This is a genomic window from Pedobacter sp. CFBP9032 (genome assembly GCF_034045265.1).
Taxonomy (GTDB): domain Bacteria; phylum Bacteroidota; class Bacteroidia; order Sphingobacteriales; family Sphingobacteriaceae; genus Pedobacter.
Map to the genome: position 1 here is coordinate 1 of NZ_JAXCWE010000004.1, position 57,671 is coordinate 57,671.

A 57,671-nucleotide genomic window follows, 5' to 3' on the forward strand; every position below is an offset into this window, starting at 1 on the left:
TAATCGGATCTGGGTAAGTGGCAACGTAAAAATTGTACTTACACAAGGTGAAAAAGAAAGTGTAATTGGTGCTGAAAATTACGATGCAACAAAAACATCAGTAAGCAGTAACGGAAAAACTTTATACATCAACTCTATGGAAACCAGCCAGGTTACCCTTAACATCACGGTGAAAGATTTAGAAAGAATAGAAGCTTACGGCCAATCGGTGGTGATTACCAATAACAACTTCGATGTTAAAAACCTTCAATTATTCTTAAACCAAAGTGCCACTGCAAGGATCAAAACAACGGCAACAAGTTTATACACCGTAGTTAAGGAAGATGCCGTATTGAAATTAAATGGCACTGCAGCAGAAAGTACGATGGTAGCCAGCAACGCAAAAAATGTAAAACTAGGTGATTTTGTAAGTTTAAAATCAGTATCGTATGCCTCAGAAACCATTATGGATGCAGAAAAAACAGCAATGACTTTAGCAAAATAAGAAATTAAGTTACGCTTTTAAATAGCTACAGCTGCCCGATAGGCAGCTTTTTCTTTTTTAGCATGACCCGAAAACATCAATTTTAGCTCAGAATGGGTATTAGAATCATGCTTAACACTCCACATGCTGCAATATTGCAATAACCGATTCTGTAACGACTGCAATGGTATGCGGCTGATGAAGTGGAATTTGCATGAACGCGCCCGGCCCCATAGTAATGGTTTCCTTATCAATGGTACAAATACAAGTGCCTTTCAGGATCAAAAAGCTCTCATGCATATTTTCGTGCACTTCTTCTTCCACACCTTCCGGCGTAATTACCAATGCCTGCATCACTTTATCGTCGTTCCGCAGCAGTTTTTCAAACCTACCGTCAAAATCGTTCTTCGGCAATAAAGGGGAGATCATTTTGAACCAGGCATCTGCATTTGAGAAACTGGTAATTAATGGCGGATCAGACAACTGCATCGCCTGCTCAATCTCCAGATTTAAAAACAGCGATTCCATTTTATCATTAAATTCAGGATCAGGTTTTACCGCCTGCTGCAGGGCTTCCCTTTCAAAGAAAGCCTCCAACGAGGCCAATTCGGCCGCTACTTCGGGATGAGCAAACCGCATTTGGTTAACAAGCAACACCTCTTCCTGATCCAATGTCCCAATTAGATAAAGTTCGAGCAAGCCACTATTTAAAAACGCTGTTAAATCCATCTTATCAATGCTGTTCCTTTAGTTCTTTTCTTAACCTGATGATGGTGTCCTGCATACTAATGCCAAGTATGCCCGAAGCTTCCCGGATACTAAACCCTTCTGAAAGTATAAGTTGCCTGATGCATCGCTGATCGTTACTTTTTTTAACAGAATAATCCAATAGATATTCTCTGGAGATCTTTCTGGAGATTTTCATTAGCCAGATAAGGAGCCTACCTTCTACGGGGATATCATTTTCCACTTCCATTCTTGCCATTTCAAATACCTTAAAGGTTAACTCCCTGGCCTTTTCCCGCTCTCTGCAAAACATAGAAAACTGCCCGTAAACTTCCAGGCAATAGGTTTCATAAAGCATTTGCTGAATGTTGCTATCTTTTAAAAGCAAGCATTTTCTGATCTTCTCTTCAGCATGTATGCGATAGCGCGGCATTTGTTTTTTTTGTTAAAGATAACAAAATAGACGCATTGGAAAAACTGACAGCAGTTATGGCTGCATTTTGCTTAAGATATATGCTAAAAAATAGTCATGATCGGGATTCAGATTAAAGCATTTATAAAGAAAGGTTTGAGGTTGGCAGGTAATTACAATCCCTTAGCATCCTTATCGCACATCTTTAAGGTTAACCTTTAATTTTTCTCCATCGGTTTTAATGGTAACCAAAGTTTCTATAACAGCCTTTGCCCCCTGGGTGGCATTTGCCGTATTGTAAACTGCTGAAGAAGAAAGTACAGCTCCGCTGGGATGCATCAGGTAAGATGTACCTGCATAATAACTATAGGAATAGGCGTGTGTATATCCGAATGATGTCATTAAAACATAATCACCAGGCATGAGGTTGGTAAATTCGAAATGGCCCTGATCATCATAAACTTTAGTAGTTTTGATACATTGAGAAACATTAGGATCAATAGGTACTTCAGGTATTTTCTTACCTTTTCTAAGCTTTTTATTTACCTCATTCCATTCTACAAGATAAGGCGAATTTGGGATGATGGAAATAACGGTTCCTTTAGGTGCATACTGTGCTTTATTCACATTTACCAGGGTGATGCCCCGGCGCGCATGATCTCTTGCGAATGAAGTACCTATAATTACGCTGTTTCCCTTCTCAAGTTTGGCTAAAGCCTCCTCTTTATTAAATTTATTTTTAATGGGTTGATAATCCAGTTCTTCGTTCACGCAGATTTCCCACATGCCATTCGCCATAGACATTTCACGCTGCCAGATAATGCGTTTGCTTTTATCAATCACATAATAATAAATGGCACCCGTATTTTCTTCCAGTACAGTAACCAGCCAGCTTTCATGAATCCCTGTTTTAGGCGAACGCTGCTGAAAGCTTTTCACTTCTTTAATGATGTAATTGGTAACCAGCTTCTTTGTTTTGCCATCATAATAGAATTCAGGAATCGTTGCTTTATAGCCTACAGCAAGTGGCAGGGTAGTAAAAAGATGTTCTGCCAGGTTATAATCGACAAATTTTTCTTTCGGTGCCACACTAACCAATTCATCTTTCCTATTATCAAAATAGTGGAATTTACCAGTAATGGGATTGCCAAAGGTAAGTTGAAAGGTATTTTTAGGGCCTTCAAATTTATAGGCCAATGGGGCTAATGTTTTGGCATCTGCCGATGAAATTGTTTTTCGGTACCATTTGTTATTTTGATCAGTATAATTAGATACCAGATTCAACTCATTACCAGAAATGGAAAGCTCATGAGTAAAGGTCCCTTTTTTGGTCCAGGATGTGTCTTTTACATAATAGATCGTATATAAATACTTACCAGGATTTAGATGACTGGTTTTGATATCAGTGCTTCCTGGCACCACCATTTTTTGTGCCCATACACCAGGCGACAGAAAAATAAACAAGAATAAATAAAGGCTGGTTTTCATTTTAACGGGGAATTAAAAACCTAAATTATAAAATTTTGAATACCCGACCACGTTTAGGGTGAAATTGAAAAGTAATTACCTAAAATCAGGCAGATAAAATTCCTTAAAAATCAGGAGTTTTCTGAAAAACAGAATGATAATGGTAATGAATGGCATACCGTCGAAGACCTTCTTTTTAAAATTTCTTTCTAATACCGATGCGGTATCACATTAACAGAAAAATAGATTGACCAGATATGGCATAAGCACACACTGCTCAGCCATGCCTTTCTTCCTCCCAAACATAATCTTTGAAAACTAATGCCCAAAAAGTCTGTAATTTTCCTCTTCCATACCAACCCAGCTCAGCCAGTAGTCAATACCTGTTTTTCCCGCACCCGTAGGATCAATCTGAAAAAAATCTGGAATGATTTCAAAATTCTTTCTGGTTTTTAATTCCCGTATATAATGAGTAAAACATTCGAGTAGTTTAGGAAAGGAAGAAAAAATAATTTCACTTAATCCTTCCAGATCTCCGCCGTATTCATGGTCGTACACCCTAATTGGATATTCATGGTTATCTACTTCATATCTTCCATCAAAAACCAAAGGGCCTGCATCATTACCTTCATCGCCAAATGGGTATAACTTAGCTTCCACAAGTTCGTTCGCCAGATCATAATCCAGATTATCAATAATATTCTGAAGCGGTTCATTTGGGGAGGAAACAGGCAGCCCAAAGAGCTGACAAGAACAATCCAGAAAAAAATACTGTTTATGCCACTCAATAAAGCTTTTAGGAAATTTCACCCCAAATTTTTGCTCAACTTGATGATAGTCGCTGTCGTTTAATGTTCCGGTAATGGGCTTCCAGATATACCATCCTTCCACATCAACAGAAGAGTCCATCATTTTTTTGGGAGTTTTCCCCTCAACATATACTCTACTGAAGCTACTATATTTAAAATAGGTTATAAAAAATTCATTTATTATTTTGTTCATATATCGGCAATTTTAATTCACTTTTGTTAAACTATTGGTTCGGTGATTTATTACATCAATATCTTCTACATAAGTGGCTATTTTTAAAACACCCATGTACCGTTTTTCGTCTTCATCCCAAACATAATCTTCAAAGGCATCATAAGTAACAATTGCCCTGGTAACTGTTCCGCTCCGGTTTTTGAATACTGTTTGTTCGGTAATTTCAAAATAAAAATTTTGAATAGGCTCTTTATAAAGTTTACCCATTTCATCCATCGCTCCAAAACCATTTACAAATGCATCAGGATTACCTGTTCTAATATCAGTTATAATTGAAAAAATTTGCAAAAATGGTCCCATTGAGTTTAATCTGCCTCCTAATTTAGGGATTTTACCACTAGCCCTTATCCGATGCAGAATGGCAGTCCACTTTTGATGTACTTTTGCAGGGATGGCAAAAGCCATGTTACGTTGTTTATGGTGATGGTGAACCAATTGATTATCTATGTATGATTTATGAGCAGGATTATATTTAATCCATTGATCATCAACAATAACTGATCTAAAATCATTATTTGCAATAAGTGTTCTATTTTTTTGACTAAACATTTCTGGTCTTTTTTTGATTAGTTCTTCCCAAAAATATTTTGCATTTCTAGGGTCTCCATATACCGTTCGGCCATTTCTTGGCATAGCAGGCGTCATATCAATTCCAGTACCTTTTATATAATAACCCTCTGGTATTGGATCTGTATTCGGAACTCCCTGTTGCAACAGTTCTGCATCAATAAGGCCAAGCTCATCTTCACCATCGTACCATTCCTGATCGTATTGTACATCAAAATCTGATGGTAAATTAACAGGAGAATATTCATTATCAACAACAGGTATGGTAGGTCCTGATGGAGTAGGAACAGCTCCAGGCCCTTCACATGGCATAAGCCAACTATAACCATCAGGCGCCGGATAATTAGGCTTTGTATAACCTGGATCTGAACTACAACTTGGACCATTTGGCGGAAAATAATCAGCTCCAGATGTGCCACCATTAGATCCACCACCAACAGAACCTCCATTACTACCAGAGCCACCATTACCACTACTTCCACCACCACCGCCTCCGCCTCCACCATTTTCGGGATCTTCAGGATTTCTGATTATTATACACTTCCTGCTGTCAACTATATTCTGTTCACAAAATTCATGACATTTTGTAATACAAATTACCCACACATCAGGACTTGTTGGATCTAATGGGTCTACGGGAGGCTCTGCAGTTTCAGGAAGTGAATTCGTCATGTTATTACTTGATTTTCCAGGAATCAGACTCATGCTTTTTGCCGGAATCATCCCCTTATAATCGTATGCTTTAATAAAATTGCCTTCCCAATCTTTAACAACAATTTTGCCCGTATACTGTTCTCTTTTGCCATAAAGCCAAGCTTTATCCGGAAGTAGGATTACCCATTCGGCATGAATCTGCTGCAGGCTATCTTTATACATGAAAAGATAATTCAGAGATCCGAAGGGTATGAGTTCTTTCTTTCCTACATCTACAACAGAATAGGTTTTACCAAAATCGAGCGGTATCTTAACTGCGTTCCCCGTAGAAATTAATTTTTGATAAGCGCTTTCCCAAATCGCTTCTTTATTATCTAAAATTTCAGCTATTGATTCGTCGTTTGTTGAAGGCTTTGTAACCCCTTTAGACAAGAGAGTTTTAGATTTGAGCGATGGTTTTACAGTGGTTTCAAAATACTTTTTGGCCTCTGCAATAGAAAGCGAGCTTGTTAAAACATTCGAGTTAGGCTGGAGTAAATCCTTTTTACAACTTTGTACCATAAGAAGGCACATCAAAATTAGGCATGCCGCAACTTCGCCTTTAAGCATTAATTTGTTCATCGTTAATTTAGTTTTTAAAGTGTGAGCGGGATGCTTAATCAATATAGAGTAATCATACCGTTACTTAAAATATCATATAGAAAATTTACACCAACTAATTATCACGACTTGTTAAGCAAAGCAACAAGACACATAACCCTACTTTTTTTACACGAACACACTTTTTATCGCATTCAACATGAGAATTCTATTTTTAAAATTGAGGAAAACCGTAAAATAAATCTCCTCATCAGGATTATCTTTGATGTAATTAAGTTTTGCATGTTTCAAAATCCTAAAGATGATGTTCAAAAAAGTTTTGATAGCCGATGACTGTGACAGCACCAATATTTCTGTACAGAAAACGTTAACAGATTTAAGTATTATCTTTGATAGTCGCGATCATGTAACTTATTGTGATGCAGCATTAAGTCGCCTTCAAAAAGCTTTAGCTAATGGCGAGCCATATGATCTGCTCATTACCGATTTGTCTTTTAATAATGATATACCTCAGGTGCTTGAAGATGGTACAGACCTGATTCGGGCGGCGCAAAAAGTTCAGCCAGGATTAAAAATAATGGTATTTACTGGCGAAGGCCGAAATGCCGTAGCCAGCCGCTTATATCGCGACTTGAATCTTGATGGATATGTTCCTAAAGGTCGCGGTGACATTAAAGATCTAAAGGCGGCAATTGAAAAAATAGCTAATGATCAAAGATACCTTTCTGCCAACCTTCGAATGGATTTGAAAGCTAATTTTTCCATTATTTTTGACGAATACGACAAGATGGTTATCTCGATGCTGATGGAAGGCAATTCACAAAAAGAAGTTGCTATTTACATCAAGAAAAACAACATAAAACCTTCCAGTTTAAGTAGTTTAGAAAAAAGGCTGAGTGAAATTAAATCTACGCTCAACATCTCTAATAACGAGCAATTGATTGCTTATTGCAAGGATAATAAATTAATATAATCCGTTAATTATTAGCTCTTTAAAAACTATTATGCTTCACCAAGTTTTATTCTAACTTACGGAAACCCGTAAAGATAATTCATTTCCACAGGCTACTTTTGAGTTAAATAGTTTTAAGAAAATTAATTAATATGGAATATAAAGTTTTACCCTTTACTGCCACCTTGGATCAAAAGAAGGAAACTACCGCAGCTGTTGCACAACAGTTAGAAAAAATTGTAAATTCCTATCGTACCCAAGGCTGGGTATATGTCAGGTTAGAGAGTGTTTCTACCTATGTACAGCCCGATCCAGGATGCTTTGGATTTGGTGCCAAGCCAGGTTATATAGCAGCTTATCAGATGGTTGTTTTCAGTAAAATTTAAAAATGAAATTTTTGCTGCTTGCCATAATTCGAATGTATTGGGCGCTGAAGGATAAAAACCAGGCGCCCAAATGCATTTTCAGCGTAAGTTGTTCTCGCCATGTATATAATGTTGCTTGCAATGAAGGGCTATTTAAAGCGATAAAAGCATTCACCTACCGTTATAAAAATTGCAGAAGTGGTTATCACATTAGCACTGATCCAAGTAATGAGCAAAATATTTTAATACTGCCAGATGGCACACGATTAAAACAACATGAAATTGCCGAGCGGTTGATTAAATAGACCTTTTTTAAATATTTTAGAAGCCTTAAAAGCTTAAGCCCACCCCAATCCTCCGAATCAACTCTATACAGGCGCGGCTATTGTGATAGGGGCATTTCCATGGGCCAACCTTATCTTCACTGTTCATGATTTCGCCTGTTTCGGTGATACCCCAAAACCATTCACCATTTTGATGATCAATGATGTTGCTTTTTACAAATGCCCAGTTGTTCAGGCTGATTTGTAAAAAACTTTCATTGCCAGAAATTTGCCAGGCATTGAAAAATCCTACCATGGCTTCTGCCTGAACCCACCAGTGTTTTTCTTTAACAAAATGGTGATTGGAAGGATCAAATTCGTACCATAAGCTGCCGTCTATATCAATTCCATTTTTAGATATGGTTGCCATTTGTAAGGCAAGAATTTTGATTTCATCAATTAATTTCTGATCATGCAACGCCTCTGCGGCTTCTAATAAAAGCCAGGCCGCTTCGATATCATGTCCGTAAGAGATGATATCTGATTTCTGATTCCAATTTTCATCTAAGAAAAGAATCAAATTTCCTGTTTTCTTATTCAGGATATGGGAAGTGAAATTATCAATTAAACCAATAATGTTATTTTTAAGTTGCTCATCTGGCCAGATGCGGTAAAGTGTGGTAAAAGCTTCCAATACATGAAGATGGGTATTCATGGTCTTCTTTTCATTTGCATCTTTATTGCTCAGGCGCAAATCTTCCAATGCTTTCCAATCTCTGCTGAACGCCTCAAAATAACCCCCATTTTGTTGATCATAGCTGTGTGCAAGCAAATCAGTATAAAGACTAATAGCCAAATTTTTGCTTTGCTCAAACTTACTGGCAATGAAATATTCGCTCAGGGCATAGATGGTAAAAGCTACTGCATAAACCTGCTTTTTAGTATCCAGCGGTTTCCCTTTTGCATCCAGCATCCAGTAAACGCCACCAAATTCCTGGTCGACAAAGTGATCTTTAATATATGCAAAAGCCCGATCAGCAAGCAGCAAACAACCAGGATTTTTTTTTAAATTATAACTGGCGGAAAATGTCCAAAGGATGCGGGCATTTAACACACTTCCTTTGGGCGCAATCTCATCAATATGATTGTTATGATCGATTTTACCTACAAATCCGCCATTCACTTCATCAATGGTAAAGTTTTTCCAGAAGCTTAGAATATTGTCCAGCTCCTGATTTAATTCCTGTTGATATTTCGCTAAATCTACCTTCAATGTTGCGGAGTATTTACTTATTTATTATTTTCAATGTTGCTCAAAATCGTCTGTACTGTTGTTGTGGAGCGGAATCCATCTGCGGGCGAATTCATCACATAATCTACTAAAACCTCCAGCGAACTGGTGGCCACATGCATCCTGGTATCTGATGAGGCATAGTAAATAAAAACCGTTCCATCTTCATCCAAAATCCAGCCATTGCTGAACACCACGTTAGAAACATCACCAATGCGTTCTTCGCCTTCTGGCGCCAGGAAATAACCTGCAGGTTTATAGATAACCTTGGTTAAATCGTTCAAATCTGTCATAAACATATAAAGAACATAACGTAAGCCAGCAGCAGTATTTCGCACGCCATGTGCTAAAAACAACCAGCCATGTTCCGTTTTAATTGGCTCCGGACCCATCCCATTTTTCGCTTCGTAAACGGTATGGTAGTTTTTATTATCAACAATAAATTCTTTCTCGATTACTGCGTTTTCTATGGATTCGCTTAAACCAAAACCAATGCCGCCTCCGGTTCCGCTTTCTATAAAACCATCCTGCGGACGCGTATAAAAAGCATATTTTCCATCTACAAATTCCGGATGAAGTACCACATTTCTTTGCTGTGGCGAAGGCGTTTTCAAATCTGCTAAACGCTCCCAGGTCTTTAAATCTTTGGTTCGTACAATTCCAGATTGCGCTACTGCCATCGACTGATCGTGTGCAGGTGCATTCGGATCTTTTCTTTCTGTACAAAACAGGCCATACATCCAGCCATCTTCATGCGCAACAATACGCATATCGTATACATTGGTATCTGGCTCATCTGTTTCAGGAAGCAAAATTGGCTCCTCCCAAAACCTGAAATGATCAATGCCGTTATCACTTTCGGCTACGGCGAAAAACGATTTACGGTCTCTGCCTTCTACCCTGGCAATAAGCAAATACTTGTTATTAAATTTTATAGCACCAGCATTAAAAGTTGCATTAATTCCGATCCGTTCCAACAAAAATGGGTTGCTTTCAGGATTAAAATCATACCGCCACTTTAGGGGCGCATGTGCTGCCGTTAAGATGGGGTTTTCATACCGGTCGAAGATCCCGTTCCCTAAGGCTACTTTTTTATTATCAACAGCAATCAGGTCGGCTTGCGCTTCCTCTAGCTGCAGTTTTCTTTTTTCAAAATCTATCATAAAAATATTATATTGTATTATCAATCTTCTAATTTATTCCACCAGGTTCTTTTCAAAATGATGACGATAATGGCTAATACAGCAATCGTGGCGAAAAGAGGTGTGTGCATTCCCAAAATGAAATACATGGGTAAAATGGTGAGGCATAACTGAGCAATAATGCCTAGCACTACATTAAACATATCGAGTTTAAACCTTTTATTAGCCTGAAAATCTGGATCATCGACCACAACCAACTCATGAACAGGCTTCCAAAAACCCCAGGGACGTACAGTGCGGTAGAATTTTTTTAATGTAGCTTCTTCAGTTGGCGGTGCGGCATAAGTGCCAATAATACAACCAGCAAGAGAAAGCAGGAAAAGCAGCGGCCACCAATAAAGTGGGAGGCCACTGGTTACATAAGGCATTAGCAATGCTGCGCCAATTCCCACGGCCATTCCCCAGAAAAAGCCATTGGCATTAAAGCGCCACCAATACCATTTTAAACAGTTGGCCGCTACATAGCCACCGTATAAACCACCTACAATCCACTGCAAAATATCATTTACATTGTTGGCGAAAAAGCCCAACACCACACCAATGGTAACCACCGCAACACCCACGATGTAATTCATATTGATGATCTTTTTTGTGCTGGCTGCAGGATTAACATATTTCAGGTAAATATCATTCACAATATAAGCCTGCGCTGCGTTAAGCGTGCCACTGAAAGTGCCCATAAAAGCCCCTAGCAACCCAGTAAGCACAATTCCTAAAATCCCGACAGGTAAAAAGTTGTTAATGGTAGCAGGTAAAATTCTTTCAAAATCCGTTACGCCATCCGGCCCTTTTAAGTAAATCTGATTGTAGTAGAGGAGCGCCAAAACCGTTAATCCGATCACCATCGAATAGCGAATGGGTAATAAAATGATGCTTACAAAACCTGTCATTTTGCTGGCATCCTTCGGGCTCCGTGTACTCAATACTTTCTGCATATCGTAATTTGGTGCCGGACCAGCCAGCGAGGCAAATACGCCTTTCAGCAACATCATCCCAAAGAAAATCCCGAATAAACTAAAACCATCATCTGCAATTTTTTTATTGGCATCGGCAGCAATTTTACTCCAATCTAAGTCTAACTTCCAGCTAAAGAACGGATCATCCCAACCCTTTGGCACATTTAAAGTATGGCCCTGCAGGTGATTCATGGCAATAACCGCGATGGCAATACAGCCAATCGTCATGAAAGCATACTTAATCATATCGCCCAAAACAATGCTGTGCATTCCACCTAAAATGGAGTAGAACATAGCAAAAAGGGTAAACAGAATACCGTAAAAATGCGGTACATACTGAGCGGAGATTTCAAAGGGAACATATGCTTTTACCTGATCCCAGGGAATGAAGATTTCCATGAATTTACCCAAGCCAATGAAGCCATAAGCCAGGAAACCAAAGCAGCTGATGAGTGCGAAAGCAATGACCACCACATGCGATCCCTTTACGCCTTTGCCAACAGATCCAAAACGGGTCTGCAACCATTCGGCACCAGTATTGGCATTACTCCGACGAAGCCATTTACTCAGAAACATCATCATAAATACCTGGTTGAACACTGGCCAAAGCCATGGAATCCAGATGCTTTTTAAACCGTAAACAAAGCAAAGGGCCACCATCCACATGGTTCCGCTAATGTCGAACATGTCTGAAGCATCACTCAAACCCAACTTATACCAGGGTAGCGACTTCCCGCCCATCATGTAACTTTCTTTGTTTTGCTTTGCTTTTTTTCGATACCAGAATCCGATAAAAATCATGGTACCGAGGTACAGCATAATGATCAGGACATCGATTAATTGTAACTTCATATTTGGCTATTGTGCTATTTGTAAATGGATTTCAGTCCTTTTTGAAGAAGGATTTGATCCTGCTTAATAAACTTAAGAAAATCTGCTGCAGAAACTTGTCCGGGATAGGGCGCATAGTAATGATTGTCCTTTTCCTGTGGGCGGTAACCAGCATTTCTCCACAGTAGCAGGTATGATGGCATGTTTTCTTTGATCGCCTTCGCCAGGATATTTGTCCACCAGTTGGCCACCGGAATTTCTACAAAACCAATTTCTGCAATGGCGCTGATTTTATTGGTTCGCTTTGCTATTTGATGTTGAATGGCCAGATTTCCTGCAACTTCCAGCGCAAAGGTTTCTCCTTTTTCTGCTCCATACTGGTAATGATCAAAGCTAAGTACGTCTACTAATTTATCGCCGGGATAGCGGGTTAGATATTGTTCTTCTGTAGTAAAATCGCAGGGATTAAACACATAAATCAGGTTGTGCAGCTTCTTCTTATCTTTTAAGTAGCCAACTGTAAATCGCCATAATGCCTTGTACTGATCAGGCGTGCATGATTTTGTTCCCCACCAAAACCAGGCACCACCATTTTCGTGGAAAGGCCTAAAGAGAATTGGAATAGCTTTCCCATCGCTCCCTTTTAAGGTATTAACAAAAGTTGCAAAATGATCAAGCCAGCTTTTATATAGTGTGTGTTTGGATCCGTTGGGAAGAATTGATTTTACAGCCAATGAGCTGGTATCCCATGATGTTTTTCCGTTATAGGGATTGTTCATGTGCCAGCTTAAGGTGCTGATTGCTCCTAAATCATATGCTTTTTTGATATAACCCTTCATTTTTTCGAAGGGTACACCATCAATATTTGCCGTTTTGCTAGTCTCCAGGCCCGCTACATCCCAACCAAAAACGGCCGGATATTGGCCCGTTAGCTCTTTAATATCACTCCGTCCTTCCTGGTATTTCCACCCTACGCCATAGGCCAGATCATCCTGATGCCCGATAAGCGTTGCTTTGCCATAAAGACTGGTTAGGTTTTTATACAGATTCTTGGTTTCCAAGGATGCTTTCTGATCAATTAATTGCCCAAAAGACACAAAGGAAATGACATATAAAAAGAGGAAGAAAGGCAATGTTTTCTTGATCATACGATTATCTTTTGGTTAGAAATAAGGTTTGCTATAATTATTCTCTAAAGTAGGAAGGTAATCATTTTAATAATAATACTATTTTAACCAAATACCATAGAATAACTATCATTTTCATGCTTATAAGTGCCTTGAAGTTAAATGAAAAACCCATTTTTTTATTAAATTGCATCAATGTTCTTTTATCTTAAAGAGATCTATTTTGAACACTAAAGTTTATGAATAATATTATCAAGGAAATTACGCCACTTACCCAGAACGATTGTTTTACCATATTTTCGAGGGTAAAAAAGGAATTCGATTTTCCGCTGCACTTTCATGAGGAATTTGAGCTGAACCTGATTTTAAATGCACCAGGGGCCAAGCGAATTGTTGGCGATAATATCGAGGAAATTACAGACATGGAACTGGTGCTGATTGGCCCGAATCTTTCTCATGTATGGACCACTCATCATTGCAAAAGTGAGGAAATTACCGAAGTAACCATTCAGTGGCATAAAGATCTTTTTGATGATAAAATGCTTCGGAGAAATCAGTTGAGTTTTATCCGTAAGATGTTTGAGCGCTCCGTTCGCGGCATTCTCTTCCCCCGGGAAACCATTGAAAAAGTTTATAAACGCATTCTGGATATTGACCAGTTGCAGGGTTTTGATTCCGTGCTGGAACTGATGAGCATTCTGCACGATTTATCTTCTTCGAAAAGCATGCGCATTTTATCTGATGGCACGTTTAACAACGACCAGGTGATGAACTACAATAGCCGACGGATTGATAAGGCTTTTGAATTTATGAATGCCAATTTCTATAAGGCTATTACACTAAAAGATTTATCAAAACTCGTGAGCATGACAGAGGTTTCCTTTAGCCGGTTTATTAAAAAGCGAACCGGAAATACGTTTATCGATAGTTTGAACGAGATTAGACTTGGTCACGCCACCAGAATGCTGATTGAAACTACGCATTCTGTATCGGAGATTTCTTATAAATGTGGGTTCAATAATATCTCCAACTTTAACCGCCTGTTTAAAAAGAAGAAGCATTGCACACCTAAAGAATTTAGAGAGAACTTTTCCGGAACAAGGGTATTTATCTAGTGGAAAACCTGATCCAGGTGTTATGGCCCGAGTCAGATTCCATAAGTTATTTAGGTTCCAGAATCAATGTCAGCACATCATGTGGTGGCACCTCGGTTTGAAGTATGTTTTTTGTGCTTCCCATTTGTTTATTGGTCCAGGCATTTTTAATCTGATAGTTGATTTTGCCGGCATTAAGCGTTTTATTAAACACCTCATCCACAATCTTCTCTTGCTTCCAGTTAAAGTCGATTTTCTTCGCTGTTGCGGAGCGGTTTAAAAACGACACGGCCCATTTTCCATTACTCATGGGTTTAAACCAGGTTTCAAATCCATCCGCTTTAGCAAACCGAAAGGCCTGGATGCCTAAAGAATCTTGATTGATCGAAATAATCGTTTTATTCGTTAACACGGCTTGCGTTTCTTTGTTCATCGTCCGTAAATCATTTCCTGCAATTAATGGCGCTGCAAGCATGGCCCACATTGAAAAATGGGCACGGTCTTCACTAGGGGTTAATTTTCCATTTCCAATTTCCAGCATATCCGGATCATTCCAATGGCCTGGGCCTGCATATTGCCGCAAGCCTTCCTGTTTATCTACAATTTGCATTACACCGAAAGATTTCCAGGTACCATGATCTTCTACGCAATCGAAGCAATTAAAAATATCGCCGCTTGTTCTCCAAAGCTGGCCTACTGCAGGGCCCCAGATCCAGGGCTTATCACTGCCCCATTCGCAAATACTTAATACCATTGGTCTGCCTGCTTTCTGCAATGCTGCCATAATCGTTTTATATGCACCTTCAGCTTTTAAGCCTTCGGTATTACACCAATCATATTTCAAATAATCTACACCCCATTTGGCATAGGTAAGTGCATCCTGAAATTCATAACCGCGACTTCCCGGCCTACCGCCACAGGTTTGCGAACCTGCATCTGAATATAGGCCTAATTTTAATCCCTTGCCATGAATATAATCTGCCAATGCCTTCATTCCTGAAGGAAATCGCTTAGCATCTGGATGAATGAATCCCAAACTATCACGGTCGCCATGCCAGCAATCATCAATATTGATATAGGTATAACCTGCCGCTTTCATGCCCGAACTTACTATCGCATCGGCAATTTCCCTGATCAGTTTTTCATCTACATTGCAAGCAAATTTGTTCCAGCTGTTCCATCCCATTGGCGGGGTAAGCGCCAGGCCTTCAAATTTGGTATATTTTTGAGTATAGTTATTCCCTTGCCCGAAAGCAACGGACATGCTGAAGATAGCCATTAATAACAGTACCAGTTTCAATTTCATTTTGCGTGTTTTTAGTGATTTAATTTTCTAAGCTGTGTGCGGATATACTGCCCTGCGGGAGTAAGTGCTTCGGTTTTCCAACTTCCGCCTATGGAAGCGCCAGGCCGAAGAATTGCGGTAGTTTCTTTCTTATCGGTAACGTTCCAGTTCGCCCAGCTGAGTTGATTTCTTTCCATCCAGGCCAGCCATTTATTGGTCTTCTCCATGTTAAATTTGCCATTTCCATCAGCTTCTCCAACGCCCCATTCGGTTACCATAATCGGTAAGCCCAAAGCAAGCGCTTCATCTGCTTTTTTCATCAGTAATTGCTGATGGTTTGGATCGGATGCGTAGAAATGAAAGGAATAAGCGATGTTTTCGTAACCTTTAATCGGGTCTTTCGCCGCTACATCAATATCCTGATCCCAGGTTGGGCTGCCAACAATAATGAGGTTGCTGGCATCGTATTTCCTAATTTCTGCAATCACCTCAGTTGCATAATCCTTAACGGTTTGCCAGGCAATTTTTTCCGGCTCGTTGAATACTTCATAGATCACATTGGGTTTGCCAGCATATCTTTTTGCCATCTTCGCAAAGAAAATTTTCGATTGCGCCAGGTGCTGATCGGCATGGTGATCGTGCCAATCAATTAATACATACAAGCCGTTTGCTATGGCCGCATCAATGGTTTTCACCACTAATTTTTCCTGTTGCGCTGGTTGCTGTAAATACCCGCTATCCGGCTGAACCGCCATGGAAACCCGCAGCAGGTTGATGTTGAAATCTGACTTTAACCAGCTGACTACTTCTGGATTGTAATATTTTCTTCCCTGCCAGATGCTCCATGATAAACTGATGCCACGAAGTTGCGGTGGAACATTTTTGCTGTTTACAATTTTTCCTTTCAGCACTTTTAACTGGCCATTCCGTTCTACCCAATTGATGTTTTGTGCAAATGTGGTGGCAACTATTGATAGTGCGATTAATAAGATTAAAAATTTCTTCTCCATCGGGTTGGAACTTGGTGGTTTTAGGATTCGTCGAATTACTTCGTTGTAAACTGTCTGATTATTTTCCAGGTAGAAACATCAGCATCAAAAACGGTATTTAAACCTTGTTCTTCTTGTGGCGGATCTCCCGAAAAGTCATCGCCATCTTTCCAGAACAACTGACCTTTTACAGGGCGGGAAAGACCACCGAAAGCCCAAAAATTACAACCAGCAATTGCGCCGTTCATTTTTTTGCTCGTTTTCCATTGCGCAAAAATGCTTCCAAAGTATTCATCGCGAAGCTGCGTGCTTAGTGCAGGATCAAATGAATGCTCATCTCTGGGTAAACCAAATTCTTCAATTACCAGTGGTTTATTTAATGCTTTAGCAATTGCCTCATGTTGCTGAATGTATGCTGTTGTTTTTTGAATCACTACAGGAAGACTTTCTTTTGTTGGCGCATCTTTAAACCATCCCCAATTTTTTGGCCAGATGTGAATGGTGAGATAATCTACATTTTTATCACGGTGAATTTCTTTAAACAGGTCAAAATTTTCTTCCGTACCCATAAAACCTTCCGTACCGATGGTAACCAAATGGTTTTGATCAATAGATTTAATGTAAGCCGTTGTCGATGAAATCCACTTTCTGTAGCTTTCAACCGCAGTAGCCCGCATTGGTCGCGGTTCATTAGCCAGTTCCCAGGCCATAATTGCAGTTTCGTTGGTATACTTTATTCCGGTATAACTATTTTTATGACTGATAATAAAATCCAGCTGCTTCTTGTAATCTGTTTTGCAAGGCTCGCAATCATAAAATTTGCTGGTGTAGTCGCGTTGTTCATCCCAGGTAAGCTTCCGTTTCAGCGTTTCCTGATCGATTTGCCCATTCCAGTTCAGATATTGTAAAAAGCCTCCGCTCCATTCCCAGTTGTTGCTTAAATAAAGCACAGCATACATTTTTCGTTTAGCCATTTCCATCAACAGAAAATCCAGACTGTTTAAAATCTTTATATCAAATACCTGGTGTTTCGGTTGCAAAGCCGGTTTTACGCGGTCTACACCGTTAATTCTTCCTTCTCCTTCAGCACCTACCAATACTCTTAGATTGTTAATCCCCTTCGATTTCAAAAAATCTAACTCAGCAATTAACCGCTTTTTACCTTTTACAGGATCTTTTTCTAATGCCAAAAGGCCACCATACCAGTAATTTGCACCAATAAAATAATAGGGTTTCCCGGAAATGGTAAATTGTTGTGCGGTCTGTTTAACAAAGGCTTTTTGCGCATTCGCCATCATTGCCAGACTTAAGCTTAAAATCAGGAGATTTATTTTCTTAATCATTTTTATTTTAAAAAAAGGCTGTATTGGTCACCAGTGAATACATAGCATATTAGTAGATTCATCCGATGACCAATCAGCTTCGTTTATGGATTAAATAAACCCAATATCATCTACATAAATTACACTTGGCACGGCATTGCCTAAACTTTGTAATACAAATTCAGTGATTACCGTTGGGTTACCTAAATCCTTTAAAGGAATGGTATAATCAGTATAAGTTCCCGGGGTCAAGGTAATCGGCACTGCGTTTCCATAGTTTCCATTAATTACCAGTTGCACTTTTCCGCCTGCTACAATTCCGGCACCGCCATAAATTGATAATTTAATCGCTGTTAAGCCCGATCGCGTCACGTCAATTGTGGAACCGTTATAACCAATTTGTAGCGCACCATAACCATCGGTAAAGGTAGTGGCTATGGCATTTGTACCGCGTTTAACCTGAGCGGTACTTGTCAGGTTGATGGTACTGTTATAGCCTAAATAGGAGCCCCATCCTGTTGGAAATGCATCATCATAAAGAAGTGACTTGAATCCAAAAGAACCTACAGACTGCGTGGTGCCGCCTGGAGTGGTTACCAAAATACGTGACTGTACCACACCTGCAGGCACTCTCACCTGGATTTGCGTTTTAGTTGGTGTGCCTACAATCTGCGCAGGCACTAAATCAAAGGCCACTTTCGATACGCCTTCAAAGATGGTTCCGGTTATGGTAACAATTTCACCCGCACCTGCAGCTACCGGACTGAATGAGGTAATTACTGGTGGTGGTTGCAAAATCGGGAAATCAAAACTAGCAGTACCAAACTTGGTGGTTACCACTAATTTATTACTTTGACTAGCTCCATATGGGGTTTGCGCCGGAATAGAGATAATAATGCTGTTATCTGTCAGCAATGCCGGATTATAGTTGACCTGCAAGCCATTAAAAGAAACCGAAAGTGTAGTTAAAAGGTTCTCTCCAACAATTGCATATTGGTTATTTAACCTTCCGGCCACTACCGTAGAATCGAAACTTACCTGTCTGGTTTCATCGTAGGTAAGATTTGAATCCAACGTAACGCGGTGCACTACATTTTTCAGGGTATCGGTTTTACTAATCAGTCTTACTCTGGTAATCACCGGCTGACCGCCAGCACCTTCATCTGTTTTTTTACAGGAAGCGTAACCTAATATGATCGTGAACAATACCATAAACATGGCAAAGTTTGATTGTTTATTGATCTTTTTCATGTCCATTTTATTTAAAAACATAAGGAACTGGAGGTTGAATTAATTTAGGATTTGAGGCCACTTCTGTAGCTGGGAACGGAAACAAAAATTTGCTGTTCGTCATCACGTAATAACCATTTCCATAACTGTTTGATGGCACGCTGTTGTCGCCTGCACCGCGGTCCTGCTGGTTGATAATGGTTATGGCATTGGGATGGCTGCTCACATTGTATCCATCTAAACGAGCCAGGTCGAACCAGTAATCAAACTCGAACATCAATTCGCGTCTGCGTTCTTCTAAAATATCATCACGGTAATATTGCGCAGGTGCGTTGGCTGGCTTGCCTGGTGCGGTATTAGGTGTAAAATAACCCCTTCTGATTTGGGTAAGGTTTCCAAGACCGGCACGCGTTCTGATTTTATTAATCGCTGCTAAAGCCTGAGGATCTGAACTACTTCTGGCCGTACCCATAATCGATTCGGCAAGGATCAGGTAAACTTCTGCATAGCGCATCATATAAGTGTTATTTGCCGATGATTGTGCCGAGCCGATACCTCCATTGTCTGCCGGGGTACCCACTACATACTTTTTAACAAAAGCACTGGTTCCCTGACCTTGATTAGCCTGATGCGTATATCCGCCAGCTGCTTGGTTAATTTCAGGGTAATTTGCGCCTGTTACCATAATGGTTGGCTTAAACCGTTTATCATCCTGTTGGAAAGCAAATAAAGCATCAAACGTTACGCCCAGCACACCATAACCGTCGCCAGTTCCGGTGATGGAGGTATTCGCAGCCCAGGAAGCTTGTAAAGGATTGCCTTTGCCATAACCCCCGGCACCAGCCCACTGAAGTGCAATTACAGATTCTTCATTGTTGTTGTTGGCTGTTAAAAACAAATCTTTAAACTCCTTGCCAGGAACATCAACGCCATATAATTTAAATTCTCCGCTTGATATTACTTTCTCTGCCGCAGCACGTGCGTTCGTATAATCCTGCATATAAAGGTAAACCTTGGCCAATAATGCAGTTGCAGATCCACTCGAAACACGACCCTGAGCAAGTGAATTTCCACTTCTAACCTGAGGAATCAGGTTAGCTTCAGCAAACTTCAAATCGTTCAGAATAAATTTGTACACGTCGGCTACCGGATTGGTATTTACCTGAAAATTCTCTACATAATCTAAGGTGTTTTCAATAATCGGCACATTGCCAAAAAGCCTTACCAAATGGAAATAAGAAAGGGCTCTGAATAAACGGGCCTCTCCTAAAGCCTGGTTAACTACTTTTCTATCTACAGCTGCCGGTACTTTAGCAGGTAGGTTGTTAATAATTGCATTAGATTGTGCCACCACAATCCATAAGGAATTGTAAGCATTAGCCAATTCACTATTTCCATCAGTTACCGAAAAATTACCAAAATTGGCCACGTCGGATGAATAGGAGCGACCGTTTCCTCCAGCCATTTCTGTAATGGCCCAACCGCCTTTAGTTACCCAGCCAAACCAGGCAGCACTATAAAGGATGTTGGTACTTGATGAGACCTGCTCTGCCGTTTTATAAAAGTTATCTAAGGTGATGGAACTTTGCGGCGGCCGATCGAAAAATTCTTTTTTACAACTGGTTACCGTAGTCATGGTAAGCACAGCAATGGCAAGGGAATATTTTATATATGTCTTCATATTTTTATAGTTAAAATTCTGCATTAAGGCCAAAAGTAAACGTGCGTGGAATTGGATATCTACCGCTATCTACGTTGGTTAAAAACACATTGTAGTTCTGATTACCTACTTCCGGATCGAGCCCTTTATATTTCGTAAACACATATAGGTTTTGCACGCTGGCGAAAACTTTTAATCTGTTTAATTTAGCCTTGCGGATAATTTCCTGCGGAATGTTATAAGCCAGGTTGATGTTTTGAACCCTTAAAAATGAACCAGATTCAACAAAACGATCAGAGCTTTTTAGGTTTGGATTATCTCCACCTCTAGGTGCAGGAATATTAGAACCGGTGTTGGTTGGTGTCCAGAAATTAATGGCAGATGCCAACTGATTTTGATACTGACCAGAAAGCCCCTGCAATTGATAATTTAATGCATTATAGATTTTAGCGCCATAAGAACCGTTTAAAAAGATAGATAAATCGAAAGATTTAAACGAGAAGTTGTTGGTAATACCATAGGTGAATTTTGGATTTGGGTTACCCAATGAAGTTTGATCCAACTCATCAATTTTCCCGTCTCCGTTAAGATCTTCGAATTGAATATCACCTAGCCAGGTACCAGCACTATTATTGGCGATTGGTCTGGCAAACTGAACCGGTGCAGTTCTCAGCTGTGCATCGGTGCGAAAAATATCTTTCACTTTGTAACCGTAAAACTCGCCGATTGATCCGCCCACCTGTGTTCTGGTTACCGTCATCTGTAAGAAGCTTACGTTAATTTTTCCATCTATGAAAGGAACACCATCTGCCAGAGACAATACTTTGTTGGTGTATTTCGATAAGATTACGGTAGTATTCCATTTGAAATTACCCGTTAAATTTTTTGAGCTCAGGGTAAAGTCGAAACCTTTGTTGCTTACCTTACCACCGTTAATGTACGGCGGACTAATCACTCCTGTACCGGAGTAAGCTGCTGTTTGACCAACCAGGTAAGCAGGTAATGGTTTTTGGAAAAGAAAATCTTTAGATGTTTTATTAAAATAATCGAACGATGCATCAATTCTCCCTTTGGCTAAGCTGAAATCAATACCGGCATTCGTTTGTATAGCACTTTCCCAGGTTAAGTTAGGGTTAGCCACCTTATCAACTCCAAAACCAGTGCCTAATCCCGTAACAACAGGGGTTAAGGCAGATCCATACTGGTAATTCGGAAGATTCTGATTTCCAACTTCTCCATAACCCAATCTGAATTTGATGTTATCCGCAATATCCTTCAGGCCAGCCATAAAAGATTCGTCAGACAGGCGCCATGAAACTGCAAACGCCGGGAAATAACCAGTTTGTTTGCCTTGTACAAATTTGGATGATTTATCTGAACGGATGGTTGCCGTTAAGCTATATTTATTATTGTAAGTGTAAATACCCCGGGCAAAATAAGATTCTAAAGCCTGACTATCTTTATACTCACCAATAATGGCTGTTTTAAGGTCTCCTAAACCAAGCGTTTGCAAATCATTGCTTAGAAACTTTTGGATGGAAGCATCTGTGCCTCCCCAAGATTGCTCGTTTACCTCATAACCCAAAAGCGCAGTTAGGTTATGCTTTCCGAAAGTATGTGCGTAAGTTAAATATTCTTTCCAGCCCCAATAGGTGGTGTTTGAATTGTATTCCTGCAATCTGGCGGTCTGGTTTCCAAAAATTCCATATTGGTAAGTTGGGGTAAATACCCGAGCCGCAGAATAATTGAAATCTCCGTTTACTTCTGATCTTAACGTCAGGTCTTTAGAAAACTTAATTTCACCATAAAATGCACCATTAACGTTGCTTCTATTTAAAACGTTGGTAATATCTAAAGACTGTGCTACAGGATTGATTTGTCCGCCTTGTTGATTTGAATTTGGAATCGGCCCTGCAAAAGATCCATCAGGATTTCTAACCGCTTGATCAGGCGCACTTAGAAGTGCATTGTAAACTACTCCGGTATTATTAGATAAACCCTGGTTTTCGTTTGAGCGACTACCAAATAAAGACAAGCCAACTTTTAGCCATGGTTTTACCTGGCTGTTGATGTTAGAGCGGAAAGTATATCTTTTATAGTTACTGCCTAAGATCGTACCATCTTGTTTAAGATAGCCTCCGGATAAGTAGTAATCTAATCCATCTTTTCCGCCTGATATGCCTAACTGATGATTTTGCATGGCAGCGTTTCTAAAGATTTCATCCTGCCAGTCTGTGCCTTTTCCTAATAAAGCAGGCGTTGCAAATTCTGCCCTACGTTGAACACCTGTAACATCTGCCAGGGCATTTTGTAAAACCGCGTATTGCTGCAAGTTCATCACATCAAGAAACTTTCCCTGCTGCGAAATCGCACCATAACCATCGTAGGTAACCCTTGCCGAACCATTCTTTCCACGTTTAGTGGTGATGATAATTACCCCGTTTGATGCACGGCTTCCGTAAATAGCAGTTGCAGAGGCATCTTTCAATACATCGATAGATTCAATATCACTTGGATTGATAGCAGAAAGCGGACTCACAGCAGATTCGCCGTTATTTGGCGATAACCCCACTGTTCTACCACTAGTGGCCTGATTGGTTGCATCTCCAGAAATCGGCACACCATCAATTACATATAAGGGTTCATTAGATAAACTGAGTGAGGTTACACCACGCACCCGAACCGAAGTTGAACTTCCTGGCGCACCAGAGTTTTGGGTAATGGTTACACCCGATGCCTTGCCCTGAAGCATCTGATCAATACTGACCTGAGGAACATTGGCAATATCTGCAGCTTTAACGGAAGAAATTGCACCATTAACATCACCTCTTTTCTGGCTGCCGTAGCCAATTACCACTACATCCGATAAATCAGTCGTGGCAGATTTAAGCACAACATTAATCGTGTTTCTATCTCCAACGATCACCTCTTGTTTGGTAAGGCCGATAAAAGAAAAAACCAGTGTGGTGGCTGAGCCAGTTGGAACGGAAATCACATATTTACCGTCTGATGAAGTTGAAACTGCTGTTTTTGAGTCTTTAACGGAAACCACTGCGCCGGGCAATGTAGTACCTTTCTCGTCTGAAACAGTTCCTGAAATTTGCCTGTTCGATGTGTTCTGTGCAAGCGCAGGAAACAGCGAAGCCAGAAATACGACACACAGCATGGTTGCTCGTAACGTTTTATACATAATGTTTATATTTGGGTTAGTTGTATATTACTCAAAAATACCACCCTAAACAGAAACATTTGTAATATTATTTTAACTTAACCTAATCTAAAAAAGACTTATGCTTAATTCGAGAATAACTAATCCTATCATTATCAGCATAAAACAACAAAAACCTATGTTGTACTTTTTTGCTGAATTTCACTAAAGTATTGCACTCAAAGCGCTCATTTACCCTCACTTATACCAGGATTAAAAAGGGCTTTTATTATTTAAATTCAAGTTTTAAATTAGTTGATTTCAAACCCTCTCCATTAGCTTTTAAAATTACCTCGCCTTTACCTGGTGTTTTCTGTATGATTACCTGTGCAAAACCGCTGAAAAGTTTTCTTTTCCATCTTGCTGCGGGTGTATATACCTGAATGGCACCTGGATCTGAATTAATCACATCCCAACTGTTCTTTTTTAGTAATGGGGTGGCCAAAATCGTGATGTTATTTTTTCCAGCCTTTAGCATCGATCGATCGAGAACAAAACTATTCCCCTTTTCACTCGCCTGAATCTTCGTGGCTAGGTTTTTACCGTTGATATAAATCGATTGTTCTCTTCCAAGACTTTTGTAGAAAAAAGTAATTTTTGTTTGATCGTTCCAATCCGGAAGATCGAAGTCTCCCTGATAAGCCAATGCTTTTACACGCTTACCAAAATCCTGTGTCCGTTCCTGCGTAAAGGCGGTTTCCCATTTTAGCTGATTTTTATCAATTTCAGAGCGGCTGTCTATACCAGCTATTGCCTTTTCTTCCAGGTGAGTAATTTTGATTACCTCAATCTGTTCAATAAACTGATCTGCCTCTAATGAGGTCGGATTGCCATTTCCTACACCTATAATCTTAGCCGGCCCATTTACCTGAAAATCTATTTCATTCACTGCATTTGGCACCACATTACCTGATGCATCTTTAACCGACACCCTGAGGATGGCAATATTAGGATGCGCTACAGGTATTTTTTCTTGCGCTACGAAAACCTGTGCGGGAGCATTGGTTGTTTTGACCAGATCACTTTTAATTTTCTTTCCATTTTTAAATCCGATAGCTTCCAGAACTCCGGGCTTATAATCAACTGTCCAGGTTAAGTGGCCATTTTTTTCCATGCGCTTTTTACCCAGACTTTGTTTATTCAGCAACAATTCCACTTCATCGCAATTGCTATACACCCAAACCTCTTTAGACTTATTTTCTTCGCCTTGCCAGTTCCAGTGTGGCAAAATATGTACGGTTGGCTGATCTGTCCACCATGATTTCAAATACCAGGCACTATCCTTCGGAAAGCCACATAAATCCAGCATTCCGAAATAAGAAAGTACCGATGGCCACCCGAAAGGCGTAGGTTCGCCCCGATAATCAAAGCCTGTCCAGATAAACATTCCGGCAAGATATGGGCGGGCGGCATAATGCTTCCATCCATCTTCCAGACTTAAAAAATTATCATTTTGTTTAATATCATAAGCTGCTAATTCGTTTTTGGATCTGTTATCTACATATAAACCACGACTTGCAACGGTGGAGCCTTCTTCAGTACCCCAACTTAATTGCGAAGGGAATTTTTGATGTTGTTCATCTGTGTTTTTAGTAGCCACATAATTATAGCCTAAAAGATCGATCACCGTAGAAATGCCATTGCCAATGCCTCCGCTAATTGCTGCTGTTACAGCCCGGCTGCTATCAATAGTTTTTACGTAAGCCTGCATCGTAGTGGCAATTCTGGCACCAGTAATGTTACCTTCAATGTTCCATTCTTCATTACCGATAGACCAGCTGATGATGCTGGGATGGTTACGGTCACGAATGATAAGCCTTTTCATATCGTTTAAATGTTGCTCGTTTATGCCCATTAAGCGGTTTTCATCGATCACGAGCATACCTAAACGATCGCAGGCTTCTAGCAGTTCTACCGTTGGTGGATTGTGCGAACAACGGTAGGCATTGCTTCCCAATTCCTTTAACTTACTGATCCTGAAATATTGCAATTCATCGGGCAGCGCCACGCCAATTCCGGCATGATCCTGATGGTTGTTGGTGCCTTTAATTTGAACGCGTTTTCCATTCAGAAAGAAACCTTTATTCGCATCAAAATGAATGGTTCTGACGCCAAACGGTGTTTTGTAAGCATCTACAATTTGTCCGTTGCTAATTATTTTGGTGTATAACTGGTATAGATACGGTTTTTCTAAATCCCAAAGTTTTGGATTGTTGAGGGGAATATTGGTGGCAAATTCCTTCTCTTCCAAGGCTTGCAAACTGAGGTGATCCATTGTCCCGGAAGCAACAACCTTACCGCCGTCATCTACAATTTCTTGTGTAATGTTAAATTCCCTATTGCTAAGCGCATCGTTTTTTATAGTGACAGCTGCAGCGATTACAGCCCTCCCGCCTTCCACTTTGCTTTTTACAAAAGTTCCGTTAGGCACCACATGGAGTGGATTATTTTTATTGAGCCAAACGTGACGGTAAATCCCGGCACCTTCATAAAACCAGCCTTCTTCCATGGTTACGTCCACCCTGACTGCAATTACGTTTTCACCGCCATAATTCAGGTAATCGGTAATGTCGTATTCAAAACCTAAGTAGCCACTGGGTTCGTTGCCAAGGTAATTGCCGTTCACCCAAACAATCGAATTCCGGAAAACACCATCAAAAGCAAGGCTGATTTTTCTACCTAAATCTCCCTTCGGGATAAAAACAGATTTGCGATACCAACCCACGCTGGCATCTGGAAAATTCCGCCCAATGGCTTTAAAACCATGACTGAAACTGGCGCTTTCGTTAAAAGGTTGTTCCACGGCCCAGTCGTGAGGGAGGTTAAGCTTCCGCCAGGTGCGATCATCAAAGCCTGGCGCTGCTGCACCATCGCCGTAACCCGTTTTAGCCAGGTAAGAAAAATAACTTGTGCCGTTTTGAAAATCCTTTCCGGTGTCGAACGGATGACCCAGCGCAAAACGCCAGCCTGTATCAATCAATAAATGTTCACGCCCCTTTTCTACCCCGGCTTGTGCAAGGGCAAATTTTGAGAAGCAAATGATGATAAGTGAAAGCCGGAAAAGTATTTTCATGATTGGAATGGTGTAATGGAATGGGTGTAATGTTTAAAAAATCCTTTGTGGAGCCTGCGCCGAAGTAAAGCTACCACACAATAGCAATAACATTCAGGTACCCATTAGGCATTGCCTGCTTAAAATTTAACAGTGATTTGCTTACCAGAATATTGAAGTGATTTATCTGGTGTCTGATTAAAATCTAATGGCTTTGCTTTCTTAGGCGTAATCAGGATGATGCGGAAAGTTCTATTTTTCAGCATGCCTTGGAAACTGCCTTTTCGATCTGCAATCGTCAGTGTTTTATCGCTTTCACTATATTTTAAGTCAATGGTTGTAAATGCACCTTTTTCATAGCCATAACTTGTGCCATCATCTTCATAAAGGGTAAATGCCGCATCCTGACCAGTATAAACGTAAAGGGTAATGGGATCAGCAGGTTTCTCTGCGGTATATTGAATTTCCGGACCGTAAGGAATAATGGACCCTGCTTTTACATAAACAGGCATTTGGCTATAGGGTGCCTTTGCAATAATGGTTTGTTCACCTTTAACATAAGTACCTGTGTACAAATCGTACCAGCCGTTTTGCCCGGGTAAATAAACTTTTCTACTGGTTGCACCATATTGATAAACGGGATTGATCATTAATGAAGGGCCAAAAAGATATTGATCTCCAATGTTGTTCACCCTTGGATCTGATGCATAATCCATCATCAAGCCCCGCATTATGGTATGGTCCTTTTGATAGGCGTTTCCTGCCAGTGAATAAATATAGGGCATTAAGCGGTAGCGCAATTTGTTATAGAATAACATACTTTTATAAGCGGCATGTTCTGGCGGTGCGATGTTATATATTTCCCGGAAAGGGAACTGACCATGTGATCTGAACAAGGGCACAAAAGCACCAAACTGATACCACCTGGTATTCAGTTCACGCCATTCTACAAGATTGGCAGCATTTGGTTTTTCGTAGCGGCGTTCTACAGAAAAACCACCAATATCCATCGTCCAATAAGGCAAACCAGATAAAGAAAAGTTAATACCCGCCGCAATTTGCGATTTCATATCTTCCCATCTCGAGGCAATGTCGCCACTCCAGGTTGCTGCTGCATAACGTTGCAAACCGCCATAAGCCGACCGTGTTAAAATAAATACGCGGTCGTTGGGGTTGGCTCCCCGCTGCCCTTCATAAACCCCTTTAGAATTTTGTAAAGGGAAGGCATTAAAATATTTAGTTGCCGAGCCTAAAAAATTAGGGTTCATAATTTCCTTGCGTTCCTCTACAGGTAAATTAGAATGAATATCTGGTTCTGTGGCATCCATCCACCAGGCATCTACACCTTTGGTATAAAGCGATTTGTTCATCAAACTCCAGAATAAGCTTCTGGCTTTCGGGTTAAAAGCATCATAAAACGTAGAAGGGAAACCAAGCCAGTCTTTTCTACCATCGGCTATGTTGCGTTTATACAAAAAGCCATTTTTATTCATCAGGTCATAGTTGGCATTGCCGCTATAAAACTTTGGCCAAACAGATACCATCAGGCGGGTGTGGTAGGTATCGTGCAGGGCCTTAATCATCGCATCTGCATCCGGGAAACGAGATTTGTCAAACTCATGCGTTCCCCAGCTATCTGGTCTCCAGTATTGCCAGTCGAGCACAATATTATCCAATGGGATTTTACGCGCCCGATACTCCTTCACCACATCTAAAAGTTCTTCCTGTGTTTTATACCTTTCCCGGCTTTGCCAGAAACCCATTGCCCATTTTGGCATTAAAACAGCCTTGCCTGTGAGCTTTCTGTAGCCACTGATCACTTCATCAGCGTTAGCGCCAGAAACAAAATAGTAGTTGATTTCATCTCCTGCTTCAGAAGAAAAGGCATATTGATCTGTTGCTGCTTTGGATACCGGAACCAGGCATTTAACTGCCAGGTAGGATTCGCCACCATCCGGAATCCACTCGATTTTAAAATCATACTTTTTATCTTTCTGCATTTCGGCACCCACAACGGCCGAGCCCGGATTCCAAGCCTGCCGCCACTTATCTACCAATAGTTCTCCGTTAATCCATATCTTGATGTAGCCTGCATATTTCACGCTAAACTGGTGCAGACCAGCGGAACCTGAAGAGATTTTACCTTCCCACTTTACTATTCCATCAGCCAGTTCGAAGCTGTCTGGAAATTTTTTCATATCACTTAAAAAGGAATAACTGATCTCTGACTCGGCTCTTTGAATTAATTTTTTATCGTTTTTCTGATCGGTGTATGTTGCCGTTAACCAACCCTGATCACCGTCTTTAGAAAATAGCTTAAGGCTGGAAAGTGGTTGATAATCCCTCACATCACCCACTTTCGTGATGGAATAATTATCCCACAAAATGCCATAATTTTTGTTGCTGAGTAAAAAAGGAATGGCAACATCAGTATTGTATTGCTGCAGCATTACCTGTTTCCCTTTGTAATTCATCATGTCATCCTGATGCTGACCTAAGCCATAAAGTGCTTCATCAGAAGGAGAATTGAAGGTTTGTGTGATCTGATAACTGGCTTCTCCATTATTGGAAACAGCACTAAACGACCTCAATGTTTCCTTTTTTTCTTCCAGAATATTTTGACCATCCAGGTGCTGATATTGAATCTGGCCAGTTTTAACATCTACCTTAACCAGCAGCAGCCTGGTTTTAAGCTGAACCTGATCTTGATTTTCGGTTACCGCCCAATCAGCACTGGCTTTAACCGGAAGCACCATTAAACTTGGTTCGGTTGAAAATTCATCTTTTGGAGAAATTACGGTATGGATAATCTGATCCGTAATCACGTCTATTTTAATCTGTTTTCCAACGTTTGCAGCATTCAATTCCGGACGAACAATGATGCCCTGATTTGTTTTTTGATAGTGTGGATTCTGCGAAAAACTGAAAAATGGAAGTGACCATAAAATCGCCACTGTAGTAAGTAAGGAGGTGTGTTTTCTCATAGATTTTAGCTTAGCTGGCCACTGGTAGAATGGAAAGCAAGAACATTTGGTTTCAATAAACTAAAGTAAAGGTCTTCGGTACAATAGTTTCATACTTTTTAAGCATTAGTTGATAGTTTTTTATCGTTAGGCGGTTTCGTTTTTTAAATTATATATCTTGTGAATCGAAACCTGCTAACCAATGAAAATTAAAATTCTTTCCCTACTTGTCCTGTCCTTTTTTGTATTTAATGCTACCTGGGCAATTAACCTGAATAAGGGTACCGATACGCTCCATGCTGCAGCACTTAAACCTTTTGGCAGAACAATAATCAATGCAGCAAAAAAGCTGGAACTGATCAGTTCTGCAGCACACTTTGGATTTAAGTTTAGCGGAGATAGTTGCGTCATCTTTGCCGATGTGCCGGATGCCTGGGCACATAATTATTTACAATATGAAATAGACGGCGTGTACCAAAATCGGATTCGGATAGATGGAAAAAAACCTGGGCCTGTAATTATCAAAGCAGCAGGAAACGGTGAACATACCATCTGGATATACAAGGCAACGGAAGCACATACTGGTGCTATTGTAATTGGCGATATTGTGGCGAAAAAAGCGAAGGCAATTTCGGTAGCTAAAGCACCACTGATCGAATTTATTGGCAACAGCATTACCTGCGGCGCTGCTGCTGATGATAGCGAATATCCTTGCGGAACGGGCGATTATCATGATCAACACAACGCCTACATGGCTTACGGACCAAGAGTAGCCAGAAAGTTAGGAGCGAATTACTTAATGAGCAGTGTAAGCGGTATCGGAATTTACAGGGTTTGGAATGCGGATGGCCCGTCAATGCCCGATGTATATGAAAACCTGGATTTCCATGTCGACAGCAAGCAAAAGTGGAATTTTAACACCTATAGCCCAAAGATTGTAAGCATTGCTTTAGGCACTAATGATTTTAGTACGGGCGATGGTAAATCGGTTAGAAGTCCTTTTGATAATGAGGTGTTTGTTACCCGTTACGTAAAATTTATTCAGCTAATCAAATCTAAATATCCCAAGGCTCAGATTGCAGTATTAAGTAGCCCGATGGTGAAGGGCGCACAACAAGAGGTGTTTGAGAAATTACTTATGGAGATTAAAAACCATGTTGATGCCTTGTATCCAAAAGATAAGGAAGTGAAAACATTTTTTTTTAAACCGATGGATCCTCATGGTTGTACCAGCCACCCGAGTGTGGCCGATCATGAAATTCTGGCAAATGAACTTTATCCTTTTTATCAAGCCATGTTAAAATAGGGTAATGAAGGATTGGTTTATGCTGAGGCAAACAATAGGTCAACAACTTAGTTATATCCTAAACATTTAAAAAATGCCAACCCTCTCAATCCTTCTTATCTTTATCGTATTTGCAGTTTGTATTGCCATTTACGGGTTCATGCTGATTAAAAACAAATATCGCAGCCAGAGCAGTGTGGCAGAGGAAAATATAGAGTTGGTTTATGTTGAAGAGCGGCGGGTGAAGATGTTCGCCTTTGGTTTTGGCCTGATTGGTTCTTTGTTACTGATGCTGGCAGGCTTAGGAATGCCTGTGGTAGAAGGATTTGCAATTATTCCACTGCTCTTGTTTGTTTTTGCTGGAGTTTACTTTTTCTACCTGGCAATCACTTTTTATAGAAAGAGATCTTCTGTCATACAACTTAAATTAACCCCAACAGGCGTTTATAATAAGCCTATCAAATGGTATTCTCATTCTAAGGGAGGGGGCTTAAACGCCCTGTCGGTTTACTTTGCTGATGACTGGTGCTTTACGGCTTATAAAGAGCTATCATACGTCTCATTACAAGAGTCAACCTGGATCGGAGATTCAATTTATCTGGCACCTTTAAGTGGTAAGCGCATTAAATTGTTATTGATTATAGATGATAAAGCACTGATTAAAGAAATTTATCTAAAAATACATGAGCAGATTAAAAAGTTAAGTCCGGAGAATTTTGAAACACATGCGCTTAGGTAAAAGCTTTTAGAATTTGTCATCAGCCGTGAAATATCGGTTTGAGAGATTAATGAGCACTTTGAAAACTGAGCTTAAATCTGTCCAAATTGTCAGTTATAAATCCTTAAAAAATCAGGGCAAGCAGCAACGCATGTAATTATCTAATCAATTCTTGTATCTTAGCCGCTCGGTAACATCCTGCTAGCAAAACATCATATATTATCTATTTTAAAATGAGTTCATCTTAATCATTTAGGATGAGACAATGTTTTAGCACATGCAAGCTGATCTTTGGCAAAGTATTCGAAATGGCAGTACCACAGCAATGAAAACCCTTTATCAGGATTGCTATCAGGAACTTTATGCCCATGCCTTTCGGATCCTTCCTGATAAGGAAAAGGTGAAAGATATTATTCATGAACTTTTTTGTGAGCTATGGGATAACCGGAAAACGCTGAGTGAGGTTGTTCAGGTAAAAGCTTATCTTAAAACATCCATTCGCAATCTGGTACTGAAACAAATTAAGTGCGATCAGCAGGTTGAAAAAATAGAAAATCAGCCAGAAATTTCTTTGTTAACAGAATACGCTTACGAGCAACTGCTCATCGAATCTCAATATTTCGAGGAACAAAAGCTGCAGATCTGGAGCGCCATTAATAAGCTTACACCCATGCAAAGAGATATTATTTCCATGAAATTTTATCAGGGCTTGAGTTATGAGGCTATCGCTGCGCAACTGCACTTAAAACCCAGGACCATATACAACCATGTACACATGGCGTTAAGCAGCTTACGCATCGGCCTGAAGCGCCCATCGAGCGAAGCTTAAGCCTTGATTTACAGGATTCTTTAAATTTATTTAAAATATTTTGCATTTTTTCTGGTAAAAAAGGCGGCTTTCCATCTCTTGTCTAAAGTAAACCGAACAAACATCTATTTATAAACCGATATGGATTATCATTCTTATCGAGCAGCAGATTTTGCTGCCGATGAATCCTTCAATGCTTATTACCTGGAAAGTGACGGAGCCGCTGTAAAGTTCTGGGAAGAATGGATTAGTCATCATCCTGAAAAGCTGGACGAAATCTATAATGCAGAACAATTATTAGCCGCTTTATATCTAAGGTTGCCTGATGAAGAATTGCATCTTGAATTTGAACGTTTTAATCAATTTCTCGAATCCAACTCTGCTCCAGAACTGCCTGTAAAACCCAAGCGCGGCAAGCTTGCCTTAAGATTCTGGCTTGCCTCTATGGCTGTTCTGCTAGTCGTTGTTTTTGGTGGCGTATTTTTTCTCATTAGGACAGGTTCTAACCAGCCGCAAACCTACATCACCAGAAAAACCAGTAGTGGCAAGATGTTGATTGTTTCTTTAAGTGATGGGACTAAAATAACCTTGAATGCCAATAGCTTATTGAAATACCCTAAAAAATTCCAGGGGAATAAGCGATTGGTTTCTTTGGTTGGAGAGGCATTTTTTGAGGTTTCCAAAGATAGTACGCGGCAGTTTGTTGTTGCCGCCGGAGCTACCAAAACCACTGTTTATGGAACCAAGTTTAACATCAATGCTTACCCGGAGCGTAAAAATACCATAATCGCACTAATGGAAGGAAGTGTAGCTGTTAACACCGGACAAAATTCCAGGGAAGTACATTTACTACCGAACCAAAAAGCTGTTATCAATAAAGGCAACCATCTCTTAAGCGTACAAAGCATTCACGCCGATGACGAGATTGCGTGGAAAACAGGAAGCCTGATCTTTAAAAATGCTGGTTTTGAGGAGATTGCACTAAGAATCAAAAATACTTACGGGATAACACTGATCGACAACAGTGATTCAGGTCCTTGGGATTACACCGGAACATTTAACAACACCGATTACCTCAGCATTGTTAAAAACCTATGTTTCGCCAGAAATTTAAAATTCAGTCAAGACAAACAAACTATAATTCTTAAATAAAAGATGAAGAAAGCTTTCCCCTGTTATTTATTTATGCTCCTTTTGCTGGTGATGGCCAGTTATGTTGATGGCTTCGGCCAGACGAAAAACCCGGATAAAATTAAAGTTACTTTAAACAGAAAATCGGTTCTTCTACCAGCTGTTTTAGCAGATATTGAAAGTCAGACAGGCTTTAAATTCAATTACGATGCTGGTGCAGTTCTGACCGATGAAAAGTTGTCTTCAACTGGAAGCTCGACACTTACCGAGCTTTTAAAAAGCCTTTCTGATCAGTTAGGTATTGATTTTCAGGTGAATGGGAACGCCATCTCCATCCGTAAAGGCATCAGAAAACCACGTGCTCCTAAGAGATCAATCTCCGGAAGGGTTACAGAACGCGAAACTGGAAGCCCGATTCCGGGGGTAAACGTATTTATCAAAGGAACCCGGCAAGGTGCAGTAACCAATAACAAAGGCGAGTTCATTTATCAACTCAATGAAGCAACCTTAGGTGAAACGGTGTTGGTGTTTAATTACATCGGCATGAAATCTCAGGAAGTTAAGGTTGGCAAACAAGTTTTCTTTAATGTGGTGATGGAAAGTGATGCTTTTGGGATGGATGAGATTGTAGTAACCGGTTCTTACACACGTGATAAGCGACGGGAAGATGTGGTGGGGAGTATTGCGCAGGTAAGTGCCGAGCGCCTGCAAACCGACCGCCCGATAGAAAGTTTTGATAAAATGATGGAGGGCCTGGTAGCGGGTGTAAATGTAGAAACGACCACAGAATTGAATACACCTGTGAAAATCTATATCCGAGGATTGGGTTCATTACCCAACATTAATGGTTCCAGAACAACCTCAAGCCAGCCGCTTTATGTTGTAGATGGTATCCCTGTTTATGAGCAGCAACGTGGAAATGAAAATTCGAGTTTCAATAATGAAAGCTATTTAAATCCCCTGTCAAGTATCAATCCTGATGATATCAAATCCATTTCGGTATTAAAGGATGCGACAGCATCTGCACTTTATGGTGCCAATGCAGCCAACGGAGTAATCATCATCACCACCAAAGGCGGTAAAGATGGTAGAACCTCGGTGAACTTTAGTTACGATACCGGGGTTGCGCAATTTATTAATAAATACAAATGGCTCAGCGGCCCGCAGTATTTCAGCTTGCTGCGTGAGGCTTATATTAATGGAAATGTATCTGCCACACTTGCCACACAACAGGCCGGAAGCCCCACAACCAATACAGACTGGCTGGATCTTACTTCTAGAAATGCTATTTACCATAACGCCGCAATTGATGTTTCCGGTGGTTCTAAAAATACCACCTTTCGTTTTTCATCAGGTTACAGAAGTCAACAATCGAGTTCCTTAAACAATGATCTGACCAAAATCTATACGCGGCTGAAGGTTGATCATCAGGTTAGCGAACGCTTTAATATCGGTTTTAACCTGAGTCCCACTTTTACTAAAAGCAACACCCTTTCTAGTTTTGGCGCTGTTATACTTCCTCCAAATCTGGCACCATTTACCGATGGCACCTATACAGATTTTCTGGGCGTGCCAAATCCACTTGCTGTTAATGATCAGAATGAAAGCCGTAACCAGGGGATGGATTTTATTGGCAATATCAATGCACGCTATAAAATCAACAATGAAATTGCCGTTTCCGGAACGTTTGGCGCCAATGCTTACCAAAATAAACAAACGCAATACCTCTCTGGCCTTAATGCTACCGGAAATAATGTAAGGGGGAGTTTAAGAATTTTCGATCGCAACTACGTGGGTTACACCGGGTTTTTACAGGCCACTTATGATAAGACCTTTAAAAGCAATACGATTAACTTTTTAATCGGTACCCAGGTGGAAGATACGGAAACCAATTTACTAAGGGGCTCTGGTACAGGCTTCACATTTGACCGGGTGCGTGCATTGAATGGGGCCGCGACACAATCATCGGGTTCATCAAAATCAGAAAACGCCACCGTTTCCTATTATTCGCAGCTGGGTTATGACCTGGATAAAAAATACTATGTTAATGTAAATGCCAGAATTGATAAATCATCCATTTTTGGTGGAGATAAACAGGTGGCCTTAAACGGATCAGTTGGCCTGGCGTGGTTGATTTCCAAAGAAAACTTCTTAAGAGACAACCGGGTACTAAACATGCTTAAGCTCCGCACCACTTACGGTTCTACGGGTAATTCAAGAATTGGCAACTATTCTGCTAAAGGCTTGTATGATTTTGGAACAGGATCTGGAAATACTTATGCGGGCAACTTTGCTTCTAACCCCGATGGTAGTGCAGCTCCAAATCCAGATCTGGGCTGGGAAAAAAATTATAAGCTTAATTTTGGGGTTGATGTGGAGCTTTTCAATAAAATCCAAATCACCGCTGAGTATTACAACAATACCATCAACGATATGATCTCCTCGGTAATTGTACCTTTAGAAACCGGATTCAGCACCATCTCTGCCAATACCAGTAAGACACGCAACCAGGGTTTTGAGTTAAGTATTGGTGCAGCTGTAATCCAAAAACAGCATTTCAATTGGCGAACTTCTTTCAACCTGGGCACCAATAAGAATAAACTCATCTCCTTTAATAATGGTTTTGCTTCCAATTATGGCTTTCGGGATGATGCCAATGGCTTAAAGGAAGGCAATAGTATGAGTGCCATTTATGGTTTCAGATGGGCAGGCGTAAATCCGGAAACCGGTTTTGAGCAGTTTTATGATGCGAGCGGACAAATCAGATCTGCAACAGAAATTAATGCGATTCCGCTTACAGAAACTAGCGTTTTGGGCGATCGACTTCCAGACTTTCAAGGTGGCTTTTTCAATAATTTCGAATACAAAAACATCAGCTTCTCTTTTAATATCCTTTACAGCTATGGTGCAGACCAATTGTTTAACTATGCCGATGAGGCCGATGGTAGAAATCTGGCCAACCGAAACCAAAGTGTAAACCTGGTAGACAGGTGGCAGAAGCCAGGCGATGTTACGGATATCCCCCGCCTATTAACCAACAGGGTAATCGTGAGTAATTCATCCAGGTATGTTTATGATGTAAGCTACCTTAAACTTTCCAACGTATCATTGGCTTACAAATTCTCCGGTCAACTCGTAAAAAGACTTCACCTCAATAACTTATCCGTGTTCGCCAACGGCAATAATCTTTTTTATGTATATAAAGATGCCGGAACAAAAGGTAGAAACGGCGTGGCCGAACGGCGGTTTGTATATCCGGAAACTATGGGCTTAACGGCAGGAATCAAAATTGGTCTTTAATCAGCAAAACATGAATAAAAATATAATCCTTTTACTCCTTGCCGTAGCCTTAACACTGAATGCCTGCGAGAAAATATTAGATAAACAGCCTACAGATAAATTATCCATTTCTGATTTGTTTAAAGATGTACCTGGTGCTAAAACTGCTTTGGCAGGCGCTTATAGTGATCTGCTCACCGAGGCTCATTACATGAGAAATACAATGGTTTATACAGACCTACTTGCGGGAAACATTAAGTACAGCAAAACTACCAATAACCGCCTGGAAGAGGTGTACAATGTGATACAAACGCCAATCCTTTCGCCAATGAACGAGACTTATTCGAGCTTGTACGAAGAGCTAAATAATGTAAACAACATCATTTTTTACACCCCATCTGCTGAGGGCTCAACGCTTGAAAAAGTGAAAATCCTGGCAGAAGCAAAGTGCCTGCGTGCCCTGATCCATTTTGATTTGGTTCGGATCTTTGCTCGCCCGTTTAACTACACTGCTAATGCTTCTTACCCCGGAATTGCCGTGATTTTAAAACCCCAGCTTTTTGGAGATCCACCTCCGGTACGGGCATCGGTTGCAGAAACCTATCAGGTAATTATTAACGATTTACTGGAAGCGATCAGCAGTTTTGATGATACCAATAAAGGAGTTTTGAATGGAACGGTGAAGCAGAACTTCTTCACAAAATCATCCGCAAAAGCGCTATTGGCTAAAGTATATTTGAATGCAAACAAATGGGATGATGCTTACAGCACAGCAGATGAAATCATCAAAAGCAATCAGTACAGCTTGTTAACCAATGCAACTTATGTGGCAAGCTGGACAGGCAGAATTCCTTCGAGTGAATCTATTTTCGAAATTGCTATTGAAAACAATTTTAACAGCACTGGCCTGGGTGGCTATTTTGAGTTAAGCAATACTACTTATCGCCAATATGCCGCCGCAGCAGACCTTACCGGTTTATACAGTGCAAGCGACATCAGAAGAGGAGCTACCATGTTTAATCCCATTACCATTAATTCGGTTGCTTACCTGTTTTCTAAAAAATATGCAGCTGGTGCTTCCGGGCAAACGCCAATTAAGGTGTTAAGGCTTTCAGAATTATACCTGATTCGCGCTGAAGCCGCAGCAGAAAAAGCTTCACCTGATTTTACACAGGCCAATGCAGATTTAAATGCCATTAGAAGACGGGGCGATGCCAGTGCTGCAAATTTAAACCTCACCACTAAAGACGCCTTAATTGACGCCATATTGCTGGAGCGAAGAAAGGAACTCGCCTTTGAAGGAAACTTACTTTATGATCTGGCCCGCAGGAAGAAAAACATCGTTCGTATAGATTGCATTTCCCAAAATTGCAATATCAACGCCGATGATTACCGCTTGGTGATGCCCATTCCATCCAATACCATTATCGCCAACAGAAGCATGGTTCAAAATCAAGGATACTAACTCAATTCAAAATGAAAAAAATATTTATACTGATCATAGCCATTACCGTTCTTCTGAGTTGTAAGAAAGACCAGCCAGCCGATAAAACAGATCTTTATCCGGATCAACCTGTAACTACGCCCTCTTCATCTGCTATAACGGTGTTTCAATCAAACGTGGCCTTTTACCAGCTATTTGTTTATCGTTTTGATCCGGTTACCAATGCCTGGACAGCCAGAATTGGTAGTCATTTTTCCAGCATTTCTGTTTCTGACCCTACCTTTATCGGCTTTAATAATGTAAATGTAAGCGATACCGGCGTAGCCATGTTTGATATGGTGAGGCTTTATGCTACACAAACCGGAAGTACCAATATCAAAACTGTTAAGGTTAATGCCGATCAGGTTTTGCAGTTTTTTCCGGATTTCGATGGTGCAAAAACCGGTATTGTGAAAGTGAAAACACAGGATATAACCCTGACCAGGCAAGATGCCAGCACATTTAAAATTGGCATCAGCGGGGGCGGAACTTATAGTGAAGTAACCAAGGTAATTGATTTAAATATTATTTTCAATGAGGCGGCCATTGGCGGAACCAGCAGAACGTTTGCCTATAAACTAAGCCCAACAGCTTTAACCCTTTAATTCAAATGAAAAGATTAATCATCACACTTGGCGTTATCCTTTCATTTATTATCAGCACTGCTTTTTTGCAGGATATGCCTTTAACTATCGATCAACTGCGTACGCTTTATAGCGGAGATCAGGCAAAATGGCCGGCTGCAACTTTAGATGAAGAAGCTCGACCTGGATTCAAAGATATTGGTTTTTTAGGCAAGCCTGATTACCCGAAAAACAATCCTTATCGTGCTGAGAAAGCAAAACTGGGGAAGATTTTATTTTTTGATCCGCGGTTGTCTGTTTCCCGGCAAATTGCCTGCGCTTCCTGTCATGATCCGGAGCTGGGCTGGGGCGATGGACGGCGAGTTGCTTATGGCCACGATCGTCAGAATGGAAAACGCAATGCCATGACCATTTTTAACACCGCTTTCTACAATAAGCTGTTTTGGGACGGCCGTGCATTGAGCCTGGAGCATCAATCTGGTTTTCCGGTGCAGGATCATGTTGAAATGAATGAGGACATCACCGTAATGGTTAAAAATATCAGTGCGATTGCGGGATACAAACCCTTATTTGCACAGGCTTTTGGTAATGAAGAAATCAGTCTTGAAAAGATTCAACAAGCCATCGCCACTTTTGAGCGGGGAATTATCAGTACGAATAGCCGGTTTGACCTATTTGTGAAAGGAAATAAAGCGATTTTAAAAGACGATGAGGTGCTAGGCCTTCATCTTTTTCGTACCAAGGCCAGGTGCATCAATTGCCACAACACACCTCTTTTTAGTGATAATAAATTCCATAACGACGGGCAAGCCTTACTGGGTTCTCGGTTTGAAGATCTGGGGCTTTATAACGTAACGAAGCAACTGAAAGATGTAGGTGCTTTTAGAACACCCTCGCTGCGTGAAACAAGTATTACAGGCCCCTGGATGCACCATGGAAATTTTCCTTCCCTTCGCGATGTGATCGAATTTTACAACCTGGGGAATCCCGTAGCGCAACAACGCGCACTGGCAGATAAAATACCAGATTCTTTAAAAACGCCGAAGTCTGCCATGTTGAAAAAACTAAACCTTAGCATTGATGAGCAGCGGGCGCTCGAAGCTTTTCTCCGGGCTATTAGCACACAGGTAAATAAAATCATGCCTCCCGTGCTTCCGAAATAAGCTCGGGTTTATTCGTTTTGCTTTATTGCATTTTCAAAAAGGCTTTGAAAAAGAAAACGGGAATCATCCTAAGACGACTCCCGTTTAATCTAAATTAACGCTCTCCATATAAAGACGGCATTTTTAAGTGATTATTGTATTGTGCTTAAAATAATTTCAACATAAATCTTTTTTGGTTCGAATTTGGCGTTTGAACCAAATGGATAAAAAAGAAAAAGCTGCCTTCTGGGCAGCTGTAGCTATTTAAAAGCGTAACTTAATTTCTTATTTTGATAAAGTCATTGCCGTTTTTTCTCCATCCATAATGGTTTCTGAGGCATACGATACTGATTTTAAACTTACAAAATCACCTAGTTTTACATTTTTTGCGTTGCTGGCTATCATTGTACTTTCTGCTGCAGTGCCATTTAATTTCAATACGGCATCTTCCTTAACAATGGTATATAAACTTGCTGCTGTAGTTTTGATTTTTGCAGTGGCACTTTGGTTTAAGAATAATTGAAGGTTTTTAACATCGAAGTTGTTATTGGTTACAATTATCGATTGACCGTATGCTTCTATTCTTTGTAAATCTTTGATGGTAATGTTCAACGTCACCAGACCAGTTTCCATGGAGTTAATGTAAAGGGTTTGACCGTTGCTTCTTACCGATGTTTTTGTTGCATCGTAATTTTCAGCACCAATTACACTTTCTTTTTCACCTTGTGTAAGTACAATTTTTACGTTGCCACTTACCCAGATCCGGTTAATGTTTTTTAAAGATGAAGTTGCTGATGTTACAGGTACTGGTACCGAATCAGAAGCTAAAGCTGTCATCACTGATGAAGTGAATAATACTGCTGTTAATGCTGTTGCGAATAATGTTTTTGCTATCGTTTTCATGACTGTATGTTTTAGAATTTCTTATTGTTTTTATACTGATGAGACGCCAGTAACCGGAAAACGTTGCAGCGAAATTGCTGGTATTATACCAGCATCAGTTACATTCAGACCAACGCCTGTAATTTCTCGACGAACGGGGATTGTCAAAATGAAAGATTATAAACGCTGGGATGCTGAATGGTAATTTCTCTCCAAAGTTTAGTGCTTTGAAAGTGATAACCATTCTTTTAGTTGCTATAAGTTTTATCTGAATCTTTCTCTTCAAACTACCAGGTAACAAAACTTATTTAACATGCCTTAAAATGCAACTATCCTGCACTAGAACTGGGATAGGACTCCAATAGGCAGCGAACTAAAACACCTTGATATGGGGCGAAAAAACTGAGCCATTAAATGCAAAAATGCAGCCGTAGCCTGACCGTTTAGAATGAAAGTATAACCCGGCGATGTGCGCAACTTTTTTTTAACTACAAGTAATGCGATGAAGAAAACTTTTCTTAGAAGCCGTTTAGAAATAATAATTTATCAACTTACGAAAGTTCAAAAGTCTGTTTACTTAAGAATTTTGATAGGTTTCATGATATTACCATAAACCTTCGAAATATCTCCCCGAATAAAGGCCAACAAAACTTTGTAAGTTGATTTTCATTTATGAAAAATGAGCCTTTCTTTTGCACTTAAATTTTTCTGATTACCGTTTTTAACACCGACAGAATAAATACCAGAAAAAACGCTGTAATGGTTGGGGCAAAAACCCCCAACCATCCAACGCTTCCTATGGTAACTTTTATAAAAAAAAGAATGATCGTAAATAAAATGCCAAGCATGATCAGCACATCGCTTATGTTCCTTTTTTTATTATTAACGGGTTTCTTTCTTCGCTTTGCCACAATAAATTCTCAGTTTTTTACTCAATAGTAATTTCCACTCTTCTATTTTTTCTTCTTCCAGCATCACTTTCGTTTGATGCGATAGGATTTTCAATGCCTTTGCCTAATGCTTCGATTCTGTTTTCATCAACATTTTGCGCCACTAAATATTGCTTAAATGCATCTGCCCTGTTTTGCGCAATTTGCTCATTTGCAGCTAGCGGTCCATCGCTGCTGGCGTAGCCATTAACGGTAATTGAAACTTTTGGGTTTGCTGCCAGATATTTAATAAGTTTTTTAATTATTAAAGTATTTCTGCCTGCAAAAGCACTAGACCCTTGTGCAAATGTAGCGGCCACTTTATTATTGAACAGCGGCTGTAACGAACTTTTCTTTTCCGGCTTTATCGCTTCCGGCTCAGTGATATTTAAATCTTTCGGATTTATTTCCGGCCCAGCTGTATCTGCATTGCCATCAGCAACAATGCCTTTATCTGAAGGCTTTCCATTCGCAGAAGAATCAAGCGCAGTGTTGTTTCCTGCTGCCATAGTTTCAGACAACTTTGCTTGTGAAGGAGAAAGGTAATACCAAAGGCCCCCGCCGATCAGAAACAACAGAAGCAAACCAATAATCCAGTTTTTGCTTTTTGGAGTTTCTATAACCGTTTCTCCTTTAGAAAGGTTGAATGGAGTTCTGGCTTTTTCTGCCGGCTCGTTTTTATTTAAATTAAATGCCATAATTTTTAGTTTAAGTGTACATATCTACTAAAGTCTGCAAGCTTCCGGTATGTGCACGGCCCATGGCTTCAAACTCCCAACTGTCTCCGGAACGGAATAGGCGACCAAATTCTACCGCATCTTCATTGGTGTATTGGTCTTTAAGATTATACCTGAGGATTTCTGATCCGGTACGTTCATCTACAATCCGGATGTAACAATCGTTTACGCTACCGAAATTAAGATTAAGTGTTCGTCGGTCTTTTTTATTGTCGTTAGGATATTTACAAATGGTGCAGCAAACGATGATTTGCTCTATTTTATGGCTCACTTTTGATAAGTCGATAAACATGTCTTCATCATCATCTCCATTGCTTCTTGTTCCATCGGGATCATCTATTGCGCCGGTAATGGCACCGTCTTCAGTGAAGGGTCTGAATAATCCTTTTTCAATTTTGTCTTCAATTTTATTACCCATTCTAATCTGACCATAAAAGGTGAAGTAAGAGTCAGATGGAATTTTGAAGTCACTTCCGATGGAAAATGCGGAAACATCTAAGTCAAATTCTGGTCCGCCGGGTTCATCATTGGGGTCCCAGCCCATTCCGATTTTTACAACAGATAATCCAGGCGCCGCCTTGGAAAGGGAGAATCTATCTCCTTTATTTAGGTTAAAACTGCTCATATTTTTTATTGATATAATTCTACTAAAGTGTTCAATCCACCAGAAAATGCCTGGCCAAGTGCCTCTACATTCCATTCGCCACCATTTCTGGAAATGGAAGCAAAAACCACTGAATCTTCGTTTGTAAATTCGTCTTGCAACTTAAACTGGCAGAGAATAACATTATCGGCTGCATTTCTAATGTTGATATAGGAATTTTGAACATGTCCAAAATGATGGCCTCTTTCCTCACTCTTATCAATGGTTACCGAAAAGTATAAAAATGCTACCCGGGCATCGATAGCTAGTAAGTCAAGTTTAATTACCTCGTCATCTCCATCTCCTTCGCCACCTCTGCTATCTCCTGCATAAACCGAAGAGCCATCAGGACTTGAAGCATTGTTGTAAAAGATGAAGTGTTCATCCGACACGAGTTTCCCGTTTTCACCCAACATAAACAGCGAGATATCGAGGTCAACTGAATGGCCATTAACATTAGCTGGATCCCAGCCTAATCCGGCCGTAATATTTCTTAACCCTGATTGCACTTTATTTAGTGATACCGGTTTTCTTTTTTCTAGTTGTATTGCCATTATGTTTAAATAGTTAAGCCGTTTATCCTTTTTTTGGAGGTAAGGGCGGTAGTTTTACGGGATTAGTTTTGGTATCCGGGGTATTTTTTATTTCCGGAGGTTTTGGTATTCCAACAGGAATTTTTGGTGTCGTAACCTCTTTTTTTGGAGGCAGTGGCGGAGGTAATTTAGGTGGTGGAAGTATTGGTTTCGAAATCGGTTTTGCCGGAGATACTGGGGATGTAACAGCTACAGCAGGACGAGTTAATGGCAACACTACTGGCATTATTGGTGCCTGCGGTTTTGATTGAATGACATAATTAGCTGCAGCGATTTCAACGAAAAGCGCTTTCATGGCATCACTAATATCAGTCGGCTTTACTGCAATCACATACTGATATTTCTTCAGAAGTTTGTTTAGAAAATAAGCGGTACTTACTTCTGCTGTTCCCAGTAAGAGCATTACTTCTTCCACTTTGAGGCTATTCACTTCCAACAAATCATCTATTGCGGCATAAATCAGCTGATCACTTGAGTAAAAATGAAGGCGGTCGTTCAGTTCCTTCTCCTTCACCATAAACCAGTAAGATTTGCCATCGGTTAACTCCGCTTCTCCTTTAATAATTGGCCCGATCTGTTGAAGCAAATTTGCACAATAGGGTAAAAGTGCCGCAACCTCTGTATCCTGCTCAAAAGATAAATAGGAGTTTTGAAGCGTGATGTATTCCACAATCATTTGCGCAAGAATTTTTACCCTGGGGTCTGCGCCTTGCCCCTGCAATTTTACCAAACCTATGGCTGCTGCACTTTTATCTCTATGCAAGCTTAAATACAGAACATTATCTATTCCACTTAATAAAAGAATGCTTTTGTTAGGTAGCAGAACCTGTTTTTGACTCAGCACCTCAAAAAGAGATTCACTATATTGCATCCGGTTCAGGTTGAAATAACCCGCTTCCTGAAACAGGTTTTCTACCAGCGATTTTTCATTATCTTCAATATCCTGATCAAATAAAAACCGCAACGGAAAGTGCTGCCGATAAGACTCTATTGAATCGGTTTTATATAGAATGGTATTTAGGAAATGGGATAAATATTGCTCTACCCCATAATAAAGCAGCTGTTTTACAGGTTTTTTATTGCCATAAATGGTAAAGTGCTTAGCCGGGTCTTTTATAATTTCGAAATAATGGCCAAAAGTATTGGGATCATGCCTGTTAAAAAGATCCCGGGCTGCAGCTCCAAAAAGAAAATCGTTTCCATTTACGTAGAAATATAAAGGAATCTCGTTCGATTCCTTTATCATCAAAGGCGCAAAGGCATCGCTTCCAGATTGATACCAAAAGGAAACCGTACGCTTAGAAATTTTCGCCAGCACACAAAACTTCATATCTATGTTTTTTGAATGCCTTTAAGTAAATGTTTTTCGAAGAATTTCATCCCTTCTAAAATGATAATTGGCGCTACGTAATCGAAGTCTTTCTGATCTTCATGTTTACGTTTTTGTGCACGGATAAAGCCTGGCTCACCTTTAATGTAATTTTCGATATTCATGTCCTGGAAGCCAGCCATAAAATCAGAAGCATTCATTTTAAGGCCGAACATACCAGATGAAACTTTAAAGAATAAGTCTGCAAAATCCATAAACCGCGGGCAATGCGGTTTGCCATCTGGCGGAAGGCAAATAAAATGATTACCAATATGTTCCAGCATTTCTGGCGTAATCGAATTCGTAGCTTCGATGTATTTAAATTCTCCTGCCGGTGTAACCACACAGAAGTTTTCTTCGCCTAAAATTTCGATGGCCTGCTTATTTGTAGGCACCAGAATACTGGTGATGCTGGTTGGGATGGCCAGTCCTTTAGAGACTTCGTATTTCACGTCGGCATTGTCTGTACCGCGATGGGAATTAATATCAATAATTCTCAAAGGATTAATGCTAATCGGACTAATCGTTTGTTTGGCTATTGCTTCTCCGCCCATTCCCCTGATAAACATTTGGGTATAGTAATCTTCTGCTGCGGACGAATTTACAGCGGCAAACCAGTCGAAAATTCTTGATCCCTTCCCTGCAAAAGCAATTTTAATTTTTGGTGGGATGGCTTTAACTGCGGGCGGTGCATCTTCAGACCTTAAGATTTCATTCCGAAGTTTGTAAGCCAATTGCCCTGCGTAAAACATAATTAAGCCGGTAACATATAAATTAACACTCATCATTTCTTTACATTCGGCAGCAATGAGTAGGTAAAAGGCTTCAAAATCTGCCGCTTCTAACCGATCAACCACTTGTTCGAAATAATAAGGAGCCGTATTTTCGTTGTATTTCGGAGTGCCCGCATTTAAGCCTTGAATGGAAATACTCTTCCGTTCACAAATTTTCAATAAAACGGTTTTAAAGTTTGGCGAAAACTTAGTAGCCTGTGCAATTCTTTCGGCAGCAAAGCGGATAGAGTTTTGCTTAATCATCGCTTTACCACCATCCATTTGGCACAGCGCTGTAATATCTGTTGTGCTTCCGCCAATATCAAAACACAGTACCAGTTCGCCTGGATTAATAGAGTATCCGCCATTTGGTCTCACCAGGTAATTCGCTACAGCACAAGCTTCAGAAAGCGATTCTTCATTGCCTAGTTTTTTAAAGTCGAACCTTAAAGGCCCTGTTTCAGTCTTTATATCAACAACAGCTGTTGGCTTCCGTGTTTCGCTTGCCCAGCCATTTGCTGCGGGTTGCGGCTCGCTTCCCCAATTTGAACCGGTAGCCGAAGGTGAACCCCAGGCAGATCCTGCAACAGGCGCATCGTTACTGCTACTGTTCCAGCTCGAACTGGCTACAGGCGCGCTCCAGCTACTGGCGCCAGATGTTTCGCCAATATCGGCTAAATCAGACGGTGGATAGGTTTTCAGTTTGACATCGCTTTCTATGGGTGAAATCTCCTTAAGCGAATCCCAAATGGCCCTGTATTCACTTAATAACTCTTTTCCCATAGATGATGGATAAGACCATTTAAGGGTGTGGGGTTCATGGCCTTCGATAAATAACTGCGCATAAACGTGCAGCAGCAAAGAACTGAGATAGGCTGTTTTATAACTTTTATCAATAGGCTGTGTAGACCATTTCATGTTATAAACCAGCTCTGCCTTTCCAATTCTGTTATAACCTAAAATGTATCGGTTATCTTCAGCAGATTCTATTGGCAGGTTTTTTTCAAAACATGGAAAACCACCTTTAACCGCTTGCGCCATGAGTGAATGGTTGAGCACATTGCCATCATTCACCACCCTTCGGGAATCATGAATGGTTAAAACAGATTTAATGGAATTGGTTAAAATTTCATCATTTTGAAAGAAGAAAATCTCATCTTCTACTGCTGGCCTTTCATCATTATTTTTAGTGTCGGTTGATAAAAGAGAAACTCTTTTGTTACTCAGTTTTAAGCTTTCACAAACCTCATTTTTAGTATCAGAAAAATAGGCGATAGAAGAGTTGGTACTGCCAAAATCTATACCCAAAAATGCTTTTGATAGTGATTTTGGAGAATTCAGCATGTTTACGGGTAACGACTGTGCATTTCCTGATCCATCATAACGGATAATACCAAATCCACAATCAATACCAGCGTAGGCAAATTTTATTCCTTTAAACGGCTTATTGCTTTCATAAATTTCGTATTTGTATTTATTATCGGCCACTGCATTGTTAGAAGCGATGTGCAATTGCGCTTTAATGTTTCCGTATTTTTCTGGAATGTTAGCGGCTTTACCATCGTTTGCTAAGTATAATGGAACACCTTTCTCATCCAGTACAATTCTAAAGAAATCATCTTCCACATTGCCAATAAAAGGAGTGGTTTGAAATTTAGCATCATTGTGTGGAATCTCTGAATAAATAAAATATTTCTTCCATTGCTTAGAAATGAAATTCGGCCACATTAAAATATCTTTACCCACTATAGAGGATGAGGTTACTTTGTAAATAACTTCCTTCACAATTTCATTTCCGGCTTCCGTATATAATTTCAGGTTAACAGTTAAACGTTCGCCATCTTTATCTTCCGGATCATATAAAGCGGTAATTCTTGATTTTACATTTGAAGCTTCTGATAAACCTACCAAAGCATCGAGCGTAGCTCCAAAAACGTTTAAAGCTAAAGGAGTTAATGGTAAGGTAAAATAGGCATAATGGCCCGGCTGGCCTTTGGTTTCTGCACTTAGTAGTAAAATGGGTTTCGTTTTTAAATAGTCTTTGGTTTCCATTCCATGCCGTCCGAAATCAATCTGGGCAATTTCCGTGGTATCAGGAAGCAAAAGGTCTTTTGGATCAAAAACAATACTACCCTCTCTGGATTCGCTGTAGATAATCCCTTCAGAACCATATAATTCTGTAGAATAATTGAAAAGAATACTGAATGGGTAGGTAAATAGTGTACCAACTTCAGGCGCTGCCGCCTGATCTAGTTTAGGGTAACCTTTTTGTTGCTGATAAACAACCATTTCATCTAACCAACCTTGAATGCAACTGGAGATGTTCCCATATTCCGGCCTGATCAATTCTGATAGACCTGAATAATTTAACCTGAATTTCTCAATGTTTTTTAGAATATATTTAGCGTAGCCATATATTTTAAAAAGTTCCTGCGGGTTGAGTTCTGATTGTAAAGGATCGATAAATTTTCCATTCTGAACATTTACAAAAGGCAGTTTTTCTTGTATTTGATAGGCTACCGATGTAAAAAGAAAACTATCCGGCGAAGTTCCGCCAACTACAATTCCTTTATAAGATATTACATCTATAGCGGGAATCTTATCTGCATTATTTGATAAAGACTGGTCGCACCAAAGCGGCTGCCGCTCAAACAACATATTACCAAATGCACCTACTGGTTCATAAATATTTGCTGTGGTGCTTAATCCTTGTCCATCAGAATAAGATAGTTGAATTCTATTTGATTCAATATCTTTATAGTTTAAAGCTATACAACTTATAAAGCCTTTCCATTCACTCACCAGCGATTTATAGAAAAGCATTAAGCCTGCACTTTCTGCATCTTTATCCTGAATATTATCCAATGCACTTTTGAACAGGTTTGCCCTTGCAAACACGGATGGTATTCCGGAAACAATAGTTCCAATATTAACCGAAGAATTTCCTTCCTGATCTACGGCAATCTCGGGGATTAAAATATTTTTAGTGAAAACTTCTAACTGGGGGATTTTGTCCCATGCAAATTCAACGCCATTGGGTTCTGTTTTAGCATGAACTTTTATAGCCAGTGCCTTTATTCTTTTATCTGACATGTTCCTTTAGTTTATATCGAAGTTTTGTGAAATGGTGAGTGCATTAAAAATATGAGCCAGAAATTTTTCCTTTGTGGTATTTACTTTCTGTTCCTCCTTTGGATCGGTGTTAATCAGCTTGGAAACGAAGGTATCGTATCGATCGCCAAAGAGTCCGCCCTTAGCCCAATGGTGTTTTTCATCCAGAAAGATAGTGCCCACATCTAATTTTTTTAATTCTGCCTGATTATCTGGAAAGGCTTTGCTGTGGAAAAGGAATCTGCCGGGTGCCACTGAATTTCTTACCTGGTATAACCAACCTGGAACGAATTTGGCGTCCTTAAAAGTATAGGCAAACAGCTTGAAATATTCGTTAATGTCTTTGCATTCGGCATCAGAAATGGTGCTGTATTGATTGAGTTTCTGATTTTCACATTGTTTGATAAACCCTTTAATCCCCGAATCATTAAATGCAGCGCCATTTTTAGTAAGCGAGATGTGCGCCAATGAGAAAAATGCCCCTAATTTATTAACAAAGATTTCACCGGCTTTATTTTCATTTCCAACAAAATCATCGAAAGAAAAATTGAATGAATTATCTGTAAATTCTACGGCTTTATACAAATATTCGGCCTTGGCACTGTTAAATCCATCATTACGGGCAAAAAAATCATAAGCAGCGCAGGCGCAAAGCAGTTCTGTAATGTGGCAGCCATTTACCTGTTCCGTGCCACCGGTAATGGTTTTATTAGATGAGTTGTAACCATCTATCTTTTTACTTTCTATCGGCCAGCCAATATGATACAAAAGTTTATAGCATTTTTGAACGGTAGGATCGCTTTGATAAAACTGCAAAGCCGCCTGACTATTAATTGGAAAGAAAGAGGAATCGGCAATTACACTGTTTGCCTTGCTTTTCTTTTGCTGATCATCGGGCTTGCCAAAGGTGAAATACTCTGTTAATAAGGTTGAGCCAAACTTAGCCTTTGCAAAATCGATGCTGGAGTTGCCATTTGAACGAATTTTAACGAAATCCTGAAGTGCTTTCGGAATAACCGGAATAGATGATGCGCCAGTGCCGCCAAATACTGAGCCGAAAATAAACACCCTGGCATTTGCCCCGGCACTTTCCATTTTAGTGATGAAACCATCCAATTCTCTTTCCTGAGATTGTACCGCAGTACCCTTTACCAGATTTCTGGCTGCCTCTACAATTCCATGGTACATTAACATCGAACCCAGGTGGGTTTGCGCACGGTAACCATGTTCCAAAGCAAATTCTTGTACCGAAGCCGCATCCAGAAACAGATCGGAGATTAATTTATTGGCTTTCTGTTGCGCTGGCGTACCTGTGGTAATTTTGGAAATGTTTTTATAAGTCTCGCGCCCTAATCCAGAATAGTTGGTAAAAAAGCGGTGTAAATTTAATTTGGCAGAGAAGAAAGTATTGGCATTCGGAGTTCCGCCAGCAGCCACATCAGTAGATTTAATTCGGTTGTAAACCGCAATCAACTCTTCTACACGGCCTTTGTTGCCATTGTTCTGGTCTGTATCTAATGTTAATATTTCTATTTCCTGATTATCGAACATTCCGATCCCACAGAGGTGGGTGAAAGATTCCAAGCAGCGCATCCCTGTGCCGCCTATTGCAATTACGAATAATTTATCCATGGGGCGTTCAGCTTAAAACCAATGACCAATTTTTCCATTTGCGAATACTTTGCTCAACGCGAAGCCCAACGCAATGTATAGCAAAAAGCCAACAGCGGTGCCAATGCTTAACGCATTTACATAGTTGTTCAACACCATCATATTAGCATCTGGCCTGAAAACGAAATAACCAAACAAGAAACAAATAATAGGGTTTAACGCAGCTAAAAGCCAGAACCAGGTTTTACGCGATTTTGGATCGCTGGGGTTACTACCTCCCTCATATTTTATGGCGTTCGCGATGATAACGGCGAGCAGAAGAAAAAATAACGCAGTAATAACTGATATGATATACGCTGATGTAGATTCCATTTTTTTATTGATTTAATGATTAATTTTTAATTAGTTACTTTTGGTTTTGATGTAATATGAATAGACCGTTTTACCTGTAGGGGCCAATTCGGCCAAGGTGTTTTTTATAGATTCTGAAAGCGCGATATTGGGTTTGTTTTTAGCATTAACCCATTGAAATTTTGCCAGTTTTGCATTGATTAAATTGGCTTCTGCACTGGTTAAAACCAGGTCAACCTTCATCAATCCCTCAGAATTCTGGATATTCTTTAAATTAAATTTGGGATGAAAAACCACACCTAATTCTACATTCTTTAATCCTGATGCTTTTGTATTATCAAACAATGCTTTGTTTAGAGCAAATACCTCGTTCAAATTATTAGGTGACTGCGGTTTGTAAATCCATTCTTCTTTTAATTTTCCATCTGCATTGTAGCATCCTAAAGCAATCGGGTCGTTCTGATTGTCAGCTAACTTTGCTTCCCCATTGCTTCCTTTAGCCAGTTTCGGCTGGTGTTTCTTTGCTTCGTCATACCTTGAAAAATTTTCAAAATCAGTCGTTACATCCGAAACCTTAACCTCTAAACTCCCAAAAACATAGCTGTCTTGATTACTCAGGTCTACAAAAAGCTTTCTAAAAAAATCATTAAACTGATTTTGACTGGCATAAGAGGCATGAAGTTCACTGATGGTTTTCCAGTCTAACCCTAATGGATAAAACTCAAATGGATGGCCATCTTTCAACCCATTGATGTAGTTTTCCTTTAAATCGAGTACATTTCTGGCGTTTTCTGATTTTGCATTTACATCGTAAAAAATTCCACCTGATTTTACAGAAGGATAATCTGTTCGCAAACGGTAGGCTTGGTCTGATAAGTCGAATTGTACCGTTAAAGGCGAAAGTTTAGGTGAAAGTTTAGTAATTAAGCTAGATGCATCTGGCTTACCATAACTGAAAACCGTAAAATAAAGGTGTTTAGCAACGGAACCTTCGTTATAATCAGCTACAAAAAAATGGATGGAATTTCCTTTTTTTAACCATTTTGAAAATGGGATTTTTAAAAATGCCGTACTGGTTACTTCTGCATTTGATTGCCATTCTTCAAAATCGGTAATGAGCAGGGCATCATTATTTCCATCAACAATTTTATCTACGGCTGATTGTATTGGCGCCCAGATATCCAGGTATTGTTTTGGATCACTTACTTGTTGCCCTAATTCTGTGGGGTTGGCTACATTCATTGGTGTTACTTGATTCGAACCCAGTTTGTAGACTTCAAATTTGCTGGCGAGAATAGTATTGAAGCAATCAGTCATCATACCCTTGATGCCGGTCTCATTAAAGGCCTTGGTTATTCCGGAGGAGAAATCGATGTAAAGTGCTGGGTTTCCGGTTTTTGGTCTGACTCCATTTTGCGCGAGAGTATCATTATATGCAGCAATTCGATTTCCTAAATTAGCATCGAAAGGATCAAATTTTGCTTCCTGAAACGGATCTGCTATTTTGCTTCCTGTGCCGCAGGAAGAGATTATTAAGAGCGTTAATAATCCTGCGATTTGTGTAAACCCTAAAGTTTTACCAATTTTCATAATTTGAGGGGATTGTTTTAATTTATACCTCAAAAGTAGGGGAACCGTAAAGCTCTTTTTTACGGGAAACCGTAAGCATCGATTTTATTCTTGCTCTTCCTTTGGGTGGGTTAAAAGGCATATATTTAAGTTAGTTACCCTAATGATTTATTAACTTGATTTCGATTTATAATATGCATTAGAAAACCAGGACTGGAAGACGTGTTCTGCCATAATCCAAAGGAAGGAGAATCACGATCGGGGCTAAAAGGCCGTAAATATTTATCACATTCAGCTCATCTGTCAAAATCCAATTTCATCAAAAGTTCTTCATGCAATAGCTAAGGGTAGAAAGCAATGCTTACCTTTGTTGAATCAGATTCAACCCATTTTTTATGTACCAAATGTTACGTAAACACATCGAAAAGCAAGTCACCTTAACAGATGAAGAGTTTACTTTTGTGCAGCGTCATTTTGAGATAAAAAAATACAAAAAACATCAGTTTATTATTCAGGAAAATGAAATGGTAAGGTATTCGTACTTTCTGGTTTCAGGGCTAACGAAGCTGGTGCATCATGATGAAAGCGGGAAGGGACATATTGTTTCTTTTGCGATGGAAGATTGGTGGGAAAGTGATTTCCATGCTTACCTTACGCAAACACCGGCCACTCTTTCGCTCGAATGCATTGAAGATACGGTGGTATTGTGCATCTCTCTGGCAAATTATCGGAAGCTATGTACTGCTCTTCAAAAAGTAGAATCATTTTTTTTAGAAAAGGCACATTTCGGTAACATTGCGGCACAGCGTCGAATTTTATCATTACTCACCTCCAACGCAAAGGAGCGTTATGAACAGCTACTCAAACAGTACCCATCATTATTTCAACGGGTTCCAAAATCATTGCTCGCTGCTTACCTCGGTGTATCCAGAGAAACCCTGAGCAGGCTGGCTGTTTAGTGTGACAAACCTCACTTCAAAATGGTGAGGTACCGCAATTGATTTGATCTTGTATTTCTACAATTTTGTGGTATAGCAACTTCGCTATGCTTAAACCAATTTGAAATGGAAACACGAGCAATAAACCCATGGAAATGGCAGGATCAAAGAAATTATGTACAGGCAGTAGAGGTGAAAGCAGTAACCGGAACGCTATATTGTTCAGGGCAAACGGCTATTGATGCAGATGGAAAATCGAGTGATGCAGATATGACCACACAACTTACCCAGGCCATTGCCAACCTGGAACAGTTGATTACCGAAGCAGATTATGATTGCAGGAATATTGTACGGTTAAATGTTTACCACACCGATATCAATGCGTTTTTTGAAAGTTTTCACATCCTGCAAAACTGGATCGTGAAACATGGCATTCAGCAGGCAACTACAGTTATAGAAGTTAAAAGTCTTTTTGAGACGTTGAAAGTAGAACTCGAAGCTACGGTGGTAAAGTAGAAGCGGGTGGCAATGCCTTAACGCAGTAATTAATACAAGGCTTGCCCAATGGGAAGCCTTGTATTTAAAGTGATAAGTTACTTCTTTTCTCTGATGTAAATGTTATCATGGTTAGATTTAAGAATCAGGTCTACCCCTCCGCCATTGATTTTGCCGTTGAGTGATTCTGCATAATTTCCACGGTCAAATCCAAACACCTGAGTATTTCCCTTCGCCTCATTCTCGTTGGTTTCCGACTTTCTAACGGTTAAAGATGGAATACTCTTTCCTACATTTATTGTTTTAACGCTTGCTACCCCAGATATAGTTGTTTTGACATCAACCGTGGTGTTTACAGCAATTTTTAATTCGTCAGCGGCATAGATTTTACCATAATTGCTCATTGCCTCCAGATTAGCTTTTACAGCAACTGGAAGTGCAACATCCACATGCCCATTTACGGAGACAATAGAAATAGGTCCTTTTAAATCATCAGAAAAGGAAGCATCAACTGAGCCATGCAAGGTTTTGATATTCATTGGTCCCACATTATTAACGAGTACAATATCATTACCGGTTACGGATACATCTATCTCCGTTTTTAGATTTTTCAGCATTACGGTATCCTGGTACATCATGTTATTGTTAATGAAAGAAAGGCGAATGTTTCTCGGCAGTTTGATGCTCAATTTTGGTTGGTTAGCCACACTTACCGGGTTTACGTTGATATCCTCTCCCTTTACGGTAACATCGAAACCCAATCCGCTGTTGTCTTTAAACCCTGAGCTGTTGAAGGCTTTAAGTCCTTTTGCACGCTCATCAACTTCTTCATCCCGATTTTCGGGGATAGAAAATATAATTTCATTTCCATCATAAGCCTCTACTTTTGCGCCACTAATATTGAGGTTTAATTTGCCGCTGCTTTTGGCGAGTTTATATTGTTTCTGCGCCGATGCAGATAAGGTGAGTATAAATAAGGCGAAGAATAAGATTAATTGTGGTTTCATGTTTTTATTTGTTTACGGTGATTAAAATTTATTTTCTTTTAGTAGAATCTGGTAAGCCTCATCTTTTACGGCTTCCATCGTAGACGGATCGTTCACAAGGGCATAAAGGCGCTCCTCAATTTTGATGTTTTGCATTTTACCCAAAAGGTTAACCAGTGAAAGTTGTACCATCGGATCATCCTGATGATTGAGCGCTGTTATGAGTAGATTGGAAACATGTGCATCCTGCTGATATTTTTCCAGAATACTTAATGCCGCTAAACGAACATTACTATTGCTATCATGCTGAATGGTTCCCGAAAGGCGATCGAGGAGATCATAACTGATAAAATCACTTTTTTTGATGGCCAAAACTGCAGCAAGACGGTTGCTAGAAGACGTACTGTCGCTCAACTGCTTAACAAGCATGGGGTCCGATTCCTCCATAGGCTGATTCCCCTTTTTAAACCTACTTCTTTTTACAGGCAGGGTTGCTTGATGTTTTGCGAGCTGAATATCCTGCTTATGATGAGTAGCTACTTTTATATCTGGCTTCGCAATTACTTCTTTCGGGCGATCTCTATTGATGACCAGATGTTGTTCAGGGCTTTTTGCCTGTTCTGTTTTATTGAAGAACCAAAATCCCATAGCACTAACCAATAAAACAGCTGCGGCGGCTATCCACTGTGCAGGTTTGATACTCAAAACACGGTGCTTTTTTATCGCTGGCTTCTGTGCTATTTTAGCTTTCAATCCAGCAAGGTCGAACTTCGGTGCTTCCAGATGATCGAAATCTTCCCGGTGCTGTTCCACAAAATCTTTTATCGGATCATTCATAATAAACCTTATCCTTAAGTGATATTAATATTTTCTTTTTTGCCCTATGGTATTGTGTTCTCACTGTTGATGGGGCAACATCCAACAGCACTGCAATTTCATCCTGAGTCATTTTTTCGAAGAGATACAGGTTTAGGATGGTTCTATATCCATCCGAAAGTTCGTTAATGCAACGGCGTACATCTTCTACTCTACTTTCAAAAATTTGATCAGCTTTAACATCGTAATCTGCTTCCGCCTTAAGCTCATGATCTCCTAAATCCGAAAAAAGCAGCTTTTTCCTTCTCAAATGAGAAATGGATTTGTTAATGGCCATTCTTCTTACCCACGCTTCAAAACTATTGATCTCCTTTAACCGCTTCTGATCACTGAAAGCAGTGAAAAATGTTTCCTGCAAAATATCTTCTGCTTCTGCACTATGTGCAATCAGTGGGCTAATGGAGTTGAAGATTCCCTTAGCATAACGGTTATATAATCCGGTATAGCCAGAATCCTTCCCTTCCAGGCACATGGAAATCAATTCCCCATCAGATATGTTTTCTTTCCGAAGCAAGTAGCGTTTAGTTATTCGTTTTTAAATGGGTTTCTATGTTGTAGTCGCAGGATGGTTAATAATGTTGCATCAGAAGATTTATTTTTTGAAATGATTAAGCAGTTATGCCCTATATCCGTAAAGATCGGCAAAAAAGGTTACTTTAAAATTGACAAATCATTCAGGATGAAGCTGATCTCAAACCTAGGGTTGCTTTTAAAAGCGCTTGGCGGTATTAGATAATAAAATATTTTAAGCTCGATACAATAAAGCTTTAAAATGCTCGTCTTTATATGGAGAGCGTTAATTTAGATTAAACGGGAGTCGTCCATAAGGATGATTCCCGTTTTCTTTTTAAGCAATCTCTCGCCATCAGAAAACATACGCACCTATAAATGATAGGCATAGTAATAGTATGAGGAAACTTAAGCTGGTTAGTGTGACACCGACCAGTAGGGGCAAACTATCGAATTATTTCCCAATCAAAGGCTACTAAAACTTCTCAAGTTGAGATTTATTCAGGGAGTTTAGACAGCTTTTTAGAATTGCCACCAGTTAAATAGAAAACCACATGCACCGAGCATCAAAATAAAAAAGAAAAAAAGTGTAATTCTGGCATTTTTGGTTAATGCTCTTATGCCATTACTACTTGGAAAGAAAGACATAGCGAGAGTAGTAAAACTTAACCATGCGAGAAACATTAGAGCTGTTGTTATAATTTTAAGCAATAAAGATAAATTACTGGCCCATGGTGCATAGAGTACGGCAGATAATAAAAATGCACAGAACACCAATACAAGACGCTTAATTATTTCCTTTGGCTGCTGTTGGAGAAAATTATATCTGATGTTGAGGTTTTGAACAGTTTCATAAGGAACAATAAAAATATCTCCAGGAATGATCTTTACTGCATTTGCAGTTTGCGAATAACGAGTTGCCCCGGTTAGATAAATAGTTTGAAGTTCATTTTTGCTGTTAATTGTATACTGAGTTAACAAACCAGAAAAAAGATTACTTTTTCCATCATTGTCTTTCAACATTAAATCTACTTCTGTTGAAATTACTTTTCCTCTATTCGCGATTTTAAAATCTTGTGTTTTAAGTATTTCTCCTTTGAAATAATAATGCCAATGATTTGCAAAGCGAAATGCAGGAATATGAA

The 57,671-nt window shown here is 39.9% G+C and carries 46 protein-coding genes (1 of these 46 running past the window's edge); 16 read left to right on the top strand and 30 right to left on the bottom strand.

The annotated features are described in order from the left end of the window. The coding region (locus SOM16_RS08755; RefSeq protein WP_320463623.1) for a GIN domain-containing protein at nucleotides 1–484 on the top strand (484 nt) is incomplete at its 5' end. A 111-nt stretch (nucleotides 485–595) separates the two neighbouring features. On the opposite strand, the gene SOM16_RS08760 is transcribed toward SOM16_RS08755, so the two are convergent. The 5 genes from SOM16_RS08760 to SOM16_RS08780 all read right to left on the bottom strand — a co-directional run bounded on the left by SOM16_RS08760 (nucleotide 596) and on the right by SOM16_RS08780 (nucleotide 5,954). After that, nucleotides 596–1,192 (bottom strand): cupin domain-containing protein, encoded by a 597-nt coding sequence (locus SOM16_RS08760; protein ID WP_320463624.1) that lies wholly within the window; start codon nucleotides 1,190–1,192, stop codon nucleotides 596–598. Between the two features lie 4 nt (nucleotides 1,193–1,196). Continuing rightward, entirely contained in the window at nucleotides 1,197–1,622 is a 426-nt protein-coding gene (locus tag SOM16_RS08765; protein WP_320463625.1) for a hypothetical protein, read from the bottom strand. A 171-nt stretch (nucleotides 1,623–1,793) separates the two neighbouring features. Beyond that, complete coding sequence (locus tag SOM16_RS08770) at nucleotides 1,794–3,089, bottom strand: hypothetical protein (protein WP_320463626.1); 1,296 nt, start codon at nucleotides 3,087–3,089, stop codon at nucleotides 1,794–1,796. 297 nt (nucleotides 3,090–3,386) lie between these two features. Continuing rightward, nucleotides 3,387–4,070: a hypothetical protein gene (locus tag SOM16_RS08775; RefSeq protein WP_320463627.1), complete on the bottom strand. Its 684-nt coding sequence runs from the start codon at nucleotides 4,068–4,070 to the stop codon at nucleotides 3,387–3,389. A gap of 12 nt (nucleotides 4,071–4,082) precedes the next feature. Beyond that, nucleotides 4,083–5,954 (bottom strand): hypothetical protein, encoded by a 1,872-nt coding sequence (locus tag SOM16_RS08780; RefSeq protein WP_320463628.1) that lies wholly within the window; start codon nucleotides 5,952–5,954, stop codon nucleotides 4,083–4,085. Between the two features lie 280 nt (nucleotides 5,955–6,234). Between SOM16_RS08780 and SOM16_RS08785 the strand changes: the two genes are divergently transcribed. The 3 genes from SOM16_RS08785 to yidD all read left to right on the top strand — a co-directional run bounded on the left by SOM16_RS08785 (nucleotide 6,235) and on the right by yidD (nucleotide 7,555). Then, nucleotides 6,235–6,906, top strand: a complete 672-nt coding sequence (locus SOM16_RS08785) for a response regulator (protein ID WP_320463629.1) — start codon at nucleotides 6,235–6,237, stop codon at nucleotides 6,904–6,906. A 131-nt stretch (nucleotides 6,907–7,037) separates the two neighbouring features. Continuing rightward, nucleotides 7,038–7,271 (top strand): hypothetical protein, encoded by a 234-nt coding sequence (locus tag SOM16_RS08790; RefSeq protein WP_320463630.1) that lies wholly within the window; start codon nucleotides 7,038–7,040, stop codon nucleotides 7,269–7,271. A 2-nt stretch (nucleotides 7,272–7,273) separates the two neighbouring features. After that, nucleotides 7,274–7,555, top strand: coding sequence for a membrane protein insertion efficiency factor YidD (gene yidD, locus SOM16_RS08795; protein ID WP_320463631.1), 282 nt, complete (start codon nucleotides 7,274–7,276; stop codon nucleotides 7,553–7,555). A 25-nt stretch (nucleotides 7,556–7,580) separates the two neighbouring features. Here yidD and SOM16_RS08800 read toward each other — a convergent pair whose 3' ends face one another. The 4 genes from SOM16_RS08800 to SOM16_RS08815 are packed head-to-tail and all read right to left on the bottom strand — an operon-like array spanning nucleotide 7,581 to nucleotide 12,941. After that, entirely contained in the window at nucleotides 7,581–8,786 is a 1,206-nt protein-coding gene (locus SOM16_RS08800; protein WP_320463632.1) for an AGE family epimerase/isomerase, read from the bottom strand. 17 nt (nucleotides 8,787–8,803) lie between these two features. Next, nucleotides 8,804–9,967 (bottom strand): glycosidase, encoded by a 1,164-nt coding sequence (locus SOM16_RS08805; RefSeq protein WP_320463633.1) that lies wholly within the window; start codon nucleotides 9,965–9,967, stop codon nucleotides 8,804–8,806. Between the two features lie 20 nt (nucleotides 9,968–9,987). Next, nucleotides 9,988–11,814, bottom strand: a complete 1,827-nt coding sequence (locus SOM16_RS08810) for a sodium:solute symporter family protein (RefSeq protein ID WP_320463634.1) — start codon at nucleotides 11,812–11,814, stop codon at nucleotides 9,988–9,990. A 14-nt stretch (nucleotides 11,815–11,828) separates the two neighbouring features. Continuing rightward, entirely contained in the window at nucleotides 11,829–12,941 is a 1,113-nt protein-coding gene (locus SOM16_RS08815; protein ID WP_320463635.1) for a glycoside hydrolase family 26 protein, read from the bottom strand. 218 nt (nucleotides 12,942–13,159) lie between these two features. On the opposite strand from SOM16_RS08815, the gene SOM16_RS08820 reads away from it, so the two are divergent. Next, the gene (locus SOM16_RS08820; protein ID WP_320463636.1) at nucleotides 13,160–14,035 is read left to right on the top strand and encodes an AraC family transcriptional regulator; all 876 of its coding nucleotides are present in this window, start codon (nucleotides 13,160–13,162) and stop codon (nucleotides 14,033–14,035) included. 46 nt (nucleotides 14,036–14,081) lie between these two features. On the opposite strand, the gene SOM16_RS08825 is transcribed toward SOM16_RS08820, so the two are convergent. The 8 genes from SOM16_RS08825 to SOM16_RS08860 all read right to left on the bottom strand — a co-directional run bounded on the left by SOM16_RS08825 (nucleotide 14,082) and on the right by SOM16_RS08860 (nucleotide 29,744). Next, nucleotides 14,082–15,320, bottom strand: coding sequence for a glycoside hydrolase family 27 protein (locus SOM16_RS08825; protein ID WP_320463637.1), 1,239 nt, complete (start codon nucleotides 15,318–15,320; stop codon nucleotides 14,082–14,084). Nucleotides 15,321–15,331: 11 nt separating this feature from the next. Further along, a complete protein-coding gene (locus SOM16_RS08830; protein ID WP_320463638.1) occupies nucleotides 15,332–16,309 on the bottom strand; it encodes a glycoside hydrolase family 5 protein in 978 nt (325 codons plus the stop codon). 35 nt (nucleotides 16,310–16,344) lie between these two features. Then, nucleotides 16,345–17,631 (bottom strand): glycoside hydrolase 5 family protein, encoded by a 1,287-nt coding sequence (locus SOM16_RS08835; RefSeq protein WP_320463639.1) that lies wholly within the window; start codon nucleotides 17,629–17,631, stop codon nucleotides 16,345–16,347. Nucleotides 17,632–17,721: 90 nt separating this feature from the next. Next, entirely contained in the window at nucleotides 17,722–18,861 is a 1,140-nt protein-coding gene (locus tag SOM16_RS08840) for an IPT/TIG domain-containing protein (RefSeq protein WP_320463640.1), read from the bottom strand. A gap of 7 nt (nucleotides 18,862–18,868) precedes the next feature. Beyond that, nucleotides 18,869–20,521: a RagB/SusD family nutrient uptake outer membrane protein gene (locus SOM16_RS08845; RefSeq protein ID WP_320463641.1), complete on the bottom strand. Its 1,653-nt coding sequence runs from the start codon at nucleotides 20,519–20,521 to the stop codon at nucleotides 18,869–18,871. 10 nt (nucleotides 20,522–20,531) lie between these two features. Then, nucleotides 20,532–23,690 (bottom strand): TonB-dependent receptor, encoded by a 3,159-nt coding sequence (locus tag SOM16_RS08850; protein WP_320463642.1) that lies wholly within the window; start codon nucleotides 23,688–23,690, stop codon nucleotides 20,532–20,534. A 247-nt stretch (nucleotides 23,691–23,937) separates the two neighbouring features. Then, a complete protein-coding gene (gene galA / locus SOM16_RS08855; RefSeq protein WP_320463643.1) occupies nucleotides 23,938–26,781 on the bottom strand; it encodes a beta-galactosidase GalA in 2,844 nt (947 codons plus the stop codon). 119 nt (nucleotides 26,782–26,900) lie between these two features. Next, a complete protein-coding gene (locus SOM16_RS08860) occupies nucleotides 26,901–29,744 on the bottom strand; it encodes a TIM-barrel domain-containing protein (RefSeq protein WP_320463644.1) in 2,844 nt (947 codons plus the stop codon). A gap of 181 nt (nucleotides 29,745–29,925) precedes the next feature. Here SOM16_RS08860 and SOM16_RS08865 point away from each other — a divergent pair, with 181 nt between their 5' ends. The 8 genes from SOM16_RS08865 (at nucleotide 29,926) to SOM16_RS08900 (ending at nucleotide 40,174) form a co-directional block, all read left to right on the top strand. Further along, complete coding sequence (locus SOM16_RS08865) at nucleotides 29,926–31,029, top strand: SGNH/GDSL hydrolase family protein (RefSeq protein ID WP_320463645.1); 1,104 nt, start codon at nucleotides 29,926–29,928, stop codon at nucleotides 31,027–31,029. Between the two features lie 73 nt (nucleotides 31,030–31,102). Next, a complete protein-coding gene (locus tag SOM16_RS08870; RefSeq protein WP_320463646.1) occupies nucleotides 31,103–31,747 on the top strand; it encodes a hypothetical protein in 645 nt (214 codons plus the stop codon). A gap of 256 nt (nucleotides 31,748–32,003) precedes the next feature. After that, on the top strand, nucleotides 32,004–32,555 hold the full coding sequence (locus SOM16_RS08875) for an RNA polymerase sigma factor (RefSeq protein WP_320463647.1): 552 nt from the start codon (nucleotides 32,004–32,006) through the stop codon (nucleotides 32,553–32,555). Nucleotides 32,556–32,675: 120 nt separating this feature from the next. After that, nucleotides 32,676–33,686, top strand: coding sequence for a FecR family protein (locus SOM16_RS08880; RefSeq protein ID WP_320463648.1), 1,011 nt, complete (start codon nucleotides 32,676–32,678; stop codon nucleotides 33,684–33,686). Nucleotides 33,687–33,689: 3 nt separating this feature from the next. Continuing rightward, entirely contained in the window at nucleotides 33,690–36,965 is a 3,276-nt protein-coding gene (locus SOM16_RS08885; RefSeq protein WP_320463649.1) for a SusC/RagA family TonB-linked outer membrane protein, read from the top strand. Between the two features lie 10 nt (nucleotides 36,966–36,975). Continuing rightward, complete coding sequence (locus tag SOM16_RS08890; RefSeq protein ID WP_320463650.1) at nucleotides 36,976–38,409, top strand: RagB/SusD family nutrient uptake outer membrane protein; 1,434 nt, start codon at nucleotides 36,976–36,978, stop codon at nucleotides 38,407–38,409. An 11-nt stretch (nucleotides 38,410–38,420) separates the two neighbouring features. Then, the gene (locus SOM16_RS08895; protein WP_320463651.1) at nucleotides 38,421–39,032 is read left to right on the top strand and encodes a hypothetical protein; all 612 of its coding nucleotides are present in this window, start codon (nucleotides 38,421–38,423) and stop codon (nucleotides 39,030–39,032) included. 5 nt (nucleotides 39,033–39,037) lie between these two features. Next, the gene (locus SOM16_RS08900; protein ID WP_320463652.1) at nucleotides 39,038–40,174 is read left to right on the top strand and encodes a cytochrome-c peroxidase; all 1,137 of its coding nucleotides are present in this window, start codon (nucleotides 39,038–39,040) and stop codon (nucleotides 40,172–40,174) included. A 264-nt stretch (nucleotides 40,175–40,438) separates the two neighbouring features. Here the strand turns inward: SOM16_RS08900 and SOM16_RS08905 are convergent, their stop codons facing one another. Then, nucleotides 40,439–41,056 carry a GIN domain-containing protein gene (locus SOM16_RS08905; RefSeq protein WP_320463653.1) on the bottom strand — a complete coding sequence of 206 codons (618 nt, stop codon included), beginning with the start codon at nucleotides 41,054–41,056 and terminating at the stop codon, nucleotides 40,439–40,441. Between SOM16_RS08905 and SOM16_RS08910 the strand changes: the two genes are divergently transcribed. After that, nucleotides 41,055–41,240: a hypothetical protein gene (locus SOM16_RS08910; protein WP_320463654.1), complete on the top strand. Its 186-nt coding sequence runs from the start codon at nucleotides 41,055–41,057 to the stop codon at nucleotides 41,238–41,240. The genes SOM16_RS08905 and SOM16_RS08910 overlap by 2 nt on opposite strands. 723 nt (nucleotides 41,241–41,963) lie before the next feature. On the opposite strand, the gene SOM16_RS08915 is transcribed toward SOM16_RS08910, so the two are convergent. Genes SOM16_RS08915 through SOM16_RS08950 form a run of 8 tightly spaced genes read right to left on the bottom strand, consistent with a single transcriptional unit; the run spans nucleotide 41,964 to nucleotide 52,742 of the window. Next, nucleotides 41,964–42,662 carry an OmpA family protein gene (locus SOM16_RS08915; protein WP_320463655.1) on the bottom strand — a complete coding sequence of 233 codons (699 nt, stop codon included), beginning with the start codon at nucleotides 42,660–42,662 and terminating at the stop codon, nucleotides 41,964–41,966. 10 nt (nucleotides 42,663–42,672) lie between these two features. Further along, a complete protein-coding gene (locus tag SOM16_RS08920) occupies nucleotides 42,673–43,326 on the bottom strand; it encodes a TerD family protein (RefSeq protein ID WP_320463656.1) in 654 nt (217 codons plus the stop codon). 5 nt (nucleotides 43,327–43,331) lie between these two features. After that, entirely contained in the window at nucleotides 43,332–43,898 is a 567-nt protein-coding gene (locus SOM16_RS08925) for a TerD family protein (protein ID WP_320463657.1), read from the bottom strand. A gap of 22 nt (nucleotides 43,899–43,920) precedes the next feature. Continuing rightward, nucleotides 43,921–45,267: a hypothetical protein gene (locus SOM16_RS08930; RefSeq protein WP_320463658.1), complete on the bottom strand. Its 1,347-nt coding sequence runs from the start codon at nucleotides 45,265–45,267 to the stop codon at nucleotides 43,921–43,923. 2 nt (nucleotides 45,268–45,269) lie between these two features. Next, a complete protein-coding gene (locus SOM16_RS08935; protein ID WP_320463659.1) occupies nucleotides 45,270–49,172 on the bottom strand; it encodes a hypothetical protein in 3,903 nt (1,300 codons plus the stop codon). A gap of 6 nt (nucleotides 49,173–49,178) precedes the next feature. Next, a complete protein-coding gene (locus SOM16_RS08940; protein ID WP_320463660.1) occupies nucleotides 49,179–50,822 on the bottom strand; it encodes a hypothetical protein in 1,644 nt (547 codons plus the stop codon). A 12-nt stretch (nucleotides 50,823–50,834) separates the two neighbouring features. Continuing rightward, nucleotides 50,835–51,173, bottom strand: coding sequence for a hypothetical protein (locus SOM16_RS08945; protein ID WP_320463661.1), 339 nt, complete (start codon nucleotides 51,171–51,173; stop codon nucleotides 50,835–50,837). Between the two features lie 30 nt (nucleotides 51,174–51,203). After that, nucleotides 51,204–52,742 carry a hypothetical protein gene (locus tag SOM16_RS08950; protein WP_320463662.1) on the bottom strand — a complete coding sequence of 513 codons (1,539 nt, stop codon included), beginning with the start codon at nucleotides 52,740–52,742 and terminating at the stop codon, nucleotides 51,204–51,206. Nucleotides 52,743–53,125: 383 nt separating this feature from the next. Here SOM16_RS08950 and SOM16_RS08955 point away from each other — a divergent pair, with 383 nt between their 5' ends. Both SOM16_RS08955 and SOM16_RS08960 read left to right on the top strand, forming a co-directional pair. Next, nucleotides 53,126–53,680, top strand: coding sequence for a Crp/Fnr family transcriptional regulator (locus SOM16_RS08955; RefSeq protein WP_320463663.1), 555 nt, complete (start codon nucleotides 53,126–53,128; stop codon nucleotides 53,678–53,680). A gap of 105 nt (nucleotides 53,681–53,785) precedes the next feature. After that, nucleotides 53,786–54,175, top strand: a complete 390-nt coding sequence (locus SOM16_RS08960) for a RidA family protein (RefSeq protein WP_320463664.1) — start codon at nucleotides 53,786–53,788, stop codon at nucleotides 54,173–54,175. Nucleotides 54,176–54,252: 77 nt separating this feature from the next. Here the strand turns inward: SOM16_RS08960 and SOM16_RS08965 are convergent, their stop codons facing one another. The 4 genes from SOM16_RS08965 to SOM16_RS08980 all read right to left on the bottom strand — a co-directional run. Continuing rightward, entirely contained in the window at nucleotides 54,253–55,161 is a 909-nt protein-coding gene (locus SOM16_RS08965) for a hypothetical protein (RefSeq protein ID WP_320463665.1), read from the bottom strand. A 21-nt stretch (nucleotides 55,162–55,182) separates the two neighbouring features. Further along, complete coding sequence (locus SOM16_RS08970) at nucleotides 55,183–55,977, bottom strand: HEAT repeat domain-containing protein (protein ID WP_320463666.1); 795 nt, start codon at nucleotides 55,975–55,977, stop codon at nucleotides 55,183–55,185. Then, nucleotides 55,970–56,530: an RNA polymerase sigma factor gene (locus SOM16_RS08975; RefSeq protein ID WP_320463667.1), complete on the bottom strand. Its 561-nt coding sequence runs from the start codon at nucleotides 56,528–56,530 to the stop codon at nucleotides 55,970–55,972. Before SOM16_RS08975 ends, SOM16_RS08970 begins: the two co-directional genes overlap by 8 nt. Before the next feature lie 518 nt (nucleotides 56,531–57,048). Next, nucleotides 57,049–57,671: the 3' portion of a hypothetical protein gene (locus SOM16_RS08980; RefSeq protein WP_320463668.1), read on the bottom strand. It continues 352 nt past the right edge of the window; only the last 623 of its 975 coding nucleotides appear in the window; the start codon falls outside the window, past its right edge; its stop codon occupies nucleotides 57,049–57,051.

Bases quoted from the DNA above. Each gene is read 5' to 3' on its own strand.
- SOM16_RS08760 (WP_320463624.1), bottom strand. From the start codon at position 1,192: ATGGATTTAACAGCGTTTTTAAATAGTGGCTTGCTCGAACTTTATCTA.
- SOM16_RS08765 (WP_320463625.1), bottom strand. From the start codon at position 1,622: ATGCCGCGCTATCGCATACATGCTGAAGAGAAGATCAGAAAATGCTTG.
- SOM16_RS08770 (WP_320463626.1), bottom strand. From the start codon at position 3,089: ATGAAAACCAGCCTTTATTTATTCTTGTTTATTTTTCTGTCGCCTGGT.
- SOM16_RS08775 (WP_320463627.1), bottom strand. From the start codon at position 4,070: ATGAACAAAATAATAAATGAATTTTTTATAACCTATTTTAAATATAGT.
- SOM16_RS08780 (WP_320463628.1), bottom strand. From the start codon at position 5,954: ATGAACAAATTAATGCTTAAAGGCGAAGTTGCGGCATGCCTAATTTTG.
- SOM16_RS08785 (WP_320463629.1), top strand. From the start codon at position 6,235: ATGATGTTCAAAAAAGTTTTGATAGCCGATGACTGTGACAGCACCAAT.
- SOM16_RS08790 (WP_320463630.1), top strand. From the start codon at position 7,038: ATGGAATATAAAGTTTTACCCTTTACTGCCACCTTGGATCAAAAGAAG.
- yidD (WP_320463631.1), top strand. From the start codon at position 7,274: ATGAAATTTTTGCTGCTTGCCATAATTCGAATGTATTGGGCGCTGAAG.
- SOM16_RS08805 (WP_320463633.1), bottom strand. From the start codon at position 9,967: ATGATAGATTTTGAAAAAAGAAAACTGCAGCTAGAGGAAGCGCAAGCC.
- SOM16_RS08810 (WP_320463634.1), bottom strand. From the start codon at position 11,814: ATGAAGTTACAATTAATCGATGTCCTGATCATTATGCTGTACCTCGGT.
- SOM16_RS08815 (WP_320463635.1), bottom strand. From the start codon at position 12,941: ATGATCAAGAAAACATTGCCTTTCTTCCTCTTTTTATATGTCATTTCC.
- SOM16_RS08820 (WP_320463636.1), top strand. From the start codon at position 13,160: ATGAATAATATTATCAAGGAAATTACGCCACTTACCCAGAACGATTGT.
- SOM16_RS08825 (WP_320463637.1), bottom strand. From the start codon at position 15,320: ATGAAATTGAAACTGGTACTGTTATTAATGGCTATCTTCAGCATGTCC.
- SOM16_RS08830 (WP_320463638.1), bottom strand. From the start codon at position 16,309: ATGGAGAAGAAATTTTTAATCTTATTAATCGCACTATCAATAGTTGCC.
- SOM16_RS08835 (WP_320463639.1), bottom strand. From the start codon at position 17,631: ATGATTAAGAAAATAAATCTCCTGATTTTAAGCTTAAGTCTGGCAATG.
- SOM16_RS08840 (WP_320463640.1), bottom strand. From the start codon at position 18,861: ATGAAAAAGATCAATAAACAATCAAACTTTGCCATGTTTATGGTATTG.
- SOM16_RS08845 (WP_320463641.1), bottom strand. From the start codon at position 20,521: ATGAAGACATATATAAAATATTCCCTTGCCATTGCTGTGCTTACCATG.
- SOM16_RS08850 (WP_320463642.1), bottom strand. From the start codon at position 23,690: ATGTATAAAACGTTACGAGCAACCATGCTGTGTGTCGTATTTCTGGCT.
- galA (WP_320463643.1), bottom strand. From the start codon at position 26,781: ATGAAAATACTTTTCCGGCTTTCACTTATCATCATTTGCTTCTCAAAA.
- SOM16_RS08860 (WP_320463644.1), bottom strand. From the start codon at position 29,744: ATGAGAAAACACACCTCCTTACTTACTACAGTGGCGATTTTATGGTCA.
- SOM16_RS08865 (WP_320463645.1), top strand. From the start codon at position 29,926: ATGAAAATTAAAATTCTTTCCCTACTTGTCCTGTCCTTTTTTGTATTT.
- SOM16_RS08870 (WP_320463646.1), top strand. From the start codon at position 31,103: ATGCCAACCCTCTCAATCCTTCTTATCTTTATCGTATTTGCAGTTTGT.
- SOM16_RS08875 (WP_320463647.1), top strand. From the start codon at position 32,004: ATGCAAGCTGATCTTTGGCAAAGTATTCGAAATGGCAGTACCACAGCA.
- SOM16_RS08880 (WP_320463648.1), top strand. From the start codon at position 32,676: ATGGATTATCATTCTTATCGAGCAGCAGATTTTGCTGCCGATGAATCC.
- SOM16_RS08885 (WP_320463649.1), top strand. From the start codon at position 33,690: ATGAAGAAAGCTTTCCCCTGTTATTTATTTATGCTCCTTTTGCTGGTG.
- SOM16_RS08890 (WP_320463650.1), top strand. From the start codon at position 36,976: ATGAATAAAAATATAATCCTTTTACTCCTTGCCGTAGCCTTAACACTG.
- SOM16_RS08895 (WP_320463651.1), top strand. From the start codon at position 38,421: ATGAAAAAAATATTTATACTGATCATAGCCATTACCGTTCTTCTGAGT.
- SOM16_RS08900 (WP_320463652.1), top strand. From the start codon at position 39,038: ATGAAAAGATTAATCATCACACTTGGCGTTATCCTTTCATTTATTATC.
- SOM16_RS08910 (WP_320463654.1), top strand. From the start codon at position 41,055: ATGACTGTATGTTTTAGAATTTCTTATTGTTTTTATACTGATGAGACG.
- SOM16_RS08905 (WP_320463653.1), bottom strand. From the start codon at position 41,056: ATGAAAACGATAGCAAAAACATTATTCGCAACAGCATTAACAGCAGTA.
- SOM16_RS08915 (WP_320463655.1), bottom strand. From the start codon at position 42,662: ATGGCATTTAATTTAAATAAAAACGAGCCGGCAGAAAAAGCCAGAACT.
- SOM16_RS08920 (WP_320463656.1), bottom strand. From the start codon at position 43,326: ATGAGCAGTTTTAACCTAAATAAAGGAGATAGATTCTCCCTTTCCAAG.
- SOM16_RS08925 (WP_320463657.1), bottom strand. From the start codon at position 43,898: ATGGCAATACAACTAGAAAAAAGAAAACCGGTATCACTAAATAAAGTG.
- SOM16_RS08930 (WP_320463658.1), bottom strand. From the start codon at position 45,267: ATGAAGTTTTGTGTGCTGGCGAAAATTTCTAAGCGTACGGTTTCCTTT.
- SOM16_RS08935 (WP_320463659.1), bottom strand. From the start codon at position 49,172: ATGTCAGATAAAAGAATAAAGGCACTGGCTATAAAAGTTCATGCTAAA.
- SOM16_RS08940 (WP_320463660.1), bottom strand. From the start codon at position 50,822: ATGGATAAATTATTCGTAATTGCAATAGGCGGCACAGGGATGCGCTGC.
- SOM16_RS08945 (WP_320463661.1), bottom strand. From the start codon at position 51,173: ATGGAATCTACATCAGCGTATATCATATCAGTTATTACTGCGTTATTT.
- SOM16_RS08950 (WP_320463662.1), bottom strand. From the start codon at position 52,742: ATGAAAATTGGTAAAACTTTAGGGTTTACACAAATCGCAGGATTATTA.
- SOM16_RS08955 (WP_320463663.1), top strand. From the start codon at position 53,126: ATGTTACGTAAACACATCGAAAAGCAAGTCACCTTAACAGATGAAGAG.
- SOM16_RS08960 (WP_320463664.1), top strand. From the start codon at position 53,786: ATGGAAACACGAGCAATAAACCCATGGAAATGGCAGGATCAAAGAAAT.
- SOM16_RS08965 (WP_320463665.1), bottom strand. From the start codon at position 55,161: ATGAAACCACAATTAATCTTATTCTTCGCCTTATTTATACTCACCTTA.
- SOM16_RS08970 (WP_320463666.1), bottom strand. From the start codon at position 55,977: ATGAATGATCCGATAAAAGATTTTGTGGAACAGCACCGGGAAGATTTC.